At 72.6% G+C, this 57,671-nt stretch carries 46 protein-coding genes and 1 pseudogene (2 of these 47 cut by a window edge); 25 read left to right on the top strand and 22 right to left on the bottom strand.

What is annotated here, in order from left to right:
- The 6 genes from QSK45_RS19210 to QSK45_RS19185 form a co-directional block, all read left to right on the top strand.
- A protein-coding gene (locus QSK45_RS19210) for a cysteine peptidase family C39 domain-containing protein (RefSeq protein WP_285558452.1) crosses the window boundary here: on the top strand, positions 1-430 show its end. Its footprint begins 572 nt before the window's first position; the window shows 430 of its 1,002 coding nt (coding positions 573-1,002); the start codon falls outside the window, past its left edge; its stop codon occupies positions 428-430.
- Entirely contained in the window at positions 427-1,005 is a 579-nt protein-coding gene (locus QSK45_RS19205; protein WP_285558450.1) for a hypothetical protein, read from the top strand. The genes QSK45_RS19210 and QSK45_RS19205 overlap by 4 nt, the downstream gene beginning before the upstream one ends.
- Positions 1,002-2,447 (top strand): glycogen synthase, encoded by a 1,446-nt coding sequence (locus tag QSK45_RS19200; RefSeq protein WP_285558448.1) that lies wholly within the window; start codon positions 1,002-1,004, stop codon positions 2,445-2,447. The genes QSK45_RS19205 and QSK45_RS19200 overlap by 4 nt, the downstream gene beginning before the upstream one ends.
- Positions 2,448-2,508: 61 nt before the next feature.
- Positions 2,509-3,132 carry a D-sedoheptulose-7-phosphate isomerase gene (locus tag QSK45_RS19195; RefSeq protein WP_285558446.1) on the top strand — a complete coding sequence of 208 codons (624 nt, stop codon included), beginning with the start codon at positions 2,509-2,511 and terminating at the stop codon, positions 3,130-3,132.
- Positions 3,133-3,276: 144 nt separating this feature from the next.
- Positions 3,277-4,518, top strand: a complete 1,242-nt coding sequence (locus QSK45_RS19190; RefSeq protein ID WP_285558444.1) for an MFS transporter — start codon at positions 3,277-3,279, stop codon at positions 4,516-4,518.
- A 153-nt stretch (positions 4,519-4,671) separates the two neighbouring features.
- Entirely contained in the window at positions 4,672-5,304 is a 633-nt protein-coding gene (locus QSK45_RS19185; protein WP_285558442.1) for a thioesterase domain-containing protein, read from the top strand.
- A 241-nt stretch (positions 5,305-5,545) separates the two neighbouring features.
- On the opposite strand, the gene QSK45_RS19180 is transcribed toward QSK45_RS19185, so the two are convergent.
- Positions 5,546-6,262, bottom strand: a complete 717-nt coding sequence (locus QSK45_RS19180; protein ID WP_285558440.1) for a methyltransferase domain-containing protein — start codon at positions 6,260-6,262, stop codon at positions 5,546-5,548.
- A gap of 768 nt (positions 6,263-7,030) precedes the next feature.
- On the opposite strand from QSK45_RS19180, the gene QSK45_RS19175 reads away from it, so the two are divergent.
- Positions 7,031-7,768, top strand: a complete 738-nt coding sequence (locus QSK45_RS19175) for a LuxR C-terminal-related transcriptional regulator (protein ID WP_285558438.1) — start codon at positions 7,031-7,033, stop codon at positions 7,766-7,768.
- Here QSK45_RS19175 and QSK45_RS19170 read toward each other — a convergent pair.
- The 11 genes from QSK45_RS19170 to QSK45_RS19120 form a co-directional block, all read right to left on the bottom strand.
- The gene (locus QSK45_RS19170; protein ID WP_285558435.1) at positions 7,758-8,993 is read right to left on the bottom strand and encodes an ATP-grasp domain-containing protein; all 1,236 of its coding nucleotides are present in this window, start codon (positions 8,991-8,993) and stop codon (positions 7,758-7,760) included. The two genes, QSK45_RS19175 and QSK45_RS19170, sit on opposite strands and share 11 nt — an antisense overlap.
- A 107-nt stretch (positions 8,994-9,100) precedes the next feature.
- Positions 9,101-10,462: a methylaspartate mutase gene (locus tag QSK45_RS19165; RefSeq protein ID WP_285558434.1), complete on the bottom strand. Its 1,362-nt coding sequence runs from the start codon at positions 10,460-10,462 to the stop codon at positions 9,101-9,103.
- The gene (locus tag QSK45_RS19160) at positions 10,459-10,947 is read right to left on the bottom strand and encodes a cobalamin-dependent protein (protein WP_285558432.1); all 489 of its coding nucleotides are present in this window, start codon (positions 10,945-10,947) and stop codon (positions 10,459-10,461) included. Before QSK45_RS19160 ends, QSK45_RS19165 begins: the two co-directional genes overlap by 4 nt.
- Positions 10,948-11,026: 79 nt before the next feature.
- Complete coding sequence (locus QSK45_RS19155; protein ID WP_285558430.1) at positions 11,027-11,545, bottom strand: hypothetical protein; 519 nt, start codon at positions 11,543-11,545, stop codon at positions 11,027-11,029.
- A gap of 43 nt (positions 11,546-11,588) precedes the next feature.
- Positions 11,589-12,851, bottom strand: coding sequence for an ATP-grasp domain-containing protein (locus tag QSK45_RS19150; RefSeq protein ID WP_285558428.1), 1,263 nt, complete (start codon positions 12,849-12,851; stop codon positions 11,589-11,591).
- On the bottom strand, positions 12,851-14,215 hold the full coding sequence (locus tag QSK45_RS19145; RefSeq protein ID WP_285558425.1) for a TrpB-like pyridoxal phosphate-dependent enzyme: 1,365 nt from the start codon (positions 14,213-14,215) through the stop codon (positions 12,851-12,853). Before QSK45_RS19145 ends, QSK45_RS19150 begins: the two co-directional genes overlap by 1 nt.
- Before the next feature lie 14 nt (positions 14,216-14,229).
- Positions 14,230-14,943 carry a transglutaminase-like domain-containing protein gene (locus QSK45_RS19140; RefSeq protein WP_285558423.1) on the bottom strand — a complete coding sequence of 238 codons (714 nt, stop codon included), beginning with the start codon at positions 14,941-14,943 and terminating at the stop codon, positions 14,230-14,232.
- Positions 14,940-16,115, bottom strand: a complete 1,176-nt coding sequence (locus tag QSK45_RS19135; RefSeq protein WP_285558421.1) for an acyl-CoA dehydrogenase family protein — start codon at positions 16,113-16,115, stop codon at positions 14,940-14,942. Before QSK45_RS19135 ends, QSK45_RS19140 begins: the two co-directional genes overlap by 4 nt.
- 1 nt (position 16,116) lies before the next feature.
- Positions 16,117-16,494, bottom strand: coding sequence for an ectoine synthase (locus tag QSK45_RS19130; RefSeq protein WP_285558419.1), 378 nt, complete (start codon positions 16,492-16,494; stop codon positions 16,117-16,119).
- A gap of 29 nt (positions 16,495-16,523) precedes the next feature.
- On the bottom strand, positions 16,524-16,799 hold the full coding sequence (locus QSK45_RS19125) for an acyl carrier protein (protein ID WP_285558417.1): 276 nt from the start codon (positions 16,797-16,799) through the stop codon (positions 16,524-16,526).
- Positions 16,796-18,244: an AMP-binding protein gene (locus QSK45_RS19120; RefSeq protein WP_285558415.1), complete on the bottom strand. Its 1,449-nt coding sequence runs from the start codon at positions 18,242-18,244 to the stop codon at positions 16,796-16,798. The genes QSK45_RS19125 and QSK45_RS19120 overlap by 4 nt, the downstream gene beginning before the upstream one ends.
- A gap of 337 nt (positions 18,245-18,581) precedes the next feature.
- Here QSK45_RS19120 and folP point away from each other — a divergent pair, with 337 nt between their 5' ends.
- The gene (folP, locus tag QSK45_RS19115) at positions 18,582-19,439 is read left to right on the top strand and encodes a dihydropteroate synthase (RefSeq protein ID WP_285558873.1); all 858 of its coding nucleotides are present in this window, start codon (positions 18,582-18,584) and stop codon (positions 19,437-19,439) included.
- The gene (gene pabB / locus QSK45_RS19110) at positions 19,436-21,523 is read left to right on the top strand and encodes an aminodeoxychorismate synthase component I (protein WP_285558413.1); all 2,088 of its coding nucleotides are present in this window, start codon (positions 19,436-19,438) and stop codon (positions 21,521-21,523) included. Before folP ends, pabB begins: the two co-directional genes overlap by 4 nt.
- Before the next feature lie 917 nt (positions 21,524-22,440).
- Here pabB and pdxR read toward each other — a convergent pair.
- The gene (pdxR, locus tag QSK45_RS19105) at positions 22,441-23,922 is read right to left on the bottom strand and encodes a MocR-like pyridoxine biosynthesis transcription factor PdxR (RefSeq protein ID WP_285558410.1); all 1,482 of its coding nucleotides are present in this window, start codon (positions 23,920-23,922) and stop codon (positions 22,441-22,443) included.
- A gap of 46 nt (positions 23,923-23,968) precedes the next feature.
- On the opposite strand from pdxR, the gene QSK45_RS19100 reads away from it, so the two are divergent.
- Positions 23,969-25,171 carry an MFS transporter gene (locus QSK45_RS19100; protein WP_285558408.1) on the top strand — a complete coding sequence of 401 codons (1,203 nt, stop codon included), beginning with the start codon at positions 23,969-23,971 and terminating at the stop codon, positions 25,169-25,171.
- Positions 25,172-25,199: 28 nt separating this feature from the next.
- Here QSK45_RS19100 and QSK45_RS19095 read toward each other — a convergent pair whose 3' ends face one another.
- Genes QSK45_RS19095 through QSK45_RS19075 form a run of 5 tightly spaced genes read right to left on the bottom strand, consistent with a single transcriptional unit; the run spans position 25,200 to position 30,386 of the window.
- Positions 25,200-26,483, bottom strand: a complete 1,284-nt coding sequence (locus tag QSK45_RS19095; RefSeq protein ID WP_285558405.1) for a condensation domain-containing protein — start codon at positions 26,481-26,483, stop codon at positions 25,200-25,202.
- Positions 26,480-28,024: an amino acid adenylation domain-containing protein gene (locus tag QSK45_RS19090; RefSeq protein WP_285558404.1), complete on the bottom strand. Its 1,545-nt coding sequence runs from the start codon at positions 28,022-28,024 to the stop codon at positions 26,480-26,482. The genes QSK45_RS19095 and QSK45_RS19090 overlap by 4 nt, the downstream gene beginning before the upstream one ends.
- Entirely contained in the window at positions 28,017-28,292 is a 276-nt protein-coding gene (locus QSK45_RS19085) for a phosphopantetheine-binding protein (protein WP_285558402.1), read from the bottom strand. Before QSK45_RS19085 ends, QSK45_RS19090 begins: the two co-directional genes overlap by 8 nt.
- Before the next feature lie 33 nt (positions 28,293-28,325).
- Positions 28,326-29,615 (bottom strand): aminotransferase class I/II-fold pyridoxal phosphate-dependent enzyme, encoded by a 1,290-nt coding sequence (locus QSK45_RS19080; RefSeq protein ID WP_285558400.1) that lies wholly within the window; start codon positions 29,613-29,615, stop codon positions 28,326-28,328.
- A 15-nt stretch (positions 29,616-29,630) separates the two neighbouring features.
- Positions 29,631-30,386, bottom strand: a complete 756-nt coding sequence (locus tag QSK45_RS19075) for a thioesterase II family protein (protein WP_285558398.1) — start codon at positions 30,384-30,386, stop codon at positions 29,631-29,633.
- Between the two features lie 589 nt (positions 30,387-30,975).
- Between QSK45_RS19075 and QSK45_RS19070 the strand changes: the two genes are divergently transcribed.
- Positions 30,976-32,754 (top strand): GAF domain-containing sensor histidine kinase, encoded by a 1,779-nt coding sequence (locus QSK45_RS19070; protein ID WP_285558396.1) that lies wholly within the window; start codon positions 30,976-30,978, stop codon positions 32,752-32,754.
- Positions 32,755-32,827: 73 nt separating this feature from the next.
- On the opposite strand, the gene QSK45_RS19065 is transcribed toward QSK45_RS19070, so the two are convergent.
- Complete coding sequence (locus QSK45_RS19065) at positions 32,828-33,220, bottom strand: STAS domain-containing protein (RefSeq protein WP_285558394.1); 393 nt, start codon at positions 33,218-33,220, stop codon at positions 32,828-32,830.
- Between the two features lie 174 nt (positions 33,221-33,394).
- On the opposite strand from QSK45_RS19065, the pseudogene QSK45_RS19060 reads away from it, so the two are divergent.
- The 4 genes and pseudogenes from QSK45_RS19060 to QSK45_RS19045 all read left to right on the top strand — a co-directional run.
- Positions 33,395-33,820: pseudogene (locus QSK45_RS19060) on the top strand (pyridoxamine 5'-phosphate oxidase family protein); the annotation flags it as partial.
- A 189-nt stretch (positions 33,821-34,009) separates the two neighbouring features.
- Complete coding sequence (pflB, locus tag QSK45_RS19055; RefSeq protein WP_285558871.1) at positions 34,010-36,271, top strand: formate C-acetyltransferase; 2,262 nt, start codon at positions 34,010-34,012, stop codon at positions 36,269-36,271.
- A 20-nt stretch (positions 36,272-36,291) separates the two neighbouring features.
- The gene (gene pflA, locus QSK45_RS19050) at positions 36,292-37,017 is read left to right on the top strand and encodes a pyruvate formate-lyase-activating protein (protein ID WP_285558392.1); all 726 of its coding nucleotides are present in this window, start codon (positions 36,292-36,294) and stop codon (positions 37,015-37,017) included.
- 168 nt (positions 37,018-37,185) lie between these two features.
- A complete protein-coding gene (locus QSK45_RS19045; RefSeq protein WP_285558390.1) occupies positions 37,186-37,986 on the top strand; it encodes a universal stress protein in 801 nt (266 codons plus the stop codon).
- A 63-nt stretch (positions 37,987-38,049) separates the two neighbouring features.
- On the opposite strand, the gene QSK45_RS19040 is transcribed toward QSK45_RS19045, so the two are convergent.
- Positions 38,050-38,526 (bottom strand): pyridoxamine 5'-phosphate oxidase family protein, encoded by a 477-nt coding sequence (locus QSK45_RS19040; protein ID WP_285558388.1) that lies wholly within the window; start codon positions 38,524-38,526, stop codon positions 38,050-38,052.
- A gap of 435 nt (positions 38,527-38,961) precedes the next feature.
- On the opposite strand from QSK45_RS19040, the gene QSK45_RS19035 reads away from it, so the two are divergent.
- The 8 genes from QSK45_RS19035 (at position 38,962) to QSK45_RS19000 (ending at position 49,319) form a co-directional block, all read left to right on the top strand.
- The gene (locus QSK45_RS19035; RefSeq protein ID WP_285558386.1) at positions 38,962-39,657 is read left to right on the top strand and encodes a response regulator; all 696 of its coding nucleotides are present in this window, start codon (positions 38,962-38,964) and stop codon (positions 39,655-39,657) included.
- 834 nt (positions 39,658-40,491) lie between these two features.
- Complete coding sequence (locus tag QSK45_RS19030; protein ID WP_285558384.1) at positions 40,492-41,112, top strand: hypothetical protein; 621 nt, start codon at positions 40,492-40,494, stop codon at positions 41,110-41,112.
- Positions 41,113-41,238: 126 nt separating this feature from the next.
- Positions 41,239-42,144 (top strand): universal stress protein, encoded by a 906-nt coding sequence (locus QSK45_RS19025; RefSeq protein ID WP_285558381.1) that lies wholly within the window; start codon positions 41,239-41,241, stop codon positions 42,142-42,144.
- 22 nt (positions 42,145-42,166) lie between these two features.
- Positions 42,167-43,189, top strand: a complete 1,023-nt coding sequence (locus tag QSK45_RS19020; protein WP_285558379.1) for a zinc-dependent alcohol dehydrogenase — start codon at positions 42,167-42,169, stop codon at positions 43,187-43,189.
- Between the two features lie 5 nt (positions 43,190-43,194).
- Positions 43,195-44,058, top strand: coding sequence for a universal stress protein (locus QSK45_RS19015; RefSeq protein WP_285558377.1), 864 nt, complete (start codon positions 43,195-43,197; stop codon positions 44,056-44,058).
- Positions 44,059-44,137: 79 nt separating this feature from the next.
- Positions 44,138-45,151, top strand: a complete 1,014-nt coding sequence (gap, locus tag QSK45_RS19010; RefSeq protein ID WP_285558375.1) for a type I glyceraldehyde-3-phosphate dehydrogenase — start codon at positions 44,138-44,140, stop codon at positions 45,149-45,151.
- Between the two features lie 23 nt (positions 45,152-45,174).
- Positions 45,175-47,871 (top strand): bifunctional acetate--CoA ligase family protein/GNAT family N-acetyltransferase, encoded by a 2,697-nt coding sequence (locus QSK45_RS19005; protein WP_285558374.1) that lies wholly within the window; start codon positions 45,175-45,177, stop codon positions 47,869-47,871.
- A gap of 242 nt (positions 47,872-48,113) precedes the next feature.
- Positions 48,114-49,319, top strand: coding sequence for a globin domain-containing protein (locus QSK45_RS19000; RefSeq protein WP_285558371.1), 1,206 nt, complete (start codon positions 48,114-48,116; stop codon positions 49,317-49,319).
- A 391-nt stretch (positions 49,320-49,710) separates the two neighbouring features.
- On the opposite strand, the gene QSK45_RS18995 is transcribed toward QSK45_RS19000, so the two are convergent.
- Both QSK45_RS18995 and QSK45_RS18990 read right to left on the bottom strand, forming a co-directional pair.
- Positions 49,711-50,268 carry a 4'-phosphopantetheinyl transferase family protein gene (locus QSK45_RS18995; protein ID WP_285558369.1) on the bottom strand — a complete coding sequence of 186 codons (558 nt, stop codon included), beginning with the start codon at positions 50,266-50,268 and terminating at the stop codon, positions 49,711-49,713.
- On the bottom strand, positions 50,214-50,540 hold the full coding sequence (locus tag QSK45_RS18990) for a hypothetical protein (protein ID WP_285558888.1): 327 nt from the start codon (positions 50,538-50,540) through the stop codon (positions 50,214-50,216). The genes QSK45_RS18995 and QSK45_RS18990 overlap by 55 nt, the downstream gene beginning before the upstream one ends.
- Positions 50,541-51,034: 494 nt before the next feature.
- On the opposite strand from QSK45_RS18990, the gene QSK45_RS18985 reads away from it, so the two are divergent.
- Complete coding sequence (locus QSK45_RS18985) at positions 51,035-52,288, top strand: cytochrome P450 (RefSeq protein WP_285558368.1); 1,254 nt, start codon at positions 51,035-51,037, stop codon at positions 52,286-52,288.
- A gap of 57 nt (positions 52,289-52,345) precedes the next feature.
- Positions 52,346-57,671, top strand: the 5' portion of a protein-coding gene (locus tag QSK45_RS18980; RefSeq protein WP_490993587.1) for an SDR family NAD(P)-dependent oxidoreductase. Its footprint extends 3,113 nt past the window's final position; the window shows 5,326 of its 8,439 coding nt (coding positions 1-5,326); the start codon lies at positions 52,346-52,348; its stop codon lies off the right edge, out of view.

Below are 57,671 nucleotides of genomic sequence, written 5' to 3'. Positions count from 1 at the left end.
CGGCCCCTGGCTCAGCGGCACGGCCCTCGTACGACAGCTCCAACAGCACCTGGACTCCTACCTCACCGTCGTCGGCAGCCGCCCGCGCGGGTCGGCCGGCGGCGCCCAGCAGGACTGGGGGCCGGGCCCTCGGCTGCTGCTGGGCCTGTGGTGGTACCACCACACGCTGCGCTGGCTCGCCGGACACCTGAGGACCCGTACCACCGACGGCGCCCCCGGAGCCGAGGGCGGCCCCGCCGAAACCGTCGAACAGGCATCCCGGGACCTCCTCGTGGTCCGCAACCTCATGATGCGCCTGGGCGCCATGGACGAGACCGACGACCGGTTCGCCAGGTTCCGCGCCCAACTGCAGCCCCGACTGGAGACCACCCTGCGGAACCTGGAATCGGCCGCGGCCGCCCTGACCGCCCTGGCGAAGGAGCAGCAGTGACGGTAACGCCCGTCGGCGCGGTCCGCGTCGACCTCACGCCGCACCGCAACAGCGCGGCCTTCCTCGCGGCGGGCGAGCCACCCGACGACGGCTTCGACGGCTTCGGCCGGGCCTTCCCCGCCGAGCAACTCGGCGCCCACGCCCTCCACCTGGGCCTCCCGAACGGCTGCGGCCACGGCGCCCCGGACAACGTCGCCTGCGAGGGCCAGGCCATCGACCTGGACGAGCCGCTGCGGGCCGCCGGCCTGCGCGTCGTGGGCGCCGGCTCCGGAGGAACGGTCAGCGAGATCCTCACGCTGGAGCACGACGGCGCCACGACACCCGTCCGCGTCCGCCTCAGCGACTTCCTCTCCCGCCGTCCCGCCTTCGACGACACCTGCTTCGCCCACAGCCCCTTCCTCTACGACGTCGGCGCCCGCCCCGAGCCCGGCGCCGAACCACGCCTGTGGCAGACCGAGATACCCCTCGACCCCCCGGTGCGCTGCGCCCGCGTCACCCTCCCGGTCAACCCCGACATGCACATCGTGGGCCTGTGGCTGCTGCCGGCCGGACCCGAGCGGACGGAACGGCCGTGAAGTGCCTCTACCTCACCCAGGAACTCGCCCCCTACTTCGTGGAGGGCGGCCTCGGCCAGACCGCCATGGCCCTCCCTCGCGCCCTGGAACGGGACCTGGGCATCGCCCACGACCTGGTCGTCCCGTACTACCCCCGGCTCGTCGGCCGGCACGGCCTGGAGACCGAGACCGTGTGGCGCACGCCGTCCCTGCCGGTCGGACCGGTCGACGTGCCCGCGAGCGTCGAACGGCTCCTGGGCCGCGCCGGCTCGGGCGACGTCTTCCTCGTCCGCGCCGACCACTGGTACGACCGTCCGGGGCTCTACCGCGACGAGGACTACGTGGAGTTCGCGGACGCCACCGCACGGGCCGCCTTCTTCGGCGCGTGCGTCGCCCGCTGGCTGACGGACTCGGGTCGCCGCTACGACGTCGTCCACGGCAACGACTGGCAGTCCGGCCCCGCCCTCGCCCACCTGCGCACCCTGCGCGGCACGGACCGCACGCCCGTCCTCCTCGCCAACGTGCACAGCGCGGCGTACACGGGCCGCGTCGAGCACGCCGGCATCGGTGAGCTGGCCCTCCCCGCCGAGTGGCGAAAAGCCCTGGCGGACCACGGTGACGAGGCGAGCCTCCTGCTCCTCGGCCTGCTCGCCGCCGACACCGCGACGACGGGCAGCCCCACCTACGCACGCGAACTCGTGGCACAGCTGACGGGCACGGCCATCGGCGCCGCACTCGACCGGCTCCCCCTGACCGGAATCGTCGCCGGCATCGACACCCACCTGTGGCAGCCGGCCGCGACCGGCCGCGTGACCAGCCCCTACACACCCGACACCGTCGCCCGGGGCAAGCAGGCCAACAAGCTGCTGCTGCAAAGGCGCCTCGGCCTGAAGGAGGACCCGGACGCCGCGCTGTTCGGCGTGTGCACCCGCGTCGTCCCCGAAAAGGGCATCGACCTCCTCGTCGAGGCGGCCGGCGAACCGGCGGCGAACGGTTCCCTTCAACTGGTCGTCGTGGGCCAGGGCGACGCGAGCCTCGTCGGCGGCCTCGCGGCACTCGCCCGTGCCCTGCCCTCCGCCGTGGCCCACGTCCCCCGCTTCGACCAGGACTCCGCCTGGCTCACCTACGCCGGCTCCGACTTCACCGTCATGCCGTCCCGGGTCGAACCCTGCGGCCTCAACCAGCTCATCGCCATGACCTACGGCTGCCTGCCCGTGGTCAGCGCGGTCGGCGGACTGTGCGACACGGTCACGGACATCACCCGGGACCCGGCCCACGGCACCGGATTCATCCTCCCCGAACTGACGGCCGACGCGCTCCGGGACACCATGCTCCGGGCCGCGCGCTGGCTCGCCGGCCCGCGGGACCAGGTGGCCGCGGGACGCCGCCGTGCGATGGCCCAGGACTGGTCCTGGTCACGGGCCGCCCGGGACACGGCCACCCTCTACGCCCGCCGGCCGTGACCCGCTCCCTCCTCGACGTTTCCATGAACCACCACCAGACATCCGAACGGGGTCCCCACTCATGGCCGAAGCCTTCGACCGGCAGACCGAGATCACGTCCTATCTCTCCCGGATGCGAGAGGCCCTGGCCAAGGTGTCCACCACCGACCTGACATGGCTGGCGGAGACCTTCGAGCAGGCGTACCTGGCGGGACGGACGCTGTTCGTCTGCGGCAACGGCGGCAGCGCCGCCACCGCCTCGCACCTCGCCGTCGACCTCTCCAAGAACACCCGGACAACCGGCCGGCCCCCGGTGCGCACCGTCTCCCTGGTCGACCACGTCCCCGCGCTGACCGCCTGGGCGAACGACTTCGGCTACGACCAGGTCTTCGCCGGCCAGCTGGCGGGCCTCGCCCAGCCCGGCGACCTGGTCGTCGGCATCAGCACCAGCGGCAACTCACCCAACGTGCTGGAGGCACTGCGCTACGGCCGCGCCCACGGCATGATCACCGTCGGCCTGCTCGGACCGGACGGGGGCCTCGCGCGCGAGCTGTGCGACGCCTACGTCCTCGCGCCCGCCGACTCCATCGAGGAACAGGAGGACATCCACATGTCCCTCGCCCACATCCTCACCCGGCACATGCGGGCCTTCGTCCACGCCTCCCACCCCGAACTGACCGGCGCGACAACGGCGCAGGTCCGGTGAGGCACTATCCTCAACCCCGGTCCCGACGCGGAGGGTTGAGGACTCGCAAGCCGCACTCCCGGGCCCCGTCGCGCACCCGGTGACCGCGGCCCCGCTCACCCCGCACGCCCAGTCCCCCCACGGCCCCCGCAATGGAGAAACCACATGTTCGCCCCGTACCGCAGATTGTTCTCCGCCAAGGGGAGCGTCGGCTTCACCACCACCGGCTTCCTGGCCCGCCTCGCCCTGTCCATGTCCGGCGTCGGCACCGTGGTGATGATCGCCGCCATGCGCCACTCCTACGCGCTGGCCGGCGCCGTGGGCGGCTCGTCCCTGGCCGCCACCCTGATCACGATCCCGCTCCTCGGCCGGCTCGTCGACCGCTACGGCCAGTCCCGTACGGCCATCCCCGCGGCCATATGGTCGGCGGCCATGTCGGCCGCCCTGGTCGTCTGCCTCGCCACGGACGCCCCGACCTGGACCCTGTTCGTCACCAACGTCCTGTCCGCCACCGCGCCGAACGTCGGCGGCATGGCCCGCGCCCGCTGGGCCGAGATCTACGGCAACGACGACGAACGCATGCACGTGGCCAACTCGTTCGAGCAGGTCCTGGACGAGATGTGCTTCGTCCTCGGGCCCATCGTCGTGGTGGCCCTCGCCACCGGCATCGCCCCCGTGGCGGGCCGGCTGGCGCCGCTGGCCCTGACCCTGGCCGGCACCGTCCTCTTCTCCCTCCAGCGCGGCACCGAGCCCCCGGTCCAGCCCGCCGACCCCTCGGCCGCCCGCTCCCCGCTCACCAACCGGGGCCTCCAGGTAATGATGCTCGTCTTCCTCTTCACCGGTTCCCTGTTCGGTTCTCTCGAAGTGGTCACGATCGCCTTCACCGACTCCCTGGGCCACAAGTCCTCGGCCGGTCTGGTGCTGGCCCTCCAGGCGGTCGGCTCCGCGCTCGCGGGCCTGCTCTTCGGCATGCTCACGCTGCGCGGCTCCAGCACCACCCGCTTCCTGACGGGCGTCGCGGGCATGGCGGTACTGATGCTCCCGCTGACCCTCGCGACCGGTCTGTGGTCGCTGATCCCGCTGATGTTCATCGCCGGCATGGCCACCTCGCCGACCATGATCACCGGCATGGGCCTGGTCCAGGAACTGATCCCCCGCTCCCAGATCAACGAGGGCATGACCCTGGCGGTGACCAGCCTCCTCGGCGGCTCCTCCCTCGGCAGCATGCTCGCGGGCTGGTCCGTGGAGCGGTTCGACGCCGGGAACAGCTACCTGCTCCCGGTCAGCGCCGCCGTCCTGGCCCTGCTGACCGCGGCCGCCGGCCTCGGCCGGCTCCGCAGGAGCGTGTCCGCCACGGAGGCACCCGCCCTGTCCGAGGAAGCGGCGGAAATCGGGCAGCAGGCCTGAGACGCGTTCTCGACGCTGCGGAGTCCCACGCCGTCCGTGCCCGAGGCGCCGACCGCCGATCTGCCGACCGCGGTGCCCACGGCCTTCCGGCCACGGTTCAGGACGCGCTGCTCGCCGGTCCGACCCCGGCGGTGGCGGACCGGCGCCGGCGGCGTGGGCTCGGGGAGGGCACGGCCGTGCTGGAGGACGTGGAAGGAGCTGTCCTTCGCCCGCGCGCTCGCCTTCTTCGCGACGGGCTTCTACGAGACCCTCGGCATCGCCGTGGTGACGGTCGGCCTGGGCAAGCCCGCGACCTGGGTGGGGCACGCCGGTCACCGTGATGAGCCTGACCGGGCTGGGGGCCGCCTGCTCGCGCCGGCGCTCGTCAAGCGCGCCGGACCCGGGCGGACCGCGGCCGTCGGGCTGGGGCTGTGCGCGGTCGCCGCCGGCTTCGTCGCCGTCCCGGACGGTGTCGTGGTGATCGCCGAGGACGAGACGGCCGCCGCGATCAGCGCGGAACCGCTCCCGCTGCTCGACCGCGGCCTGGTCCTGTTCGGGCACGGCATGGGCGCGGCCCCCGCCTTCGAGGTCGCGCTGCTGCCGGAGCAGAGGCACGGGCGAGGTCCGGACCTGGTCGTGGTCTCCGGGCGCGGCGGACCCGCACCGAGGAGCGCGACATGCCCGAGGACGACGACGAGTCGGTCGTCGAGTTCGCCAGGAACCTGGACAGCGCCGGCGCGGCCGCGTTCGACAACGAGGAGCTTCGCCCGCTGCCGCTCCCGGCGCTGCGCACGGACCTACGCGTGATCAGGAACCACGCGCCCCGGCCCGGTCGCACCCTCCGGAGCCCCCGCGATCTACGTCGGGGACCGCGACCCGGACGTCGCCGTCCCCGAGGCGCACGCCTGGTCGACCGCGTCGACCGGTGGGTCGAGCCCCAAGGTGTTCCCAGGGGGCCGTTCCCACCTGGCCGAATCCGAGGCGGTGGTGCCGGACGACCTGGTCGCGCGGCTGCGCGCCGCGAAGGCCCGCTGACCGGCCCCGGTGGTCAGGACGCCACGGTGATCTCCAGCAGAATGTGCTCCAGCGTCTCCGTCCCTTCCGGGAAGCTGTGCCGGCGCAGGGCCTTCAGACGACGGTCGTGCGAGGTGGCCAGGGCGGTCAGCCGGGCGAGGTCGCCGCGGTCGCTGAACTGGAGGAGGGCGGTGCCGCCGGGGGCGAGCCGCAGGGGGGCTTCGACCAGGTAGCGCTCGTGGGCGCGGTAGCCGGTGTCGATGTAGGCGCGCTCGTGGTCGCTGCGGTAGCGGTAGTCGTCCGGGGCGAGCACGAAGTTGGAGTGCCAGTAGACGCAGTCGAAGCGGTCGTCGGCGTCGAGGGCGGCGAACAGGTCGCTGTGCACGGCGGTCAGCCGGTCGCCGACGCCGTGGCGCCCCGCGTTGCGGCGGGTGTTCTCCACGGCACGCGCGTTGATGTCCGTGGCGACCACCCGGGCAGCGCCTCGGAGCGCGGCCATGACCGCGATGATCCCGGTGCCCGAGCCGACCTCCAGGAAGGAGCCGCCGGCCCGCAGCAGGGACGCGTGGGCGCCGGTCAGGCCCAGGACGTCCATCGCGGCCTCGGTCGTCGCGGAGAAGGGCGGGGCGAAGACGTCGGCGAGCAGATCCCATTCGAGGCCCGCCATCGTGAAGGTGTCCGGACGGTCCGGCCGGCTCGACGCCGCGCGGCTTCGTTCGAGGGATCTCTCGTAGCTCGTGCGTTCCGTCATCTGGCTTCCTTCCCCCGGCAGTGGTCCCGGATCATGACAGCACGGACGGGCGTGGCGTGGACGACACCGGGTCCGGCACCGAATGGTTTCGGCCGCGCGGGCGGTGCTGCGGGGGCGGGCCGATCCACTCGACCTCCCCGGGGTCCACGGCGAGCCGCAGGCCGGGGCTGCCACCCGGCGGGTATTCCATCCTGTCCGTGGGGCCGGTTCCGCGTCTGGGGCGGTCGGTTACGATGCGGCGCCTTGTTCCCCGGCCCGGTGTGCCCCCTATCGCGCAGGAAACCGGTCGGCCCGCCTATTCGGACGCATCAACTGCCGGCTCTGAATGTCAAGATATGCGTCACGTATTCAGCTGTTTCTCGGGCGGTAACGTTCTGGACAGTCGTCCACGTGTTCGCGTAGGCTCAATGCCGGTCAGGGACTGCTGTTCGATGTTCAATTGACTGCCGGAGCGTTTACCGAAACGGCGTGATTCATCACACACGCGACGGGGCGCACACGGAGACGGGGGATTGTTGACATGGAGAGTCGTAGTGGGCCGGTGAGCGTCATCGGGAGCGCCGGAAGAGTGTCTTTCAGTCGGGAAACGTGACCCCTGTCATCCCCTTTGTCGAGACTTGTCGGTGACTCCTTACCTAGATTTCACCCTTGGGTAGGGAGTTTACGGATGCATACCGCTTCCCACGAAGAAGCGCGCGTGCCGGGGAATCTGTAACTCAATTCTCGCGCCCGTGGACACGATTCATGACGGGACAAGGACAGGACTCCATGCTCTTGCATAAAGCGCTGCCCGAAACAGAACGGACCGAGGACGACGACACTTCCGCGCGCAAAGAGGTGAAGGTGGCGGTTCTGGCCAGCCGGGCACTGACGCGCGTCGCGCTGCGCACGGTCATCGCGCGGTCCCCGGGAGTGGAGATAGTCGCCGAGGCGACCACTCCCTTGCAGCTGCACCACGCCGTCGCCGCCCAACGCCCGCAGGCCCTGCTGCTCGACGACGCCGACCCGGCCTGGGACACCGCGGAGGTGCTGCGCGGTCTGCGGGAGAACGCGGGCCGGCGGCTCGGCGTGGTGATCCTCGCCGACGCCGGCGCGCTGGACGACGCGCTGACCTATCTGTGCGACGGCGCCGACGGAGTGGTGCTGAACGACGACGCGCCGGACGAGGTGGCGACGGCGGTCCGGGCGGTGGCGGCGGGACACGCCGTGGTGCCCCCGCCGCTCGCGCGCCGGCTCGTGGACCTCGTCGGTGTGCGCAGGCCCGCGAAGCGCGCGCAGGAGCAGCTGGCCGCGCTGACCGCGCGCGAGCAGGAGATCTTCGAACTGGTCATCAAGGGCATGTCGAACCAGGAGGTCGCGCAGACCCTCGTGCTCAGCGAGCGGACCATCAAGTTCCATGTCTCCAACCTGCTGCGCAAGCTCGGGGTGCGGAACCGCACGCAGGCCATCGTCTACGCGCGGGACCGCCGTCTGCTGCCGGGCCCTGCTCCCTGCGTCAATCCGTGAGGATGCGCAGTTCGGCCAGGGACCGCCGGCAGCGCTCGATGGCGTCCGTGGTGTCCTCGCCCCGGCTCGCCACATGACCGAGCCCGTCCCACTGCCCGTCGAAGGAACGGATCACGTCGCCCGGACCCACCCACAGGTCGACGCCCACCGTGTCCGGCTTGGCCAGGATCTCCTCCAGACCCAGGACCTCCCGTACCTTCCCGGGCTCGGACACGATGAGCCAACTGGCCGCGCCGCCACGGGGCTCAGGCCGCTCGGCGAGCGCCCGCGCGGTGCCGAGCGGCCAGCCGAAGGCCAGCTCCTGGAGGTCCACGCCGTAGACGGTCTCGATGAGGTCCCCGAGCAGCGCCCCGCCGACCCTGGACTGGGACTCGATGATCACCGGTCCCCCGGGGGTCAGCTTGAACTCGGTGTGCGAGGCGCCGTCGCGGTATCCCATCGCGTCCAGGAAGGCCGCCGTCACCCGCACCACGTCCGCCTCGACCGCCGGGCTCACCCGCGCCGGAACGGCGTGGCCCACGTGCACGTGGTTGCTCTCCTCCGTGATGGCCTCGGTCACGGTCGCGACCACGTGGTGCCCGGCGAAGCTGAACGCCTCGGCGCTGCACAGCGGCCCGTCGATGTACTCCTCCATGATGAACTCGCCGAGGTCGTAGACGTGCACGAGTGGATGGTCGGAGTCGCGCAGCCGGCCGATCTCCTGCCACGCCGCGGCCGTTCCGTCCTCCGTCTCCACCTTCAGCACGCCGAAACTCGCCGTGCCGCAGGTCGGCTTCACGATGAACGGGTAGCCGTGCGCGGCGCCGAAGTCGCGCAGGCTCCGCTCGTCCTCGACCAGCGCGGAGGCGACGATCCGGATCCCCGGCACCGCCGCCTCCACCAGGCGCAGGCGCATCAGGTTCTTGTCGGTGAACCGGTGCGCGACCTCGTAGCCGGTGCCGCCGAGGCCCAGCAGGTCGTTGATCCGGGCCGCGGGGTCGAGACCCGGCTCGGTCAGGGACACCACGGCGTCGAACGGCCGTGCCGCGTGCGCCTCCCGGGCGATGCGGCGCAGCGTCTCCTCGTCCGCGTAGTCGGCGTGGACGACCTCGACGCCGCGCCCGGCATCGGCGGGCCCGGTCTCGTCCGGCATCCGGACCCAGAGGATGTCGGCACCGCTGGCCCGTGCCTTGGACAGATGGGTGGCGGAACCGCCCACGAGGAGCAGGCGCTTGGCTGGCGTCATGGGATGTGTCGCTTTCTCACTGCGGATCGTGGCCGATCCGTGAACGGTCGGGTGCGGCGGCGGAGCCGGGCGGGTCGCCGCGTCGAGGCGACGCGCGAAGGGGGTGTTCAGGCGCGCGGCTCCCCGAAGAGATCGGGGAAGTAGTAGATGTCCGCGGTGACCGCGTCGAGCATCCGCCCGATGGGCCCTTCGCCGCGGCGGTCCAGCAGGTCGGCGTTGCGCCGCAGGGTGCGCGGGGAGAACGGCAGCGAGCCGGCGGACAGGTAACGGATCGCGCCCTCCCGGTCCCGCCCCGGAACGATCTCCGAGCGGGCGTGGCGGCTCGCGCTGAACGGGATGTCCAGCCTCCCCTCGGCGAACGCGTCCACGATCGCCGCCTTCAGGTCGCCGCCCCGGCCCAGCACCGGCGCCACCAGCTCGTCCACCTCGTCCAGGATCCAGGCGCGTTCGGCCGCGACCCGCCCCTCGTCCACCGTCACGAAGCCCAGCAACGGGGAGTTGGCCCGGTCGGCCAGCCGGATGCCCTCGGCGTTGGCCTCGGTGTCCGGGATGCCCGCGGCCTCCTGGTGGGTCTTGGAGATCACCTTCCAGGCCCCGCCGAGACGGGCCACGAGGGCGCCGTAGAGGATGAGGTCCTCCGCGTGACCGCGCTGCCGCGGGAAGACCCCCATGAACTCGTGCAGCACCGGGGGCACCAGGACGTCCGGGCCCAGGTACCTGGCCGCCAGCTCGGGGATCGCCCGCAGCGCGGCGACGTCCTGGATCACGTGCCCGCCCTGCGGATAGGCGACGGAGACGCAGCGGACGCCCGCCCGCACCGCGAGGACGGCCTCCAGGACGCTGACGGCCAGGCTGATGGACGGCGGGACCAGCACGGCGGTCAGGGTCCCGAACAGCTCCCGGTCGACCACCACCCCCAGCTCCGCCAGCTCCCCGCACCGGCGGTCGACCTCCTCCCACGCCGCCAGCGACGCCGCCAGCGGTACCGCCTTCGCATAGGGCAGGTTGTAGGAGATGCCGCCGCCCTCGAACGAGGTGATGCCGGAGGCCACGGCGGCCTCGAACAGCAGCCGCGCGTCGGGCGAGCCGTGCCGCACCTCCAGGGGCGCGGCCACCGCCTCGTTGAGCTCCCGGCCCCGCCGCCAGCCGTGGGTGACCAGCGGATAGCCGTTGAGGTCCGTCGGATCGTCCAGCAGCGCGCGCCGGGCCTGCCCGAACCGCAGCAGCCGGGTGTGCGAGTCGACGGTGAGGGTCAGGACGTCGGGCGCCGCCCGCGCCTCCAGCGTCGTCAGCAGCCGCTTCATCTCCTCGTGCCCGCCCACCCCGCAGCGCGGCTGGACGGCGACCCGCCCGGCCTCGTGCGCCTGCCGCAGCACCTGCGCCACGGTGGGTTTGCCGAGCCGCTCGACGTACGCCGCGGACTCCCGCAGCGAGGGCGGTGCGAGAGCACGGGGGAGGGTCCGCTTCACGCGGCACCCACACCGTTGTCCGCGGCACCCGCCGCGCGGGTCCGCTCCGCGCGCAGCTCGTCCAGGACGGCCGGCAGCAGCGAGGGGTCGGTGACGACGCGGTCCACGCCGAGCGCCAGGAGCCGCTCGGTCGCGGCCGCGTCCTTCGTGCTGCCCACCGACAGGTTGCCGCCGAGGACCACCGGGCACGGGAGGGCGCCCGACGCCCGTGCGGCGGGCAGCTCCCTGAGGTCCTCGTAGGCGTGCCCGTTCATGCTGCCGATGAGCACCGCCTCCGCCTCGGGATGCTCCCGGCACGCGGCGGCGAACTCCGCGACCGGGGTGCACGTCCCGAGGTTCACCACCTCGAAGCCCTGGGCCCGCAGGCCGTGCGCGATGAGGTGGTTGGCCACGGCGTGACTGTCACTCGCGGCCACGCCGAGGATGACCAGCCTGCGTCCGGATCCCGCGTCGGCGCGGTGTCTTCGGTGGGCCGGACCTGTCACGGCTGCTCCTTTCGAGGAGACGACTCGGGAGTCACGAGGGTTCGCTCCGACGGTGGTACGGCGGTGGGGCGCGAACCCCTCAGATGAGCCGGCCCGTGCAGGCGTCGTCCAGGTACGCCTGCTTGGCGGCCTCGTCCCGGGAGGACTGGAGGTAGCGGGACCAGCCGCGGCGCTCGTGCGAGGTGGCGTCCAGCTCCACGACCTCCTGGGTGGCGCGCAGGGTGCCCGGCGCGGCCTGGTAGGGGCCGTACCCCGACTCGTCACGGGCGAAGATCGCCTGGCACATCTCGTTCCTGTTGCGCCAGACGCACACGATCATGAAGTACTTGTCGCCGCACCGGTGGTTGAGTACGAAGCCCATCTCGTTGCGGAACTCCAGCCTCCCCGCGGCCACTTCGGCGCGCAGGAAGGCGCGCGCCTCCTCGGTGACCTCGGGCGTGGCCTCCTGCTCCGCCGTGCGGATGTCGTACCACTTCAGCAGCGCGCCCGGCAGGCCCAGGTGCTCGCCCGGGTGGATCCGCTTCTCGGTGTGCCGCCAGTCGGCGGGGTAGGCGGCCAGCTCGGCCAGGTTCACCACGGGCGTCGTCTCGACGGTCATCGTCTTGGCTCCTCGGAAAGGGACGGTGGGTGAGGAAAAGGGGTCAGTGGCCGCCGGCGGCCACCGGCGCCGCGTACAGGCCCGTGCGTTCCAGCTCGCGCAGCCGCCGGTAGTCGGCCTCGACCTGGGCGGCGTCCGGCGCGCTGAGGTACACGTAGCCGGGCGAACTGCTCAGGTCCACGGTGGGGCGGACGGGCGAGCCCTCCGGCGCGGCCAGGACCAGCTCCGTGAAGGACGGCAGGGCGCGCACCGGGGCCAGCCGAGCGGCGTCGGGGACGACACCGTCGACGTGGCTGATCAGCGACACATAACGCAGCGGGGTGCCGATCCGGTAGCGCGGCAGGGTGCCGTCGGCCGCCTCCCCCGGCCGGGCGATCACCCGGGCGAGCAGGTCGATCTGGTTGGTTCCCAGACAGCGGGAGACCACCTCGGGGGCGTGCGCGCCGCCGGGGCGGGCCGCGCACTCCACGAGCACCGGCCCGTCCGCGGTGAGCATCACCTCGGTGTGCGCCGCCCCGTTGCGGATCTCCAGCGCGTCCAGGACGGCCAGCGCGTAATCGGCCACCTGCCGCACGCCCGGGGCGTCGGCCGGTACGGGCTCCTCGTAGTCGTACATCGGGACGGTCCCGGCGATCAGCGACTTGTGATAGCGCCAGACCTCGACCACGTGGTGGACGCCGTCGCGGCTGACGGTGTTCACGAAGTACTCCTCGCCGTGCAGGTACTGCTGGGCGAGGACCGTCGTGTTGCGGCCGCCGTAGCGGTCGGTGGCCGCGCTGATGGCCGCGAAGGCCGCGTCCACCTGCTCGGCGGAGTGGCAGAAGTGGACCTGGTCGGTGCCCGCGCTGGCCCGCGGCTTGAGCACCACGGGCCACTCGCCCCGCTGCCGCACCCACGCGTGCAGCTCGTCCGGCGAGCCGGTCACGAGCGAGGCGGCGGTGGCCAGGCCCGCCGCCGCGACGGCCTGGGCCATCGCGTACTTGTCGCGGCGCGCGGCGGGCCGGGACATGCCGTTGCCCGGCGTGCCGAGCGCGGCCGACAGGGCGTCGGCCAGCAGCACCCCGGACTCGGTGCCCGCCACGACGAAGTCCACCCCGCGCCCGCGCAGCGCCGCGGCGGTGGCCGACACGTCACCGGTGTGGACGACGTCGTGCGATCCGGCCCCGTCCGCGTCCCCGGCGAAGCCGGCGTCCGGGGTGTCGGAGCGTACGACGACACAGCCGAGCCCCTGGCGGGCCAGCGCCCCGGGCAGATGGGAGCCGATGCCGTCGGCGTCGACGACGGCGACCGTGCGCTGTGCGCCCATCAGCGGCCCACGTGGGGAATGCCGTCGGCCGCGTCGGCCAGCAGCGCCTCGTCCGGGCGGTCGTCGGCCAGCGTGCCCGCGAAGTACCGCTCGTAGGCGGCGAGATCGAAGTGGCCGTGGCCGGACAGGCCGAACAGGATCGTCTTGGCCGTGCCCTCCTCGCGGCAGCGGAGGGCCTCGTCCACGGCGACCCGCACGGCGTGCGTGGACTCCGGGGCAGGCACGATGCCCTCGGTGCGCGCGAACTGGACGCCCGCCTCGAAGCACTCGGTCTGGGGCACCGCCCGCGCCTCCATCAGCCCGTCCTCCACACAGCGGCTGACCAGCGGGCCGATGCCGTGCGCGCGCAGTCCGCCGGCGTGCACGGCCGGGGGCACGAACCCGTGACCCAGGGTGTGCATCCGGAACAGCGGGCCGAGCCGGCCGGTGTCCGCGTAGTCGTAGGCGATGGTGCCCTGGGTGAGGGTCGGGCAGGCGGCCGGCTCCACGGCGATGACGCGCACCTCGCGGCCGCCGCGCAGCTGCTCGCCGAGGAACGGGAAGGAGAGCCCGGCCAGGTTGCTGCCGCCGCCGGAGCAGCCCACGACGATGTCGGGGTAGTCCTCGGCCAGCTCCATCTGCCGGATCGCCTCCTGCCCGATCACGGTCTGGTGCAGCAGGACGTGGTTGGCGGCGCTGCCGAGGACGTAGCCGAGGTCCGGGTCCTGCGCGAAGGCCTCCAGGGCCTCCGAGGTGGCGATGCCGAGGCTGCCCGTGCAGTCGGGGTCGTCGGCGAGGATCTTGCGGCCGATCTCGGTCTCCGTGCTGGGGCTGGCCGTGCACTGCGCGCCGTACGTCTCCATCAGGGCCCGGCGGTACGGCTTCTGCTCGAAGCTCACCTTGACCATGTAGACCTTGGCGGTCATCCCGAAGAAGGACGCGGCGAGGGCGGTGGCGCTGCCCCACTGACCGGCACCGGTCTCGGTGACCAGACCGGTCTTCCCGGCCAGCTTGTTGTAGTACGCCTGTGGGATCGCGGTGTTGGGCTTGTGGCTGCCGGTCGGCGCGCCGCCCTCGTACTTGTAGTAGATGCGGGCCGGAGTGCCCAGCGCGCGCTCCAGACGGCGGGCGCGGAACAGCGGGGAGGGCCGCCACAGCGCGTACAGCTCCCGGACCTCCTGCGGGATCTCGATCTCGCGCTCGGTGCTCAGCTCCTGCTGGATGAGCGGCTCCGGCATCGTGTGCGCCATCTCCGCGCGGGTCAGCGGCTGATGGGTGCGCGGGTTGAGCGCGGGCGCCAGCGGGGCCCCGGGCAGATCCGCGGCCAGGTTGTACCAGGTCGTCGGAGCATCGTTCTCGCCGAGCGAGAAGCGCGTCCTGTCCATGCTGAAGGTCCTTTTCAGAGCGCCCGGCCGGCCGCCTCGGCGGCCAGCGATCCGGGAGTGGTGGTGTGCGAGCCGGCGAACAGCCTGGGATGCGCCGCCCTGATCCCCTCGTAGACGAGGTCGTAGGGAACGTCGTCGAACTCGCCGTGGACGTGGAGGAACTCCATGTGCCGGCGGTTCTGCTCGTCGTAGGGGTGGTAGATGCTGTCGGCGCGCCCGTCGAACTCCAGCGGCTTGATGCCGTACAGCTTGCACAGCATCTTGTTGAACACCGGGGTGGCCTTGGTCCAGCGGCCGTCGAGCCGCACCACGGCCAGGCTGTGGAAGCGGAAGACGTCGCCGCCGACCAGTTCGCGCAGCCGCGGGGAGGCGAGGTGGTTGCGTACGTCGCCGTAGTAGAGCCGGCTGGGGACGCCCACCGCGCGCACGGCGGCCGCGTACAGGGCGGACTTGTGCACGCAGAAGCCGAAGCCGTGGGCGAGCACGCCGCTCGCGCTGAGCCCGGCGCGGGTCAGGTCGGCGCCGTAGACCTCGTACGGGATCGAGTCGCGGACCGCGTAGTAGAGCGCGACCGCGTTGCGCCGGGCGCGGTCGGCGTCGGGGTCGGCGCCCTCGCCGGTGAAGACGTCCCCGGCGGGCAGCACCTCGGCGACGAACGCGCGTACCGCCCGCGAGGTGTGGTCCAGGAACTCGGTCGGTGCCAGTGTCGTCTCCTGGCTCACTGTCATGTCTGCCCCTTCTTCCAGGTGGCGGTGAGGGGACGGTCGAGCCCCATGAGCACGGCGAGGCGCTCGCGCTGGATCTCCGAGGTGCCGGAGTAGATCGTGCCGCCCACGGCGTCCCGCAGCTCCTTCTCCAGGCCGTACTCGGTCGTGTAGCCGTAGCCGCCGAAGATCTGCACGGCGGCCAGCGCCGAGCGGACGTTGGCCTCGCTGACGATCAGCTTGGTGGTGGCGATGTCGGCGGCCACGTCCTCGCGGTCCTGGGCCCGGCGCGCGGTGTCGTGGAGCCACTTGCGGGCGGTCTCCACGTCGATGCGCAGGTCCACGAGCTTGTGCGAGACGGCCTGGTGGGAGCCGATGTGGACGCCGAACTGCGTTCGGCTGCGGGCGTGTTCGACGCAGCGCTCCAGCCGCCTGCGCATCTCGCCCGTGGTGACGGCGAAACCGCACAGGATCTCCCACTGCATGACGTGGTCGAAGACGAGGAACCCCGCGCCGACCCCGCCGATCACGTGGTCGCGGGGCACCCGGACGTCCTTGAGGAACACCTCCGCGAGCGGCGACGTGCGCAGGCCGAGCTTCCCGACCGGCTGTCCGACGGTCACGCCCGGGGTGTCCCGGCGCACCAGGAAGGCCGTGAGGCCGCCGATGTCGCCGGGCTCGCCGGTGCGGGCGTACACCACGATCAGGTCGGCGAGGGGTCCGTTGCTGACGAAGGCCTTGTTGCCGTTGAGCACGAAGACGTCACCGTCGCGGGTGGCGCTCGTGCGCATGTCGGTCATGTCCGACCCGCCGTCGGGCTCCGTGATGGCGTGCGCGCCGATCGTGGTGCCGGCGCAGACCCCCGGCAGGTAGCGGGACTTGAGGTGCGCCGAGCCGAAGCGGTGCAGCGGGACGCCGGTGCTCACCAGATGGGTGGTGGCGGAGAAGCTCAGCCCGGTGTCGTGGCAGCCGTACCCGAGTTCCTCCAGGACGGCGACCGTGGTGACCAGGTCCTCGCCGAGGCCGCCCCACTCCGTGGCGAACGGCAGCCCGAACAGGCCGACGTCGCACAGTCGTTTCCAGCCCTCCGCGTCGAACTCGCCGGCCCGGTCGCGTTCGATGTGGTGCTGCCCGGCGGACCGGGCCACGTCGCGGATCGTGCGCAGCAGTGCGCGCTGTTCGTCGCTCCGCGGCATCTCAGTAGTGGGAGAAGCCGTCGGCGCCGAGGTTGTGCCGCTCGTCGCCCCGCAGCGGCGGGTTGAAGACACTGATCAGCTCCATGTCCCCGTCCGGGTCGGCGATCAGGTGGTGGGCGTCGTGCTCGTCGAGCGCGTACAGCATGCCGGGCCGGATGTCCTGGCCCACGCTGCCGTCGGCGGTCTCCACCCGGCCGGAACCGGAGACGCAGTAGCACGCCTCCAGGTGACGGCGGTACTCCAGCTGCGACTTGGTGCCCGCCTTCACGATGGTGTGGCAGACGGTGAAACCCATCCGGTCGTGCTCCACGACCATGCGGTAGCTGAGGCCGTTGCCCCACTCGACCGGCTCGATCTCTCTCTTGTCGCGAATGAACATGTTGTCGCTGGCCCCCGTTCGTCCTCGGATCAGTTGGCTGGAAGGGATGACGTGCCGAGGGACCGGCGGTGCCGGCCGATCAGCTCCACGATCGCCGCCACCGAACGGAAGTCGTCCGGGGTGACGTCGAGTTCGTCGAAGGGAACGTCGTAGTGGTTGCCGAGCCAGGCGATGAGCCGCAGCAGCTGAAGGCTGGACACCACGCCGTTGCGCAGCAGGTCGTAGGAGTCCTCCAGCTCCTCGGAAGGAGTGCCGGGTAGGTACTCGTCCACGATGTGCCGGGTGATCTCTTGGTTCAGACTCATGTCACGTGCTCCTGGAGACGGCGACGGTCCACCTTTCCGGTCGGCCCCACGGGCAGCGGACCGGACAGGAGGTGGAAACGGCTGGGGATCGCCACCCGGTTGAGCCGGGCGGCGCAGAGGGTGCGCAGCTGGAGGCCGGTCACCTCCGGGCCGCTGGGGCGTACGAAGGCGTGCAGGGCCGCGCCCGCGTCCGGGTCGGGCAGGGCGACGACCGCCGCCTCGGCGACCTCGGGGCGGTCGGTGAGGACCCGCTCGACCTCCTCCACGTTGACGCGGACGCCGCGCACCTTGACCTGGAAGTCGGTCCGGCCGACCAGCCGCAGCCGCCCGTCCGCGCCACGCTCGACCAGGTCCCCGGTCCGGTACCAGGTACGGCCGTCCCGCTCCGGGAAGCGGTCGCGGGCCGCGGGCTCGGCGAGGTATCCGGGGGTCTGGAACGGCGTGGAGACGAGGAGTTCGCCGCTGCCGGGACCGCTGATCTCGCGCTCACCGTCGCGCACGGCGATCAGCGTGCCCTGGACCGGCTCTCCCAGCGGCAGCACGTCCTCGTCCGCCGCCTCGGCGGGACCGAAGCTGTGGATCATGCTGTCGTTGGTCTCGGTGCAGCCGTAGACGTTGTGCAGCCGGGCGCCCGGGAACAGCTCCGGCAGCCGCCGGCGCACCTGTCGGGGCACGTGGTCGCCGGTCAGCAGCACGTGCCGGACGCCGTCGCCGCGCAGGGGCGCGCCGGCCTCGGCGAGCAGCCGGAACAGCAGCGGCACGCCCTGGACGACGTGCGGCCGGCCGACGCGCACCCAGCGGGCCAGATACGTCGGCTCGGCGGCCCGCGCCGGGTCCACCAGGAGCACCCGGCCGCCGTGGCGCAGGGTGGCCCAGATGTCCAGCAGGCACAGATCGAAGTTGAGGGGCGCGTAGTTGAGCACCCGGCTGTCGCCGTCCAGGCCGAGGAAGGCGCCCGCCCACGCGGTGAAGGCGTCGAGCGCGCCGGCGGTCAGCGGGACGAGTTTGGGGACCCCGGTGGAGCCGGAGGTGGTGAGGACCAGGGCGGTCCCCTCGGGCAGCGCGGCGGCGGTCTCCGGTCCGTCCGGCGGGGTCGTCCAGGTCGGCCGGCCCCCGTCCACCGTGACCAGCGCCTGCGCCCCCACGCGCCCGACCAGGGTGGCGATGGTCTCCTCGCCGAGGTCGGGGGAGAGCAGCAGCAGCGGGCGGCCGGCCGACAGACAGGCCAGGATCAGGGCGATCGAGGCGGGCGTCTTCGCGGCCACGAGGGCCAGGGGGCGGTCCGCGCCGAAGGAGGCGTCGAGAACGCGCCCGGTGCGTTCGGCCAGCGCGGCCAGTTCCCCGTACCCGACGTCCGTGTCCTCGCCGGGCATTCCGGCCAGGGCCACCGCACCGGGGCGCAGCCGCGCGGTGGCGAGGATGTCGCTCGCGAGTGTTCCCGACACAGGTCCCCCGGTCCGTTGGAAAGCGATGCGGTGACGGTCGGATTCGGCCACCGGTCCGTCGCCGAGGAGTCTGCGTCCCCGGCCCGTGCCGCGTCTTCGGTCCGGCGGCGGGGTCGCACCTGTACTCCGGGTCGGGTCCCCGTCGGCGTGAGCTGGACCTGGATCGGAAGACGGCGCACCGGCGGGCGCGCAGACTGCGGACGGGGGTGTCGGCGTGAGCAAGATATTGCCGAGTGACCACCCTCATGGCCGGAGAATCTTCCGTGGCGGGCCCTTCGAATGCGTAACCTTGCTGCGCCGAACCGCTTTCGAAGGACGGAGAAATCCCATGCTCCCTATGGCCCTCGGGGCGCCCTTGGCGACGAGCGACCGCCGTGGACCGCTGCTCGTCGGCATCGTCAACATCACGGAGGACTCCTTCTCCGACGGCGGCCGCTACCTGGACGCCGAGGCGGCCGTGCGGCAGGCGCTGCGGCTGCGGGCGGAGGGGGCGGACATCATCGAACTCGGCCCCGCCGCGAGCAATCCGGACTCCGCCCGCGTGCCCGCCGAGCGGGAGTGCGCGCGCCTGGCGCCCGTCCTCGACCGTCTGGCCGACGAGAACATCCCGACCTCGGTCGACTCGTTCCTGCCCGAGACACAGGGCTTCGCCCTCTCCCGCGGGGTCTCCTACCTCAACGACATCCAGGGCTTCCCCCACCCGGAGACCTACGGCGAACTGGCGGCGGCGCGCTGCGGGCTCGTGGTCATGCACTCGGTGCAGCGCCTCGGACCCGCCACCCGGGTGCCGACGGACCCGGCCGAGGTCTGGGACGGCATACTCCGGTTCTTCGCCGAGCGCCTGGCCGCCCTGCGCGAGGCGGGGATCGACCGGGACCGGCTCGTCGTGGACCCGGGGCTCGGCTACTTCCTCGGCAGCAACCCCGAGACGTCCTTCGCGGTGCTCGGCGGAGTCCGGTCGCTGAAGGAGGAGTTCGGGCTACCGGTCATGATCTCGGCCTCGCGGAAGTCGTTCCTGCGGTCGGTGACCGGCCGCGCGATCGCCGAGAGCGGACCCGCGACCCTGGCCGCCGAGATCCACGCCGCGCTCGACGGCGCCGACTACATCCGCACCCACGACGTCGGCGCGCTGCACGACGCCCTGACCGTCCTGCGCGCGGTCACCGACCAGGCATCGGTGCTGTCCGCGCGATGAGCACCCAGGGACAGGCACGGATGACGCGCACGCTCCTCATCGACAACTACGACTCCTTCACGTACAACCTCCACCAGCTGCTGACGGAGGTGAACGGACACGAGCCGGTGGTCGTCCGCAACGACGCCGACTGGTCCACGCTCGACCCGCGGGACTTCGACAACGTCGTGATCTCCCCCGGACCGGGCCGGCCCGAGCGGCACCAGGACTTCGGCATCGCAGCCCGCGCGATCCAGGAGTGGGACCTGCCGGTCCTCGGGGTGTGCCTGGGCCACCAGGGCATCTGCCACCTGCTGGGGGCCGAGGTACGGCACGCGCCCGAGCCCCGGCACGGCCGCCTCTCCCAGGTCACGCACACGGGCCTCGACCTCTTCGCCGGACTTCCCTCGCCCTTCGGTGCGGTGCGCTACCACTCGCTCGCCGTCGGCGCGCTGCCCGAGGAACTGGAGGCGCTCGCCTGGTCCGAGGACGGCGTCCTGATGGGGGTCCGCCACCGCACCAGGCCGCTGTGGGGAGTGCAGTTCCACCCCGAGTCCGTCAGCACGGAGTACGGACACGAGCTGCTCGCCAACTTCCGTGATCTCACGCACGCGTGGCGCGACCGTACGGCCGGTCCGGCGGCGGACGCCGGCCCGCCGTACCGGCTGCACGTCCGCCGGCTGCCCTGGGCGCCCAACCCGGAGGCGGCCTACGCCGAACTCTTCGCCGCCGCCCCGCACGGCTTCTGGCTGGACAGCGGCAGCGCCCCGCGGCAGGGGCGGTTCTCCCTCATGGGCGACGGCGCGGGTCCGCTCGGCGAGTACGTCACCTACCGGGCGGCGGAACGGCTCGTCCGGGTGGAGCCGAGCGGGCGGCGGGTCCGCGGCACGTTCCTGGAGTACCTCGACGGTGAACTCGCCGCCCGCCGCGTCGAGGGCGGCACCGACCTGCCCTTCGGGTTCCGGCTCGGGTACGTCGGCTACCTCGGCTACGAACTCAAGGCGGACCTGGGCGCGTTCACCACGCACACCGCCGAGACGCCCGACGCGGCCCTGGTCTTCGCCGACCGGGCACTGGTGGTGGACCACGCCGAGCAGACGTGCTACCTGCTGCGACTGAGCCGGCACCGGGACGACGCGGAGGTCGCCGCGTGGTTCGAGACGGTCGGCGAGCGACTGCGCGAGCTGCCCCCCACGCCGGTGCTCCCCAGGGGAGCCGGGCCGGCGGACGCGCACCCGGCGCCGGTCGGGCTGCGCCACGGCAAGGACGCCTACCTCCGCATGGTCGGCGAGTGCCTGGAGGAGCTGCGCCAGGGGGAGTCCTACGAGATCTGCCTGTCGAACACCGCGGTCGCCGAGACCCGCATCGACGCGCTGACCACCTACTCCACGCTCAGACGCGTCAGCCCGGTCCCCTACGGGGCGCTGCTCGACTTCCCGGGCGTGGCCGTGCTCAGCGCCTCCCCGGAGCAGTTCCTGGCCGTCGCGCCCGACGGAGCGGTCACCTCGAAACCGATCAAGGGCACACGGCCGCGCGGCGCCACCGAGGCGGAGGACGCGCGGCTGCGGGACTCCCTGACCGGCAGCGAGAAGGACCGGGCCGAGAACCTGATGATCGTGGACCTCGTCCGCAACGACCTGGGCGTCGTCTGCCGGCCCGGCTCGGTCCACGTGCCGGTGCTGTGCGGGGTGGAGACCTTCCCCCAGGTCCACCATCTCGTCTCCACCGTCCGCGGCACCCTGCGCGAGGGCCGGTCGGCGGTCGACTGCGTACGGGCGGCCTTTCCCCCCGGCTCCATGACCGGCGCCCCCAAGCTGCGCACCATGGAGATCATCGACCGGCTCGAACAGGGCCCGCGCGGGGTCTACTCGGGCGCGATCGGCTGGTTCTCCCTCGGCGGCGGCTGCGAACTCAGCGTCGTCAACCGCACCATCGTGGCCACGCCGGAGACCGTCGGTTACGGCGTCGGCGGTGCGGTCGTCGCGCTGTCCGACCCGGCGGAGGAGTTCGCCGAGACGATGGTCAAGGCACGGGCGATGGCGACGGCGCTCGCCCTGAGCCGACCGCAACCGCGCCGCGTCCTCGTCCCCGTGTGCCGGAAATAGGCTGCGCGGCGAGCGGTTCGGCCGCGTACGCCCGGGGTGCGGGAAGCGGGAGGGCCGGCGAGCGGTGTCCCCGTACAGCGAACAGTGAAGGAGCCTCTCGGACGAAGGTCCAGCGGCCGACCGGGACACCGGTCCGCTGCGAGGCCGCGCCGGCCCGCGCACGGGCACGGCTCGGCATGCCGCCCGAGAAGGCCGCGGCGGTCATCTCCGCCGCGGCCAGGGCGGAGAGTGCCGACCCCGGGACATCGCGCTCCGCGCCCGGGGGAGCGCTGACACCGTCGCCGAGCTGATCGGGGCGTTCGCACGGGTCGTCGGCGAACCGGACGCGGACGCCGCGCCGTGCGTGCATCGCGGGGCGACCAGCCAGGACACCCTCGGCACCGCCGCGATGCCGGCGCGTGCGCCCTGCCGCCGACTCGGCGGGACCTGCGACGGGTACGACCCGCCCCGCACGGCCGGCGGGAGTGGGCGTGCGACGGACTCCGGGCGATCGAGGAGGCGGACGGGAGCCTCGCCCGGCTCGTGGGAGACGGGCTGACCGTCGTACTCCATGGCGTCGGTACCGCTCTGACCACCACCTTCGCCAGGGAGAACGGGCCGGCGGCCACCGGGGTCCGCCGGCACGGGATCGTTCGCCGAGATCGGGCGGACGCTGACCGACACGGTCCGGGCCCTGGACGAACTCGCCGCCGTGGTGGACGACTTCGGGTCGTCCGGGGCCGTCGCGACCATGGCGGATCTCCGCGCGCGGACCCCGGGGCCCACCGAGCTGATCCGCGGCGCCGCGGTCCAGGTGCCCGCGCTCCGCGCCGTGTTCGCGCCGCGGCGGTCCGGGTCGCATGCCCGGTACGTCCTGTGGCGGCCCCTCGGAGAGACGGCCGGGCCGCCCGGCGGCGCGGCGCCTGCGGCGGACCGGCTCACCGAGGACCTGGACGCGGCGCCGCGCAGCGGTTCCCCGGGCGCGGGCCCCCGCTCCGCGCCGGGTCCCGGCCGGTGAGCAGATCACCGATCGCGGCGATCCCCGCGGTGACGGCGCGTTCGCCGACGTTGCCGAAGCCGAGCACGAGCCGGGGCGGAGCGGTCGCCTGCGAGGTGCGGCAGGTGCTCATCCCGTACAGGCCGACCGAGCGGGCGCGGGCGGCGGTGACGAGGGCCTGTTCGTCCGCCGTCTCCGGCAGATGGGCCACGGCGTGGAAACCCGCGGCGAGGCCCGTCACGGTGACGTCGGGGGCGTGCTCCGCGAGCGCGGCGAGCAGCGCGGCGCGCCGGGCCGCGTAGGCGGCGCGCATCCGGCGCAGGTGCCGGTCGAAGCGGCCCGACTCCATCAGCCGGGCGAGGGCCAGTTGGTCGAGGACCGGTGAGCCGCGGTCGCTGACGTGCTTGACGGACACGAGGGCCTGTGTGAGCGCCGGCGGACACAGCACCCAGCCGATGCGCAGCGCCGGTGCCAGGGATTTGCTGACGGTGCTGATGGAGACGACCCGGTCCGCCGCGAGCCCTTGGAGGGCGCCGACCGGCTCACGGTCGTAGCGGAACTCGGCGTCGTAGTCGTCCTCGACGACCACCCCGTCGACGGCGGCCGCCCACGCGATCAGGGCCAGCCGCCGCTCGGGGCCGAGCACCACCCCGGTCGGCCACTGGTGCGCCGGAGTGACGACGACCGCCCGTGCGCCGGTGGCCGCCAACGCCGCGACGTCTACGCCCTGTTCGTCCACCGGCACGGGGACCGCCTCCAGACCCGCCGCCGCGGCGGCCGCCCGGACCGAGGCGGGCGAGCCGGGATCCTCGTAGGCGACGCGGCGCACCCCGGTGCGGGCGAGGGCGCCCAGGGCCAGGGACAGACCCTGCGCGTACCCCGAGCAGATGACGGTGTGCTCGGGGTCGGCGGCGGCCGCGCGTATCCGGCGCGCGTACCCGGCGACCACCTCGCGCAGCACCGCGCTGCCCCGGGGATCGCCGTAGTCCAGTTCGGCCACCGGCATCCCGCGTGCCGCCTCCCGCACCGCCCACAGCCAGTCGGACAGCGGGAACGCGCCCAGATCCGGTACGCCCCAGCGGAAGTCGGCCAGCAGCGGCGACCGCCCGGCGGGCCGGGACGGCGGGGGCGGCGGGGACGGCGGCGGGCAGGCACCGGCCGCCACCCGGGTGCCCGAACCCACGCGCGCCACCAGATAGCCCTCGGCCAGCAACTGGGCGTAGGCGTCCTGGACCAGCCCCCTGGACAGCCCCAGCGCGCCGGCGAGTTCACGCGAGGGCGGCAGCCGCTCGCCGACCCGCAGCCGACCGGTGCGGATCGCCTCGCGCACCTGGCGTTCCAGCTGGGACCGCAGGGGCTCGTCACTGTCGCGGTCGATCGCGACGAGCAGGTCCGAGGACGCATTGGACCACTCGGGAGACATGGAATTGGAGCTTACCGGTGAGCTGATCGCTCCCTAGGGTTCGACCATGACCACCACTGATCCGCGCGAGCCGGCGTCGCCCACGGCACCGCCCACGGGCCGGCCGCCGCTGGTGACCCGTCCGCTGCTGCTCCGCTTCGTGAGCATGTTCGGCGCCTCGGCGAGCTTCTACCTGCTGCTGTCGGTCGTCCCGCTGTACGCCAAGCACTCCGGGGCCGGCGGCAACGGCGCCGGGGTGACCACGGGCGCCCTGATGCTGGCCACGGTCGCCGGCGAGATCGTGGCACCGCGGTTCATCGAGCGGTTCGGCCACCGGGTCACCCTGGGCGCGGGGCTGGTGCTGATGGGCGTGCCGTCGCTGGTGCTGACGATGTTCTCCGGCGTCGTCTGGATCACGGTGGTCTGCCTGCTGCGCGGCGCGGGCTTCGCCCTGACGGTGGTCGCGGGCGGGGCGCTGACCGCCTCGTTCATTCCTTCCGAACGCCGGGGGGAGGGGCTGGCGTTGGTCGGCGTGGTCTCCGGCGTGCCCTCGCTGCTCGGACTGCCCCTCGGTGTCTGGCTGGTCTCCCAGGTGGGATACGCGACGGTGGGCGTGACCGCGGGCGTGTGCGCGCTGGCCCCGATCCTGTCGGTACCCGCGCTGCCCGAGAAGGAGTACATCGCCGGCCGGCGGATCGGCATCCTCGACGGCGTCCGCGACCGCGCGATATCCCGGCCCGCCGTCCTGTTCGGGGTCACGGCGCTGGCCGCCGGGATCGTGGTGACCTTCCTGCCGCTCGCCGTTCCCTCGGCGTCCGCGGGGCTGGTGGCGGTGGCCCTGTTCGTCCAGCCCGCCGGGGCGGCCGCGGCGCGCTGGGTGGCCGGGCGTCTCGGCGACCGCAAGGGCTCGTCCCGGCTGGTGCTGCCCGGACTCGCCGTGTCCGCCGCGGGCATGTTCGTCACGGCGTACACCCACAGCGCCGTCGCGGTCGTCCTCGGCGTCGCCGTCTTCGGCATCGGCTTCGGCATCACCCAGAACTCCACGATCACCCTGATGTACTCCCGCGTCCCCGCCTCCGGCTACGGCACCGTGGGTGCCCTGTGGAACATCGCCTACGACGCCGGGATGGGCGTCGGTGCCGTCTGCTTCGGCGTCCTCGCCCAGCAGGTCGGCTATGCCTGGGGCTTCGCCTGCACCGGCGCCCTCATCGTCCTCGCCCTGCCCTCGGCCTGGCGCGACCGGCCCACCGGCCCCGTCACCGCCGGGTGAGGGCGTCACCCGTCTCCCGGGGACCGTGTCACCCGACGAGCGAGGCGACCGAACCGTCCGGGTCGGTGGTGCACCGGTCGAGCAGCGCGAGCATCCGGTCGGTCCAGCGCCGGGCGGTGGCGGCGCCGTAGCGGTCGCTCGCGTAGTCGAGCATGCACGTGTAGCCGCCGTCCGCGGCCGTGAAGAAGAAGGAGAGGTCGAATTTGGACGTGCCCGGGAACACGAAGAGCCGTTCGGCCCGCACACCCGGGAGGTCCATGCCGGAGTCGGCCGCGTCGTCCAGGACGACGGAGGTGCGGTACAGGTTCCGGCCGAGGCGGCCTCGCCGGCGTGTCCACCGCACCAGGTCGACGATGGACACGCCGCGGAACTCGATGGCCTCGTGCGTTCTGGCCCGTGCCTGGGCGAGCAGCCCGGTGAACGTGTCGTCGGGCCGTACCCGCAGCCGCAGCGGCAGCAGATTGTTCAACGGAGCGACCATCTGGTCGAGGTCCGCGGAGCCCCGGAGCGAGACCGGAGTGACGACCAGGAGGTCCTCGGCGCCCCGGGCGGCGTGCAGCAGCAGCGCCGTGGCGGCGGCGAAGACGGTGAACGGCGTCACCCGCGCGCGGCCGGCGAGCCTGCGCAGACGGCGCGTCGCCTCGGGGCCGACCGTGAACTCCACTCGCCCGCCGTGGCCGGGCGACACCGGGAGCCCGTCGTCGGCCGGCAGTGTGCTGTCGGCGTCGTCGGGCAGGTCGGCGAGGTTCTTCCGCCAGTAGTCCATGGCGGCCGGATCGCGCGGGGCGGACCGCTGCCGCAGCGCGTACGGTCCGGGCTGCAAGGGCACCGGCCGCACATCGGCGGGCCTGCCCTCCGTGCGGGCCCGGTAGAACTCTTCGAACTCCCGGTCGAGGATGTGCAGGGCCCAGTCGTCGAGCACGATGTGGTGCATCTGGACGACCAGGATCGCGCGGTCCGCGCCGGTCTCCAGCAGGGTGGCCCGCACCGCCCCGCGGGCCAGGTCCATCGGCGCGCGGACCAGTTCGCGCAGCCTCTCGTCGGCCTCCTCCTCGCTCCGGCACCACACCGGCGCCAGCGGGTCCCCCTCGGGCCGCACCCGCTGGACCGGCTGGTCGTCGACCAGGTCGTAGCAGGTGCGCAGCGCCTCGTGCCGGGCCACGATCGCCTCCCAGGCCCAGCGGACCGCCGACCGGTCGACGGCCCCGGTCAGGCGGTGCACCCAGGGCTCCAGGTACCGGCAGGGTCCTTCGGTCATCCGGTCGTCCAGCCACATCGCCTCCTGCTGGAGGGTCATGGGATAGACCTTCACCGCTTCCTCCGCCGCGGCGCGGCCGCCAGGCCCCGGAGTTCGGCCTGATCGGTCTTGCCGTTCGCCGTCACCGGGAACCGGTCGAGCCGCCGCACGATCCCGGGGACCAGATAGGCGGGCAACTGCCCGACGAGTTCCGCCCGCAGGTCCGCCTCGTCGAGTGCCGAGGCGTTCTCCCCGGTGCCGGGTTCGGCGACGTAGAACAGCGCCATCCCGGTCACCGTGCCGTCAGGGGCGTCCAACGGGATCACGACGCACTCGCGGACCCCGGCCACACCGCGGGCGGCGATCTCGACCTCGGCCAGCTCGATCCGGTGTCCGCCGATCTTCACCTGCCGGTCGCGCCGGCCGCGGAACCGCAGGGCGCCGTCCTCGCCGAACAGGCCCAGATCGCCGGTGCGGTAGACCCTGGTGGGCGTGCCGTCCACGTCGATGGTCGGGAACTTCTCCCGGGTCAGCTCGGGCTGATCGAGGTAGCCCAGGGCCAGACCGCGGCCGGCCGCGACGATCTCGCCGATCCGCCCCGGACCCAGCCTGCGGTCGTCCTCGTCCAGCACCAGCACGCTCGTGCCCGGTACGGCGGTCCCGATCGGAATGCCTTCGGGGATCTCGCAGTCGGCCTCGGTGATCCGCCGCGTCGTGGTGAACATGCAGTTCTCCGCGGGGCCGTAGCCGTTCCACAGCGGAATCCCGGGATGCCGGCGCAGGAAGCCGCGGGTGTGGGCCGACGACAGTTTCTCGCCGCCGACGAGGACCCGGCCGAGACCCCGGAAACAGTCCACGTCCTCGTCCACGAAGAGGTTGAACAGCGTCGTGGTGATCCAGAGCGTGTCGACGCCGGCCGTGCTCACCAGCTTCCGCAGCTCGTTCGGCATCAGCGGGTCGCTCTCGGCGAAGGCTCCGGTGCCGCCGGTGACGAGCTGGCCCCACAGCTCGAAGGCGTACATGTCCCACGCCAGCCCGGCCACCAGCGGGATGGCGTGCCCCGGCCCGAACCCGGGAAGCCGGTCGGGCCCGGTGAACATACGGGTCACGGCGCGGTGCGGCACGACCACGCCCTTGGGGCCGCCGGTGGTGCCGGAGGTGAAGAAGAGCGTGGCCGGGTCGTCCTCGGCCACCGGCGGCGGGGTGAACCGCGCGCCCCGGGCCGCGGCCTCGGCCACGTCGAAGTCCAGCCGCAGCGCGGTGAACCGGCCCGGCGCCGAGGCGTCGTCGGTGACGACGGCCTTCGGGGCGAGGCGGTCCACGATCAACCGCTTGCGCTCCGCGGTCCACGCGGGGTCCAGGTTGACGTAGGCCGCGCCGCACTTGAGGACCGCCAGCTCGACCGCCGCGAGCCGGGCCGAGCGCGGCAGGAGGAGCGGCACGTTCGTCCCGGGCCCGATACCGGCTCGGGCCAGTTCCACGGCGTAGGCGTCGGAGGCCGACGCGAGCTGGCCGTAGGTGATTCGGGCCCCGCGCCCGGTCAGCGCCACGGCCTCGGGGCGTTCGGCCGCGTGGCGGGCGAACGCGGTGTGGATCACCGCCTGCGACTCACTCACCGGCACCGGCCAACTGCCCCACGAAGTCTTCCAGGACGTCGTTGTCGAACAGCCACAGCGGCATGGCCTTGATTCCGAGCTTCGACTCGATCCTGGCGCAGATCCGGATCGCCTGGAGCGACGTGCCCCCGAAGTCGTAGAAGCTGTCGGACCGGCCGATGCGGTCCACGCCGAGCACCTCCGCGACGATCCCGGCCACGGTCTCCTCCAGCCGGCCCACCGGGGCCGTGTACTCGTTGTCCACGAAGTCCTCGCGGCATTCGGCCATCGGCCGATCCCCCCTTGTCTCGGTTCTCGTGTGTCAGTTGTCGTTGCCGGTCGTGCCGGCCGCTCGGTCCCGCATGTCCGCCAGTGCCGCCGCGATCCGCTCGACGCCCGCCGTGAGATCCGCCGGATCGGGAGTCATGCTGATCCGCACGCACTGGCGGGGATGGCGACCGAGCCGCGCGCCGCGCTCGGGCTCGGTGAAGAAGTGCCGGCCCGGTACGACGAAGACACCACGTTCTTTGAGGAGCCGGCACAGCTCCAGGTCGTCGAACCAGTCCTCGTCCACCCACAGCCACACGAACATGCCGCCCTCGCTGCGGTGAAGCCGCCAGGAGACCTCGCACGGCAGCGCCTGGACCAGCAGTTCCTCCATGTACTTGCGCCGCTCGGCGTAGAAGGGAGTGATCACCGACGCGACGACGGCGTCGATCGCGTCGCCTTCCAGGGCGCGGGCCAGGGTGGCCTGGGCGAGCTGCGGCGCGTGGAGGGCCGAGTTCGCCAGGAAGGAGACCAACGGGGTCACGTACCGCTCGTCGGCGATGACGAATCCCAGGCGCTCCCCGGGCAGCCCCGTCTTGGACAACGAGAATGAGTTGATCACTCGCTCATGCCATATCGGAGCGGTCGGCGCCTCGGCGATCCCCGGGAACGGGTGGCCGTAGGCGAGGTCGAGCATGAGCGGGACGTCCCGTGCTTCCGCGATGTCCAGCAGCCCGTCGAGCTCCTCGGGCGTCGCACGGCGACCGGCCGGGTTGCTCGGGGTGGAGATCAGGAACATCCCCGCGTTCGCCTGCTCCGACACGGCCGTCAGGTCGATGCGGTAGCCGAAGGTCCGCTCGCCCTCGGTCCTCAGGATCGGTTCGACTCCCCGGACCCCGCCCGCCGTCATCGAAAGGCCCTGGTAGCCGGTGTAGTCGGGCGTCATCGGGAGAACCAGCTCGGTGTCCCGGGCCGCTCCCGGCCCGGTGAACATCGCCGCCGCCATGAAGCACAGCATCTGGCTTCCGGGGCCGACCACGACGTTGCGCGGTCCTATGGTCCACCCGTACCGGCGATTGAAGTAGCCCACGATGGCGTCGACCAGCCGGGGAAGCCCTCGCGAGGGGCCGTACCGGCAACTGGTGTCGGCGAAGGACCCGGTCAGCGCCTCGGTGGCCAACCGCTGCCACCAGCCGCAGACCTCCGGGATCGCGGCGGGGTTGCCCACTCCGAGGTTGCGCCACGCGCGACCCGGGGCCGCGCCGGTCGCCAGGGCGATGTCCTCCATGATCCCGCGGAGGCCGGACAGCCTGGCCATCTCCAGGCCTGCGCGCGACAGTTCCATCGATGGGTTCCCTCGTCAGGCCGTCGGGCGCAGGTACGTGGACAGGTGCGCGGCGATGTGCGCGTGCACCTGTGCGCCCCGGTCGAAAACCGCGAAGTGACCGCCGTCCAGCTCGTGGAGGGTGAAGTCGCAGGTCGTATGCTCCTTCCACGGCGCCATCAGTTCACCGTCGGCTCCGGTGTCCTCGACGCCGGCGAACGCGGTGACCGGGATGTCGAGGGGCGCCGCGGGGATGAAGTCGTAACCCTGGTTCACCGCGAAGTCGGCGGCCAGGAGTGGTCGCAGGGCGCCGAGGATGTCGTGGTCGGCCAGGACGCCCTCGGGAGTCCCGCCCAGGTTCTGGAGGAATTCCGCCAGCTCCGGAAGGCTCATGGCGGCCAGGTCGTCCCGCTCCAACGGCATGTGGGGGGCGCGCCTGCCGCTCACGAACAGGTGTACCGGCATCGGTCCGCCGGTGTCGCGCAGTTCACGGACGGCCTGGAAAGCGCAGAGGGCGCCGGTGCTGTGCCCGAACAGGGCATAGGGTTCGGCGACCGATTCGGATATCTCCGAGACCAGTTCGCGGACCAGGGGCTCGACGCTGGTGAAGGGCGCCTCCTTGCGGCGTTTTTCGCGCCCCGGGGGCTGCACGGGGCATACCCCTATTTGGGCGTCGATCCCCTTGCCCCAAAGTCGGAATGCCGATGCTCCGGCTCCCGCGTGCGGCAGGCACACCAACCGGATATCCGCGTCCGGACAGGTCCCCAGCGGCAGCCATGGTGATCCGGTCATCGCTCGATCCCTCAGCCGTGAGTCCGGAGACGTACCCGGCGTGCCGGGTCGAACGCGGTCACGCTAGCGGAAGTCCGGGCACCGACACAAGAGTTGACGACAGGCGGCAGGCCACGTTGAGCTGGGGGGATCCCGGGGACCGCGACCCCGGCCGGCCCTGAGGGGGCCCGGATCCCGCTTTCTCGCGGCCGGCGGGTCAAAGCGCGCGCCACCGGGTTTCCGTGCGTTCTCCCAGACCGGATCGGATGTACCCGGGACCGTCCGGGAAAACCCTCGGCGAGGCGTCCCCTTTTCCGGCGGGAGCCTGGTATCGGACATTCCGGTTCAAGGACCGGACGAAATGCCGGCATGCGGCGGATCCGGTCCGGACCGGGGAATCGGGTCGTGGTTTCCGGCGCTTTTGAGCGCTCGGTGCGCATTCGGCTTCCGAGGTCTCCCGAGTACGACACGTGGGGGTTCCCCGTCGGCCCGCTTCCCGGAGACGCCGGCCGGACCCGCCGACGGGCGGCCCCCGGGGTGCCGGGCGGACGGCTGCGCCATAGCAGGCCCGACTGTCCACCGGTAGGGCTGTTCGGGCATGCTGTACCCCATGGTCGGGAGAGAGGACGAGGGCACCGCTATGGACGAACGGTCGGGAGCGGAGCGTCTCGGTTCGGTCGCGCCGTTGCGGATGGACGCGCTGCTGAGCGAACTGCAGGAGCATGTGGAGCGGGTGCGCGGGGGCCGGGACCGCATGCAGACCCTGCTGGACGCCGTGATGGCGATCGGCAGCGACCTCGAGCTCAAGGACCTGCTGCGACGGATCGTGCAGTCCGCCGTCGACCTGGTGGACGCCTCGTACGGCGCGCTGGGCGTGGTGGGTGAGGAAGACACCATCCGGCAGTTCATCACCGTCGGTATGGACGACGAGGCGATCGCCAAGATCGGGCACTACCCCGAAGGGCACGGCATCCTGGGTCTCCTCATCCGCGAGCCCCGTCCGCTGCGTCTGGAAGATCTCGGGGGGCATCCGGAGGCGACGGGTTTCCCGCCGGGCCACCCGCCCATGCGCACGTTCCTCGGCGCCCCCGTGCAGGTGCGCGGCAAGGTCTTCGGCAACCTCTACCTGACCGACAAGCGCAACGGGCTGCCCTTCGACGCCGACGACGAGGTGGTGCTCCAGAGCCTGGCCGCCGCGGCGGGTGTGGCGATCGACAACGCCCGCCTGTACGACGCCAGCCGCCACCGCGAGCGTCGCCTGTCCGCCAGCGCCGACATGACCCGGGCCCTGCTGTCGGGCGTGCCGCCCGAGGAGATCCTGCGCTCGCTCGCCGACACCGTGCGGCAGATGACCGGCACCGACCTGGTCACGCTCGCCCTGCCCGTCGGGGACGGGCCCGACCTCACCGTGGAGGCGGCAGCGGGCGAGGCGGCCGACCGGCTGCTCGGACTGGCGCTCCCGTCGACCACCATGGCGTCGAAGGTGTTCACCGCCGGAGAGCCGATCACCAGCGAGGCCCTCAGCGACGATCCCCGCGGATCGGGCGGCAGCGCCTCCGTGGTACGCCTGGGGCCTGCCTTCTTCGTGCCCGTGGGCGACAGCGAGCGGGTGCGCGGCGTGCTGCAGGTGGCCAACCTTCCCGGCGGTCACTCCTTCAGCGACGCGACCATCGACATGGTGTCCGCCTTCGCCGACCAGGCGGCCCTGGTACTGAAGCTCGCCGAGCACCGTCGGGAGACCGAGCAGCTGACGCTTCTCGGCGATCGTGACCGGATCGCGCGTGACCTGCACGACCAGGTCATCCAACGGCTCTTCGCCGACGGGCTGACGCTCCAGGCCGTGCTCGGCCGCGTCCGCGGCGAACCCGTCGCGACGGAGCGCATCCTGCGGGTCGTGGACGACCTGGACGACACCATCAAGATCATCCGCACGACCATCTTCGCGCTCCAGCACCGGGACCGGCAGGAGGAGGCCGGCGGGCTGCGTGCCCGGCTGCTGGCCCTGACCGACGAGTCGGCGCAGGTCCTCGGCTTCGCCCCGGCCCTGCGCATGACCGGTCTGCTGGACACGGGAGTGCCCGGTGCCCACGCCGGCCACCTCCTCGCCGTGCTGCGGGAGGCCCTGTCCAATGCGGCCCGGCACGCCCAGGCCACCGCGGTGGAAGTCACCGCCGAAGCCTCCGACCGGGCACTGCGGCTGATCGTCGCCGACAACGGACGCGGCATCGACCCCGCCGCCACCCGGCGCAGCGGACTGGCGAACCTGCGGAGCCGTGCCGAAGAACTCGGCGGCACCTGCCATGTCACGCGCCGTGATCCGACCGGCACCCTCCTGGAGTGGAACGTGCCCCTGTCCACCGACGACGGGACCGCCGAGGAGGGCCGCTGATCCCCTCGACGCCGGCGTTCGGGCGCGTCGGCCGGCCGCGGACCTCCGGGGTCCGTGCCCGTCCGCGCCCCGGTCAGCTCGCCATGGCGTAGAGAGCCGTCCCGGGCTCCACGGCGGGAGCTTCGGGCAAGCGGTCCTGGATCTCGAAGAAGTCCCGCAGCCCCGCCCCGGTCACCACGCGCAGCAGCCGGTCGCTGTCGGAGACGAGACGCAGACGGCCGTGCCGTCGTGCGACGCGGTTCCGCGCGCGGCACAGCGGGGCCAGCCCCGCGCAGTCGATGAAGGAGACGGCGCGGAGATCCACCACGACGTCCGGGCGGCCGCGGGCCGTCAGGTCGTCCAGGCACGCCGTCACCGAGGGCGCGGCGAGGATGTCGATCTCGCCGTACAGCTCCACGACGGTGGTTCCGCCGGTGGTGGTGCGGTACGTGGGGCGGCGTTCGGATCCGCTCGGGGTTTCGGCCATGGTCACAGGAAAGCCGGTGCGGACGGTGGACCGGAAGGGCCGTTGTACCTCTTCGTCGGCACGCTGCCTGGGCCGCTCTCCGGTCACAGCGGGACCGGTGGCACTCATCGAGGGCCGGGGCCGGGTCTCAGCATGGACGAAACTCCTTGTGTCGTGCCGAGAGAGGGCTGACCCGTGCGTCCGGACGACGGCTTTTGCGAACTCGATCGTGACGAGTGCCTGCGCCTGCTGGCGACGGCCCCCGTGGGCCGCGTCGTCTACACGCGGCAGGCCTTGCCGGCGGTGATGCCGGTCGGCTTCGGACTGGACGAGGACGGAACGGTGCTGCTGCGCGCGTCGGCGGCGTCCGAGCTGGTCCGCGCGGTCGACGGGGCGGTCGTCGCCTTCGAGGCGGACGCGGTGGACGCGGCGGCACGGTCCGGCTGGAGCGTCGTCCTGACCGGCCGGGCCGCGGTCGTGACCCGCCGGGCGGAACGGGAACGTGCCGAGCGGGCGGCGCCGCGTTCCCGGGTCCCCTCGCCCGACGAGGTCCTCGTGCGGATCGACGCCGAACTGGTCACCGGCCGCCGACTGGTCACCGGCCGCACGACGTACCGCGTGCCCCGCCGGGCCGACCGCCAGGCGCCGCCCTCCCCGACCGGGACCGAACGTCCCTACGGCGGTGGGGTCGGACGGCACGGCGACGGGCTCCCGCAGGCCCTGCCCCCGGTGGTGGCGAGCGACGAGCATCGGCGGTGCAGCTCCCCGGCGAACCCCCTGGGCAGCGTCGCGAACGATGCGGAGGCAGTGATGACCGTGGCACCCCACGCAGACGTGGCCGCGCCCGCCGAGGCCTGGCGGGGCTTTCGCGGACCCCGGTGGCGCGAGAGCGTCGACGTACGAGACTTCATCCAGGCCAACTACACCCCCTACGAAGGGGGTTCCGAGTTCCTCGCCGGGCCGACCGAGCGAACGCTCTCCGTCTGGCACAAGGTCGCCGCGCTGTTCCCCGAGGAGCGCCGCAAGGGTGTCTACGACGTCGACGCCGCCACCCCTTCCACGATCACCTCGCACGCCCCCGGTTACATCGACCGGGAGCGCGAGCTGATCGTCGGCCTCCAGACCGACGCCCCGCTCAGGCGGGCGATCATGCCGAACGGCGGTCTGCGCATGGTGGAGAACGGGCTCAGGGCGTACGGCTACGCGCCCGACCCGTTCGTGACCAAGGTCTTCGGCACCTATCGCAAGACCCACAACGACGGCGTCTTCGACGCGTACACCCCCGCCATGCGCGCCGCCCGCAAGGCCGGCGTGATCACCGGACTGCCGGACGCCTACGGACGGGGCCGGATCATCGGCGACTACCGGCGGGTGGCGCTCTACGGCACCGACCGGCTGATCGAGGCCAAGCGGGCCGACCGGGCCCTCCTGGACGCGCAGCCGTCCACCCCGGACGTCATCCGCGACCGGGAGGAGCTGGCCGAGCAGATCCGCGCGCTGGGTGAGCTGACGCGGATGGCGGCCTCGTACGGCTGTGACGTGTCGCGGCCGGCCGTGACCGCGCGGGAGGCCGTGCAGTGGCTCTACCTCGGCTTCCTGGCCGCGGTGAAGGAGCAGAACGGTGCCGCGATGTCGCTGGGCCGCACGTCGACCTTCCTGGACGTCTACCTCCAGCGGGACCTGGACGAGGGCCGCATCGACGAGACACGGGCCCAGGAACTGATCGACGACTTCGTGATCAAGCTGCGCATCGTGCGGTTCCTGCGCACACCCGAGTACGACGCCCTCTTCTCCGGCGACCCGACCTGGGTGACGGAGTCCATCGGCGGCATCGGTGCCGACGGGCGGCCGTTGGTCACCCGTACCTCGTTCCGCTTCCTGCAGACCCTCTACAACCTCGGGCCCGCGCCGGAGCCGAACCTGACGGTGCTGTGGTCGCCCCGGTTGCCGGAGGGGTTCAAGCGGTTCTGCGCCCAGGTCTCCATCGACACCAGCTCCATCCAGTACGAGTCCGACGACCTGATGCGCCCGCGCACCGGCGACGACACCGCCATCGCCTGCTGTGTGTCCGCCATGGCGGTGGGCCGGCAGATGCAGTTCTTCGGCGCCCGGGTCAACCTCGCCAAGGCCCTGCTGTACGCGATCAACGGCGGCCGGGACGAGCTGACCGGCGAACAGGTCGCGCCCCGGATGCCCGCCCTGACCGGCACGTACCTGGACTACGACGAGTTGTCGGCGGCGTACGACCGGATGCTGGACTGGCTGGCCGAGACGTACGTCGACGCGCTGAACGTCATCCACTACATGCACGACAAGTACGCGTACGAGCGCATCGAGATGGCGTTGCACGACCACCCCGTGCACCGCTTCATGGCCTGCGGGATCGCCGGCCTCTCGGTCGCCGCGGACAGCCTGTCCGCCGTCAGGTACGGCCGGGTGAGGGTGATCCGGGACGACACCGGACTCGCCGTGGACTACGTCACCGAGGGCGACTTCCCCTCGTACGGCAACAACGACGACCGGGCCGACGCCCTCGCCGTGCACCTGGTCGAGTCGTTCATGGCGAAGGTCCGCAAGCACCCCGCCTACCGGGGCGCCGAGCACACCCAGTCCGTGCTGACCATCACGTCCAACGTGGTCTACGGCAAGCACACCGGCAACACCCCCGACGGCCGGCGTGCCGGACAGCCCTTCGCGCCGGGCGCCAACCCGATGAACGGCCGGGACCGGCACGGGGTCGTCGCCTCGGCGCTGTCGGTGGCGAAGCTGCCGTACGAGGAGGCCCGCGACGGGATCTCCCTGACCACGACCATCACCCCGGAGGGACTCGGCCACGACCCCGCCGAACGCGCGGGCAACCTGGCCGGGGTCCTCGACGGCTACATGGCCGCGGGCGGCTTCCACATGAACGTCAACGTGCTGAACCGGGCGACTCTCGAGGACGCCATGGAACACCCCGAGGACTACCCGGAGTTGACCATCCGGGTCTCCGGATACGCGGTCAACTTCGTCCGTCTGACGCGCGAGCAGCAGCTCGACGTGATCAGCCGCACCTTCCACGGGTCCCTGTGAAGGCCCCGGCGGTGCCGGCGGTGACCGGACGGACCCACTCCTGGGACCTGTCCACCGGGGTGGACGGTCCCGGGACCCGGTTCGTGCTGTTCGTCAGCGGCTGCCCGCTGCGCTGCCTGTACTGCGCCAACCCCGACACCTGGCACATGCGCGACGGACGGGAGACCTCGGTGGACGAGGTCATGGCGGAGATCGGGAGATACCGGGACTTCGTGACCACGGCCGGGGGAGGGGTCACGATCACGGGCGGGGAGCCGCTGCTCCAGCCCGCCTTCACCGGCTCCCTCCTGCGCCGCTGCAAGGAGGCGGGACTCCACACGGCGCTGGACACCTCCGGCTTCCTGGGCGAGCGGGCCTCCGACGAGCTCCTCGCCGACACCGACCTGGTGCTGCTGGACATCAAGGCGTTCCACGCCCCCACCTACCGCAGGCTCACCGGGGCCCGACTGGCCCCCACACTCGGCTTCGCCACCCGCCTGGACCGACTCGACGTCCCCGTGTACATCCGGTACGTCCTCGTCCCCGGCCTGACCGACGATCCGTCCGCGATCGACGGCCTCGGTGCCTTCCTGGCCGGGCTCGGCAACGTCGACCGCGTGGACGTCCTGCCGTTCCACAAGCTCGGCGCCCACAAGTACGACGCCCTCGGCATCGACTTCCCGCTGCGCGGCACCCCCGTCCCGGACCCGGCTCTGACGGAGCGCGTGCGGGGACAGTTCCGGGAGCACGGGCTGCGGGCGGTGTGAGCCGGGCGGCGCACCCCGACGGGCCGCCGGCCGCCCCGCGCCTCCGGGCACCGTGAGCCCCGCCGACCGGGGCCGGGGTCGCCCGGTCCCCACACCGGGACCAGTGGCATCTCCTCGTCCGAGGGCGCTGCCACGAGACTGACTTCGCGTTCGAGAAGGAGACCAAGAATGCCCCGCACCATCACCGTCGGCGTGGACGGTTCACCCGGCTCCCGCATCGCCACCGACTGGGCTGTCCGGGAGGCCCGGCGTCGTGACGTCCCGCTGCGTCTGGTCCACGCCGCCCAGCGGTGCGCCGAGCCCGACCCCGTGCTCAGCGAGACCGAGGCGCGGATCGCGCGCCGTGCCGCGGACGTGCGGATCGACAGCGACCGCGTCCCGGGCGATCCGGTGTCCGTGCTGCTCACGGCGGCGGGCGATGCCGAACTGGTCGTACTCGGTTCGCCCTCTTCGGCGGCCGGCGTGGCCGGCCGGCTGGCCGGGGCGGTCGCCCTGACGGTCGTCGCTCGCTGCCGGCGGCCCGTCGTACTGGTACCCGGCGGGCGCCCGCAGGACGAGCACCGGCCCGGCGACGTGGTGCTGGGCCTCGATCTGACGGAACCGCACGACGCGGTGATCGAGTTCGCGTTCGACGCGGCCTCCCGCCGCGCGGCGAGGCTGCGCGTCGTCCACGGCTGGAAGGCGGAGCCGGACGTCCACGACGCCGCCGCCGACGCCGGACGGTCCGGCGCGCGCACCCTGTCCGAGGTGCTGCGGCCCTGGCGGGAGAGGTTCCCCGGCGTGGAGGTGGCCGAGCAGGCCGTGATCGGGACGGCCGGCAGGCATCTGGCCGAGGCGTCGGGGGACGCGTCCCTGGTCGTCGTCGGCCGCACTCGGCGGCGCGGGCCCGTCGGTGCCGCGCTCGGGCCGGTCACCCAGGCCGTGCTGGAGCACAGCTCGGTGCCGGTCGCGGTGATCCCGCACGCGTGAGCCCCCGCACCTGGTCCCGGTGACTCACCGCCGCCGGGACCACGCGGGGGCGGAGCGTCGTGTTCAGCCCTCGCCGACGGCTTCGCCGGGCGTGTCGTCGGCCGTGAGACGGATCCCGGTGATCAGGTCGGGGTGGATGCGTACCGCGTAGTCCATGGTCTGCTGCACCCAGGACGTCAACAGGGTCCGGTACCGGGCCAGCTCCTCGGGGTCGGTCACCAGCCGGGCGTAGCCGGTGGCCACCACGCTCCAGCCGAGATGGGTGTCCGGGTCGATGAGGTCGGCCTCGTAGGCGACGACGACGCCGGAGCCGTCGGCCTCCTGGGCACGGGAGGTGAGGGCCGCCCCCGCGTGGGTGCGGATGATGATGTCGCCGCCCACCATGACGTGGTTCACGGGCCGCACGGTCGGCAGTGCGCGCTGGGTGAAGACGATCCGTCCGAAGGAGACGCTTCCCAGCAGCCGCATGGCTTCGTCGCGGTTCAGCTCGATGCTTCGGCGCGGTCCGGGGGGAACGGGCTGGGCGTTGTCGATGGTCATGGAGGGCCTGCTGCGCTTTCGTTGCTCAGTGCGGTCTGCCGTTGCCCGTTGTGCCGGCGAGACAACGAGGTGCCCGCCGCGGACAGACGTGGTCGGCTCATTGAAACCTCGCCGGAACGTCCCGCGCCAGGGCCGTTCGGCCCTGTTCCGGGTCCGGTCGGCCCTGTACTGCGCGCGCGGCACGCCGAGCGCCGGACGCGGCCTCCCCGGGCCGGCGGCCCGTCCGGGCCGGCCCGTGCGAACGCGGCACGGCGTCGGGGTCCGGCTGTCCCGCGTAGGCTGGACCGGTCCGCGGCACGGGGTGAGGGAAACTGGGGAGGGGACAGGGTCGACAGACCCTGGACCTTCCGACCGGAGACCAGAAGGATCTCAGGACGGAGCGCGGCACCGTCCAGCGAGTACAACGGCGAGGCACGCCGGAACAGGGAGCGATTGATGGCAGACGGCAAGCAGCACGGCCCCGACAACCCGATTCGCGTCGTCCTGATGGACGACCACGAGGTGGTACGGCGTGGCGTGCGCGACCTGCTGAACGACGAGCCGGACATCGAGGTGGTCGGTGAGGCCGGTTCGGCGGAGCAGGCCCTGGTGCGCATCCCCGCGCTGCGCCCGCACGTGGCCGTGCTGGACGTCCGCCTGCCCGACGGCGACGGCGTGAGCGTCTGCCGTGAACTCCGCTCGCGCGTGCCGGAGCTGGCCTGCCTGATGCTGACCTCGTTCGACGACGAGGAGGCGCTGCTGGACGCGATCATGGCGGGCGCCTCCGGGTACGTCCTGAAGCAGATACAGGGTTCGGAACTGGTCTCGGCCGTGCGTACCGTCGCCGCGGGCCAGTCCCTGCTCGACCCGAGCGCCACGACCAAGCTGATGGCCCGCCTGCGCGGCGGTCAGGAGCGGGAGGAGCCGGACGCGCTGCCCGGCCTGACCGACCGGGAGCGGGAGATCCTCGCCCTGATCGGAGAGGGGCTGACCAACCGCCAGATCGGCCAGCGCCTCTACCTGGCCGAGAAGACGGTGAAGAACCACATCTCGCGCCTGCTGGCGAAGCTCGGTGTGGAGCGCCGCGTCCAGGCGGCGGTGATCGCCACCCAGGCCGCGGACCGGCAGAAGCAGGGCGGGCAGGCCCGCTGACCGCGACATCTGGCCTTACGTCCCGATAGGGGCGTAAGGCCCTTTTTTTTGATGGCGACAAGGGCGCGGCCGACCGTGTCGGCCGAGGTCCGTGTCGGCCAGGCCCTCGACGGCAGGCACCTTTCCGCGCGGTCACGGTGACGAGGGATGTGTCCGCGTTTCGCCGGAGGACTCGACGGCGTCGCCCTTCCGCGCCGCCCGTACGATCCGGGCCGGGGCCGGGGAAGAGGCGGGACCGGCCCTCGCGACGCGCCTCCTCGGCGGGTGCGTGTCGTGTCCGCGTGGATCGCGGGGGCATGTGACGTGCCCCTGAGCGGGCGCCGGGCCGTCGGGCGGGTCCACGAGCCAGGACGCGAGGTTCTGGACACTGGGACCGGCCCCGCGCTCGGCACGCCGTGCCCACTCGGCCCACTCGGCCCCGGCGGTCCGGTCATCCGCGCCCCGGCGGGGGACGAGTCCCCGTCAGGTCCGACCGCGGACTCGGCACCCCGACCACGGACTCGGCACCCCGACCGCGGCCTCGGCGCCCTGAACGGGGCGGAGGCCCTCGTCGGCAAGCCGCCCTGCGCGCCGGGGCCCCGAAGGCGCGCTTCCTCCGCATCCTCGCCGGCGTGTCCTGTCCGCACGAGGGGCGCGGCGCCCCGCACCGCCCGGATCCCAACGTCGGCCGAACAGCCACCCGTCCGTCGTGCGTGCCGTCAACAGGCCTGGACGGACAGGGACCTTCAGGCCCCGCGGTCGGTGCCCTTCGGCATCGGGCGCATCGCCTCGCCCACCGCGAGAGTAAGGGTGTCAAGCGAACGAGACCGGAGAACGCAGGAAGGGACCACCGACATGGCCGTGCACCCGCACTCCCACCGCAACCCGGGCTTCCATCTCCCGTTCCGCCCGAACCGGACCGGTTCCCCGGTCGCCGTGTCGGCCGGACTCGACGCGCACACCGCCGGGGCCCGCCCCCTCGCCTCGCTGCGCGTCCTGACCGGGTTCGTCTTCCTGTGGGCGTTCCTGGACAAGACCTTCGGGCTCGGATACGCCACGGCGTCAGGCCGGGGCTGGATCGACGGCGGCTCCCCGACGAAGGGATTCCTCGGCGCCGTCGCCGCCGGACCCATGCGGTCCACGTTCCACGCGTGGGCCGGTGCCCCCTGGGCGGACTGGCTGTTCATGCTCGGTCTGCTGGGCATCGGCGTGGCCTTCACCACAGGTGTGGCGCTGCGGCCGGCCGCTGCGGCGGGCACGGCGATGCTGGCGCTGATGTGGCTCGCCGAGTGGCCGCCGGCCAGGCACCTGGCCGACGGTTCGCCGACCATGTCCACGAACCCGTTCGCCGACTACCACGTGATCTACGCCGCCGCGCTCATCGCCATGGCGGCAGCGGGCGCCGGCGCCACCTGGGGCCTTGGCCGGCTCTGGGCACGCCTGCCGATCGTCCGCGACCACACCTGGCTGCGCTGACCGCGACGGCCATCGCCGCGCCCACCGCGTGAGGCGCCGCGTCCCCACCCTCACCGACCCCCCGACACCCCCCCGAAAACGACGCTCGAACCGGCCCGCACGGGCCCGGTTCAGGAGGTGGAGAACATGCCCCGCACCATCATCGTGGGTCTCGACGGCTCGCCCGAGAGCCGTGCCGCCGCCGATTGGGCGGCCCGCGAGGCCGAGATGCGCGGACTGCCGGTGAAGCTCGTCCAGGCGTGGGAGCCGGTACCGGCTCCCATGGCCGAGGCCCCCCTGCTGGGCGCCGAGACGCAGCAGCACTGGACCGGACGGATTCTCCGTGAGGCCGCCGGGGCCCTGCGGCAGCACCGTCCCGGGGTGCAGGTGAGCACCGAACAGCTCACCGGATCACCGGCCGAGGCCCTGCTCGGTGCCGCACGGGACGCCGACATGCTCGTCCTCGGCTCGCGCGGCCTCGGCGCCTTCGAGGGTTTCCTGGTCGGCTCGGTCGGCCTCGCGGTCGTGGCGCACAGCGAACGGCCCGTCATCCTGGTCCGCGCCGGTGAGAAGGCCCCGGCCTCGCCCGGGAAGACCCCGGCGGGAACCGCTGACGGTGCCGCGCCCGTGCTGCCCGTCCTGCTCGGACTGGACACCGGCAACCCGGACGCCGCCCCGATCGAGTTCGCCTTCGAGGCCGCCGCGCAACGCGGCGTGCCCCTGCGAGTGGTGCACGGCTGGAACCCGCCGTACTACTACCCCTACGGCATGGCCCCCGACCCCGCGATCACCGAGACGGTGGCGGCGGCCGAGGCCGACGCCCTGAAGGAGACGCTGCGGCCCTGGCGGCAGAAGTACCCCGATGTCCAGGTCACCACGGAGTCCCACTGCGGCAGCCCGTCGCTCGCCCTGGTCGACGCCTCCCGCGAAGCCTCCCTGGTCGTCGTCGGCCGGCGCATCCGCCGCTCCGCCGTCGGCGCCCGCATCGGCACCGTCACCCACGCCGTCCTGCACCACGCTGCCGCCCCCGTCGCCGTCGTCCCGCACGACTGACCCCGCACCCCAGGAGAAACCCATGAAAGCAGCTGTCGTACGAGCCTTCGGCGAGCCCCTGGTCATCGAGGAGCGGCCGGACCCCGAGCCCGGCCCCGGCCAGGTCCGCATCCGCGTCGAAGCCTCCGGGCTGTGCCACACCGACATCCACGCCGCCCACGGTGACTGGCCCGTCAAGCCCCGACCGCCGTTCGTCCCCGGCCACGAGGGCGTCGGCCTCGTCGAGAAGCTCGGCGACGGGGTCACCCACCTCCGCGTGGGTCAGCGTGTGGCGGTCCCGTGGCTCGGCAGGGCCTGCGGGCGGTGCGAGCACTGCCTGTCCGGCTGGGAGACGCTGTGCGAGCAGCAGATCAACACCGGGTACGGCTGCGACGGGGGGTACGCCGAGAAGATGCTGGCCTGGGCGGACTTCGCCCAGCCGGTGCCCGCGGGGGTCACGCCGCTCGACGCCGCCCCGCTCACCTGCGCCGGCGTCACCACCTACAAGGCCCTCAAGGTCGCCGGCGTCCGGCCCGCCCAACTCGTGGCGGTCTCCGGTGTCGGCGGGCTCGGGCACCTGGCCGTGCAGTACGCGAAGATCGCCGGTGCCACGGTCGCGGCGATCGACGTCACCGACGAGAAGCTGGAGCTGGCCCGGGAGCTGGGCGCGGACATCGTCATCGACGCCCGCGCGCAGGACGTCGGCGCGGAGCTGAAGAAGCACGGCGGTGCCCACGCGGCCATCGCGCTGGCCGTGAACCCGGCCGCGTTCGAGGCCGTCAACTCCGGTCTGCGGCGCGGCGGGAAGCTCGTCATGGTGGCACTGCCCGCGCACGGCACGATCCAGGTACCGATCTTCGACACCGTACTGAACGGCACCTCGGTCATCGGCTCCATCGTCGGCACGCGACAGGACCTCGACGAGGTCTTCCGACTGCACGCGGCCGGCCGCACGAGGGTGATCCGCGAGACCCGCACCCTCGACTCCGTGAACGAGTCCATCGACGCCGTGCTGCGCGGCGAGATCAAGGCCCGGATCGTCTTCGACCTGGGCGTGGACGGGTGACGACGGTGGAACCGCCACTGGTCGTCGGCGTGGACGGGTCCGAGCCGAGCCTGCGCGCCGTCGACTGGGCGGCCGATGAGGCCGCCCTGCGGGGCCTTCCGCTGAGGCTGGTCCACGCCTCGCTCTGGGAGCGGTACGAGGGCACCGCGCCCGCGGAGGACCTCGGCAAGCCGTCCGAGGAGGTCATGGCGGAGGACGTCGTCGAGACGGCCGCGCGCCGGGCGCACCGCCGTCGGCCGGGGGTCGAGGTCACCACCGACGTGCTGCCGGAGGAACCGGAGTACGCGCTGGTACGGGAGAGCCGCACCGCCGCGGCGGTGGTCCTCGGCTCGCGCGGCCGGAGCGGCCTGACCGAGGCCGTCCTCGGTTCCGTCAGCGCGACGGTGGCGGGTCACGCGCACTGCCCCGTGATCGTGCTGCGGGAGAACCACGACGACCGGGTCCGCTCCGCGGCGGGCCGCGTCGTCCTGGGAGTCGGCGCGCGGCAGAAGGACGCGGCGGCGGTGCGCTTCGCCGTCGAAGAGGCGCGGCTGCGCGGCGTGCCCCTGGAGGCCGTACGAGCCTGGCGGCGCCCCGCGCACGGGGCGCCGCACCACGCGGTGCCGTCCGGTGGACCGGTCGCGTCCCCCGAGGCGCGGGCCGCCGGGGAACTGGCGGCCGCCGTGCGGGACGTCCCGTCCGGCACCGCGTCGCGCCGGCGCACCGTCGAGGGCCCCGCCCACAGGGCCCTGATCGACGCCTCGGCCGACGCCGGACTGCTGGTGATCGGCGCCCGGCGCCGAGAGGGCCGCCACGGCCCGGCACTCGGCCGCGTCGCGCACGCGGTGCTGCACCACGCCGGCTGCCCCGTCGCGGTCGTACCGCAGTGAGCGCGAGCGGGACGAAGGCGGCGGCCGCGCGGCGGCCGCCTGGCCACTGAAGCATCCGACCGTGAAGGAGTTCACCACCATGACCGTACGCGTCGGCATCAACGGCTTCGGCCGCATCGGCCGCACCTGTCTCCGCGCGTCTCTCGACCGCGCGCAAGCGGGTACCCAGGACGTCCACGTCGTCGCGATCAACGACGTGGCACCGCCCGCCACCCTCGCTCACCTGCTGGAGTACGACTCGACGTTCGGGCACATCGGACGCGAGGTCACCCATGACGACAGCTCGCTCACCGTCGACGGCCGGCGCATCGCCGTCACCGCCGAGCGCGACCCCGCGGCCCTGCGCTGGTCCGACTACGGAGCGGACATCGTCATCGAGTCCACCGGCCGCTTCCGCGACCGCGACTCCGCCGCGCTGCACCTGAAGGCAGGAGCCCACACCGTGTTGCTGTCGGCGCCGGGCAAGGGCGTCGACGCCACCCTCGTGATGGGCGTCAACGACGACACCTACGACAGGAACCGCGATCGGATCATCTCGGCCGCCTCCTGCACCACCAACTGCCTCGCGCCGATGGTCAAGGTCCTCGACGACGCCTTCGGCGTGGACCGCGGCCTGCTCACCACGGTGCACGGATACACCAACGACCAGTCGCTGCTCGACGGCCCGCACAAGGACCTGCGGCGCGCCCGTTCGGCGGCCCTGAGCATCATTCCGACCAGCACCGGTGCCGCGCGGGCCGTGGGCCTGGTGGTGCCCGAGCTGGCCGGGGCGCTCGACGGGATCGCCGTCCGGGTTCCCGTGGAGGACGGCTCGCTCACCGATCTGACGGTGACGCTGAAGCGGGAGGCCACCGCCGACGAGATCAACGCGGCCTTCGCCGCGGCCGCCGAGGGCCCGCTCAACGGCATCCTGCGCGTCTCGACGGCGCCCATCGTCTCCCGCGACGTCATCGGCGACCCGGCGTCCTGCGTCTTCGACGCCGGCCTGACCCAGACCAACGGCACCCTGGCCAAGGTGTTCGGCTGGTACGACAACGAGTGGGGCTACACCAACCGGCTTCTGGACCTCGTCGCGCTCGTCGCCGACGACTGACCCGGAGCTTGAAGGAGCTTGTGATGTCGCAGGACACGCTCGACCGCCCCGCGGTCCACGCGCTGCTCGCGGACGGCACGACCGTGTGCATCCGTCCGGCGGTCCCGGCCGACCACGGCCGACTGCGGGAACTGTACGAGGAGATGTCCCCGGAGAACCTCCGTCTCCGCTTCTTCTCGCTGAGCCCGCAGTCGGCCGGGCGGGCGGCCGACCGGGCCTGCGCCCCCGCGCGCCCCGGTTACCGGGCCCTGCTTGCCGAACGCCAGGGGCAGGTCATCGGTCTCGCCGAGTACGACACCGGGGGCACCGGTGACGAGGCCGAGATCTCCATCGCCGTCTGTGACGGCCTGCACCACCGCGGTGTGGGGACCCTGCTCGTCGAGCACCTCGTGTCCGCGGCACGAGCCGAGGGCGTCACCGCCTTCACCGCCGACGCCCTCAGCGAGAACCGGGAGGTCCTCCGGCTCTTCGCCGACCTCGGTCTGCGAACGGCCCGTCGGATCGAGGGCCCGGAGGTCCGCTGCACGATACGCCTGGACGAGGACGACACCTACATGGCGGCGGTCGAAGCCCGCGGTCGCGGTGCCGATGTGGCCAGCCTGGAGCCGCTGCTGAGACCGCGCGTGGTCGCCGTGGTGGGCGCCGGACGCAGGCCCGGTTCCGTGGGCCGGGCGATCCTGCACCACCTGAAGTCGGGCGGCTACAGCGGGCGCGTGTTCGCCGTCAACCCGCACGCCGACCATGTCCTCGGGACACCGTCCTACCCCTGCGTCGGCGCCCTGCCCAGGACGCCCGACCTGGCGGTCGTGGTCGTACCCGCCCCGGCGGTGGCCGCCACCGCCGAGGAGTGCGGCAGGGCGGGAGTCCGGGCGCTGCTCGTCGTCACCACCGGTCTCGACGCCGGCCAGGCGCGGGCGCTGCTGGCCGCGTGCCGCACCTACGGCATGCGGCTGGTCGGACCCAACTGCCTCGGCGTCACCCACACGGATCCCGCGCTGCGTCTGGACGCCACCTTCGCCGCCGACCATCCCCTGCCGGGCACCGCGGGCGTCGCCGTGCAGTCCGGTGGGGTGGGCATCGCCCTGCTCGGCGGTCTGTCCCGGCTGGGTATCGGCGTGTCCTCCTTCGCGTCCCTCGGCGACAAGTACGACGTCAGCGGCAACGACATGCTCCAGTGGTGGGAGAGCGACGGCCGCACCGACCTCGCCCTGCTGCACCTGGAGTCCTTCGGCAGCCCTCGCGCCTTCTCCCGTACGGCCCGTCGCGTCACGCGCCGGATGCCGGTCCTGACCGTGGACGCGGGCCGCACCGACGCCGGCCGGCGCGCCGCCGCCTCCCACACCGCGGCCGCCGCCACCGGCACCATGACCCGGCAGGCCCTGTTCACGCAGGCGGGCATCACCGCGACCCGGTCGATCGGTGAACTCCTGGAGACCGCGGCTCTGTTGCACGCCCAGCCGCTCCCGGCGGGCGACCGCGTCGCGATCGTGACCAACGCGGGCGGCGCCGGAGTCCTGGCGGCCGACGCGTGCGCGGAAGCGGGACTCGTCCTGCCGCCGCTCACCCCCGAGGTGGTCGACGACCTGCTCGCCGTGCTGCCCGAGGGCGCCGTGGCCGGGAACCCCGTCGACGCCACCGCCGCGGTCACCGAGGACGGACTCGCGGACGCCGTGGCCCGCCTGATGCGCCATCCCGGCGTCGACGCCGTCCTGGTCGCCCTCGTCCCCACGGCGGTCGCCGCCGCCACGGGCGACGACCTCGTCCGGGCGCTCACCGGCGCCCCCGCGCACCGGGCCAAGCCCGTCGCCGCCGTACGCCTCGCACAGGACCTCCCGGTCACGCTGCTGCCGGCCGCCGAGGGCGGCGCCATCCCCTCGTACGCCGAACCGCAGGCGGCGGCCCGCGCGCTGGCCCACGCCGCCCGCCGCGCGGCCTGGCTCGCCCGGCCCGCCGGCACCGTCCCCGATCTCGACGGCGCCGACACGGCCCGCGCCCGGCGGATCACCGAGACCTTCCTGCGCGCGCACGAGGACGGCGGCTGGCTCGATCCGCGCACCTGCGCGGACCTGCTGGCGTGCTACGGCATCCCCCGACTGCCCTGGGCGTGGGCGGAGAACGAGGACGACGCGGTCGTCGCCGCCCGCCGGTTGTGCGGCGCGGACGGCCGGGTGGTGATGAGGGCACACCGGCCAGGACCGCCGCCCAAGAGCCGACAGCACGCCGTCCACCTCGACGTGCGGGGCGAGGCCCAGGTGCGGGCCGCCTTCCAGGACTTCGCGACCCGCTTCGCCGGGCTGCTGACGGGCGTGGTGATCCAGCCGCTCGCGGCGCGGGGCACCGAGCTGTTCGCCGGGGCCGTCCAGGACGAGGTCTTCGGCCCCCTGGTGCTGTTCGGCCCGGGAGGCACCGCCGCGACCGGGATGCTCGCCGACCGCGCCGGCCGTCTGGCACCGCTGACCGACAACGACGTCCACGACCTGATCGCCGACCCGCGCTGCGCGCCGCCGCTGCTCGGCGCCGACGCCGCCGGACCGGTCGACCTCGCCGCCCTGGAACGGCTGCTGCTGCGACTGTCCCGCATGGTGAGCGACCTGCCCCAGCTCGCGGAGGTCGACTTCGACCCCGTTCTGGCCGCACCGGACGGCGTCACCGTGCTCGACGCACGCGTGCGCCTGCTGCCCCGCGAGCCGCAGGACCCGTATCTGCGCCGGCTGCGCTGAGCGAGGAACCCGCGGCACCGCGAGGCCGGTTCCGTGACGGGGCCGCGCCGGTGAGCCGACCGGGGACCGGGCGGGCCCTTCCCGCCGGCCCGACGGCCCTCCTTCGCGGGGAAGTTAGGCCCTGTCCCGCAGGACGGCCCCTCGCGATGATCGATGTACCGGTCCGGGATCCGCACGGCGGATTCCGGCGGCGGCGGTGAGTGCCGCCCCTCGACGTGCCCCACGCCTCCGAAGGAGTCCCCATGCTTTCGCCCGAGTCCGCCGCTGTCGTCCGTGCCACCCTGCCCGCCGTGGGCGGCGCCCTGGACGAGATCACGACACGGTTCTACGGCACCATGTTCGCCGAGCAACCAGAGCTGCTGGACGGGCTGTTCAACCGCGGCAACCAGGCCAGCGGTGAGCAGCGCCGGGCGCTGGCCGGATCGATCGCGGCGTTCGCCCAGGGGCTGCTGGCCGACCCCGACTCGCGCCCGGACGCCCTCCTCGCCCGGATCGCTCACAAGCACGCCGCGCTCGGCGTCACCGAGGACCAGTACACGATCGTCCACAAGTACCTGTTCCGTGCGATCGGCGACGTCCTGGGGGAGGCCGTCACCGCCGAGGTGGCCGCCGCCTGGGACGAGGTGTACTGGCTGATGGCCGGCGCCCTCATAGCCCAGGAGGCCCGCCTCTACCAGGAAGCGCGGGTCGACCCGCACGAGCCGTGGCGGCGGTGGGCCGTGGTGGAACGGCGCGAGGAGACCGACGATGTGGTCTCCTTCCTGCTGCGCCCGGCCGACGAGGGCGCCCTGCCCCGGGCGCGCGCCGGACAGTACGTCAGCGTCCGCGTGCTCATGCCGGACGGCGTCCACCAGACCCGCCAGTACAGCCTGTCCAGCGCGCCGGGCGACGGCCTGCGGCGCATCACCGTCAAGCGGGTGGCGAGCGCGGCCGACACCCCCGAGGGCGAGGTCTCCAACCAGCTGTACCGCACGGTGCGCGCCGGCGACGAACTCACCCTGTCGGCGCCGTTCGGTGACGTCGTCCTGGAGGACGCCGGCACTCCGCTCGTCCTGGTCTCCGCCGGCATCGGCTGCACCCCGATGGTCGGCATGCTCGAACACCTCGCCGCCACCGGTTCGTCCCGGCCGGTGCGGGTGCTGCACGCCGACCGCACCCCGGCCGACCACGCCCTGCGGGCCGACACCCGCCGCGTGGTGGAGCAACTTCCGGCCGCGAAGGCGGAGTTCTGGTACGAGCAGGACGCCACCGAGGAGCCCGGTTCCCACCTGGGCCTGATGGACGTCGAGGGCCTGGACCTGCCCGCCGACGCCGACGTCTACCTGTGCGGCTCGCTCCCCTTCATGCGTGCCGTCCGCGCCCAGCTGCTCCGGGCCGGAATCCCCGCGCGCAGCATCCGCTACGAGGTCTTCGGCCCCGACCTGTGGCTGGCGAACGCGGAGGGATGACGGGGCGATCGCACCGGGCCACCGGGCCCTGCCCGGGGTGGCCGGCGGTATGCCGGCCGCCCCGGCGTCTGCCCCCCGCCGCTTCCGTCCGCCCTGTCCGTCCGGTGCGCGGCTTCTCCGCCTCCGGACGGGCGGGGCGCGGCACGGCGGCACCCGGGACGCACCGGCCGTCGGCCGCACCGGCCCGGCGACCGGCCCGCGTGCCCCGGACGTCACCCTGCCGGGCGACGGCCCGCCGGTGGCGGTGCTGTAGGGACGCGACGGCTCGGTTGCCTGCGGTCGTGGGCGAGGGGGCAGCCGTCGCTGTCATGCGTGACGGCGTCGTTGCCGGTGGCGGCGCCGTGGCGACGCGACGGCCCGCTGTCCGCGGCCACGGGCGAGGGGGCAGCCGTCACCGCCATGGGCGTGGGCGAAGTGCCCTCGCGTCCGCCGGCGCGGCGGGCGACGTCGCCCGCGTGGGCGCGGTCGCGGGGCACCCTGCACGCCCGCTCCCGGCCCAGCCGGCCCCCTCACGCCGAGCGGGCAGCGCGACGGCCGTCGTGAGCAGCCGGGGCGTCGCGGCCCAGCGGCCGCGCAGCCGGGTCCCGGCCAGGTCCGCGGTGAACGTACGGGACTCCGGGTGGAGCGTCACCCGCGCGTCGTGGAAGTCCAGCCACTGGCCGGTGAGCGGGTACCAGGCCTTGAAGACGCTCTCCTTCGCGGAGAACAGCAGGCGGCCCCAGTGCACCCGCGGGTGCCGCGCCGAAAGCCGCTCCAGGTCGGTCCGTTCCCCGGCGTCGGTGATGAGCGCGCCGACCTCGGGCGGCAGCGCTTCGTGGGGTTCGGCGTCGATGCCCACCGCGTGGATCCGGGAGGCCGCCGCGACGGCCGCCGCCCGGTAGCCGGTGCAGTGGGTCATGCTGCCCACCGCGCCGGCCGGCCAGCGCGGCGCCCGGTCGGCGCCGGGCACCAGCGGACCGGCCCGGAAACCGGCCGCATCGGTTCGCTGAACGTGCCGAGGTCGAAGCGGGTGCGCAGGGCGGGGTGGCGGCGCGAGAGCCGGTCGAGGACGGCGCGCAGCACCTCGTGGTGGAGCGGCCGGTTGACGGTGCGCGAGATGACGTCCAGGTAGAAGGCGCCGGTTGGGCCGGGACGTTCTTTGGCGCTGTCACTGGTCCCGCAATGGCCGGCACAGGGGTCGCGCTGTCCGGCCGCCTCGCTCGTCGGCCACCGGTGCCGCACACCATGCCACCCTCCGCCGCTCCAGCGACGGGGTGCCGCTGCCAGAAGGACGCTCGCAGCACCTCGAACCCCAGTGAACCCAGGCGAGTGCCGGCAACTCACCCACGGCGGGCCCGCGAAAGGTCCCGTCTGTCACGGAACAGTGAGCCCCCATCGCCCCGGGCCGGCGGGCCTCATGCCGTATTCGTGCAGCCGGTGGGAGCGGGCCCAAGGCGACCGAGGTCAGCGCCGCGCCATCTGCGTGCCATCGATATGCCAGAGCCGCTGGGCATGATGGCCGAAAGCGATTCGGGGGCGCTGTCCACTGGGCAGCGGAAACGAGGGGGCAGGGTCATGCGGCCGAGGCCATCCGCCAGGCGCCGCTCAGGAACCCGGACTCACGCCCGAGTCGATCTGCTCGGAGTCGTAGTGATGACACCTCTCGTCGGGATTGGGTGCTGCTCATGACGCGGCAATATTGGCTTCGCTGGTTTTCCCTGCATGGTGTCCCGCGGGTGGTGCTGCGCGTGCAGTCCCGGAAAGGCGACACCTTCGCCCGGATGATGGGTCCTGAAGGGATCACCGATCCGCACCCGTACATCGAGACGATACGCAGCCAGGGCAGACTGGTGAAGACGCCGCTGCCGTGGGTGACCTGTGACCACGCGTTGGTGCGGTCGGTCCTGCGGGACGACAGGTTCGGCGTGCGCAGCTCGGCCAGGATACAGATTCCCAAGGTATTGCAGAGATTTGCGAACCGGGTGCCACCGCCGGCCAATCCGGCCGATCCGCCCGCGATGCTGCGCATGAATCCCCCGGACCACACCGCGATGCGCAAGCCGGTCGTGTCCGCGTTCACGCCGCGCGCGGTCAAGAAGCTGCGCGATACGGTCGAGACCGTCACCGAGGAACTGCTCGACGCCATGCCCTCCGGCGGTTCGATCGAGCTGGTCGAATCGTTCGCCTCGCGCGTGCCCATCGCGATCATCTTCGACATACTCGGCATGCCCCGGGAAGACCAGGAGAAGTTTCTGGCCTGGGGCAAAGACATGACGCCCATGCTGGACGTGGGCATCTCCCGGCGGACGTACGGCCGCGCGATGCAAGCGGCACAGAGCCTGAACGACTATCTCGACCGGCATATCGAGAAGCTGCGCAGGGAACCGGGCGACGACATCCTCAGCAATTTGGTGCGGAGCGGCGATCTGGACCATTACGCCCTCAAAGCCAACGCCAGCATCATCATCGGCGCCGGATTCGAGACCACCGCCAATCTGATAGGTCACTGCGTGTCCCTCCTGCTCCGCCTCCCGGAGCAGCTGGACCGGCTGCGCGCCGAACCGCAGCTGTGGCCCAACGCCGTCGAAGAGGCGCTTCGGTACGAGCCGCCGGTGTTCATCACGGCCCGTCAGGCGCTGACCGATCTGGAGCTGGAGGGCGTCCAGCTGCCGCAGGGCTCCATGGTCATGCTGTCGCTGGCGGGCGCCAACCGGGACCCCGCGGTGTTCACCGACCCGCAGCGGTTCGACGTGGCCCGGCCGAACGCCAACGAACACCTGAGTTTCAGTTATGGCGTCCACGCCTGTTTCGGGGCCAGTCTGGCCCGGATGGAAGCCACGCACGCGGTGCGCTCTCTGTTCGAGCGCTTCCCCGACATGCGCGCCGCGGCACCGCCCCGGCTCCGCCGGCAGCTCACGTTCCGTGGCTATGCGCAGGTGCCTGTCCACTTGGGACGCAAGGTGCAGGTCACACCGTCCACGGTGGCCTGAACGCAGGAACAGCGCGGTTCACCCAGTCGACCGAAGCATCGCTCAGAACGAGGTTGAATGATGAATGCTGCCCACGGCTCCCCGACCGAGAGCGCGTCACCGGCACATGAGGGCGTCGCCGTCGTAGGAATTGGTTGCCGGTTCCCGGGTCAGGTCGGCAACGTGGAGGAGTTCTGGCGATTGCTGGTCGAGGAGCGGGACGCGGTACGGGAAGTGCCGGAGGACCGGTGGACCGCCGATGCCTTCTACGACCGCGACGCGGGCCGACCCGGGCACATGCGTACCCGCACCGGCGGTTACCTGGACGACGTGTCCTCCTTTGATGCCCACTTCTTCGGCATCACGCCGACCGAGGCCGCGCGGATCGACCCGCAGCAGCGACTGTTCCTGGAGACCACCTGGGAGGCGCTGCAGGACGCGGGAATCCCGCCCGAGCACATCGCCGGCCAGAAGGTGGCCGTATACGCCGGTGTGTCAGGACACGACTACGGCATCATCCAGCTCAATCCGGAGAACCGGCATCTGATCGGCGGTCACACGATGACCGGCGTGACGAACTGCATCGTGGCCAACCGGGTTTCCTATCTGCTCGACCTCCGCGGTCCGAGCATGACGGTCGACACGGCGTGTTCCTCGTCGCTCGTCGCCATCCACCTCGCGCTCCGCAGCATCCGCTCGGGCGAGGCGACGATGGCCATCGTCGGCGGCGTCAGCACGCTGCTGCTCCCGGAGGCAACGATCGGCTTCAGCCAGGGGACATTTCTCTCCCCCAGCGGCCGGTGCCAGTCGTTCAGCCGGACGGGCGACGGTTACATCCGCAGCGAGGGTTCGGGCACGGTGGTGCTCAAGCCGCTGTCCGCGGCCGTGGCCGACGGCGACCGCATCTACGCGGTGCTGCGCGGCAGTGCGACGAACCAGGACGGACGCACCAACGGCATCTCCGTGCCGAGTGAGGACGCCCAGGCGCAGATGATCGCGGACGCCTGCCGCGACGCGGGGGTCGCTCCGGCCGACATCTCCTACATCGAAGCCCACGGCACGGGCACCCCGGTCGGCGACCCCATCGAGGCGCGCGCCCTGGGCCGCGTACTGGGAACCGGGCGCATCGGACGGGGCCCCTGCGTCGTCGGCGCCGTGAAGTCGAACGTCGGCCACCTTGAGTCGGCCGCCGGAATGGTCGGCCTCATCAAGGCGTGCCTCGTCGTCCAGAAGGGTGAGATCCCCGCGAACCTGCACGCGGAGGAGCCCAATCCGGCCATCCCGTTCGACGAGCTGGGGCTGCGGCTCGCGCAGACCCGCCAGCCCTGGCCCGGAACCGGACCGCGACTGGCGGGCGTGAACTCGTTCGGCTTCGGTGGCTCCAACGCGCACGTGATCGTGGCAGCTCCGCCGGCGGAGGAGCCGACGGAGACCCTGGCGGCGGGCAGCGCGGCGGACGAGCCGGTCCTGTTCACCCTCAGCGCGAAAACGGACGCCGCGCTACGTGCCTATGCCGGGACGTACGCCGACTTCCTGGCGGCTCCGAAGACGGCAGCCCTGCCCGAGATCGCCTCCGCGCAGGCCCGGACGCGTTCGCACTACGACCACCGGCTGGCCATGGCCTGCTCGTCCGCGGAGGAACTGCGCGACGCGCTGCGTGACGTGGCCAGGGGAGCCGATCCCGAGGGGCTGCACCGCGGTGTGAAGGCATCCGGCGCGAGCAATGTCGTCTTCGTCTTCTCCGGCCAGGGCCCGCAGTGGTGGGGCATGGGGCGCGAACTGCTCGCCCAGAACAAGGTCTTCCGCCAGACCGTCGAGCGCGTCGACGCCGAACTTCGCCGGCACGCCGACTGGAGCGTGCTCGAGGAGCTCCACCGGGACGAGGACGAAAGCCGCATCGGCGAGACCTTCATCGCGCAGCCCGCGGTGTTCGCCATCCAGCTCGGACTGGCCGCCCTGTGGCAGAGCTGGGGCATCACCCCGGCGGCCGTCGTCGGTCACAGCATCGGCGAGGTGGCCGCCGCGTGCGTCTCGGGCGCGCTGTCCTTCGAGGACGCGGTACGCGTCATCTACCACCGCAGCCGGGTGCAGCAGCAGGCGTCGGGCAAGGGCACGATGCTGGCCGTCGGCCTGCCCCAGCACGCCGCGGAGCAGCTCGTCAGCGGCTATCGCGGACGCGTCTCGGTGGCGGCGCTCAACGGCCCGGAATCGACCGCGCTGGCAGGTGACCCCGACGCGCTGGAGGAGATCCGCGGCCAGCTGGAGCGGGACCGGATCTTCTGCCGCATGCTCCAGGTGAAGGTCGCGTTCCACAGCCACCACATGGACCCGCTGCGCGACGACGTGTTCGAGTCGCTGTCCGCCATCACCTCGGGCCCGGCCGACGTACCGATGTACTCCACGGTCACCGGCGCCCCGGTCTCGGCCGGTGAACTCGATGCCGGGTACTGGTGGCGCAATATCCGCGAGCCCGTCCGGTTCGCCCCCACCATCGACCGGCTCATCAAGGACGGGCACCCGACCTTCATCGAGCTGGGTCCGCACCCCATCCACTCCACCGCCATCGGCGAGCTGCTGTCCAAGCGGCAGACCACGGGGACCGCCGTGCCGTCGCTGCACCGCAAGCAGCCCGACGGCTTCACCCTGCTGTCCTCGCTGGGATCGCTGTACGCGGCCGGTCTCGACTTCGCCTGGCAGCGCGTGTTCGACGGCAGCATCCAGCGCGTGCCGCTGCCCTTCTACCCGTGGCAGCGCGAAGAGCACTGGCTGGAAACGCCGTTCTCGCGCAGCCGGCGCTTCCCGTCGCAGGGGCATCCGCTCGTCGGGACCCGTTCCCCCGTCGCCGACGAGCCGGACAAGTACGTGTGGGAACTGACGATGGACACCGATACGTTCCCGTGGCTTGAGGACCACCGCGTGCAGGGGCCGATCGTGTTCCCCGGCGCGGGCCACCTCGATCTCGTCGTCGGTTGCGCGACCGATGCGTTCGGACCGGGCCGGTACTCGGTCGAGAACGTCGAGTTCCGCCGCCCGCTGTTCGTCTTCGACGACCGGCCGGCGCCGCTCGTCCAGGTGGTGCTGTCCCCGTCGATGCACTTCGGGGTCTACAGCCTGCAGGACGGCGACAAGGAATGGGTCCTGCACTCCGAGGGCACGGTCCGCGCCGGCGCCCCCGACGCGGAGCCGCCCGTTCCGTTCGCCGAGCTGGAAGCCCACTGCCCGCTCGAATTCGACCCGGCGAAGGTCTTCGCGAAGTTCCGCAACAACGGCCTGATGCTGGGGCCGACGTTCCGGGTGATCTCGCGGCTGAAGTACGGCGAACTCCGCTCGCTCGGACGGATCGACACCCCGGACACGATCGCGGACGAAGCGACGCGGCACATGATCCACCCGGCGCTGCTCGACGCGTGCTTCCAGTCGCTGTCCATCGCGATGGGCAACGACCCGAACACCGAGGACAAGACGCTCTACATACCGTTCGACGTCAAGCGGTTCAGCTTCCACGCCAAGGCAGGCAAGCGGCTGTACTGCTACGGGCAGGCACACGTCCTCGACGACATCACCTACTGCGAAGGCGATCTGTGGCTGTTCAACGAGGACGGCGAGCTGGTGGCCGAGTTCGAGGGATTCAAAGGCAAGTCCATCACCCAGCCCACCGAAGACCGCGACGCGCTGCTCCAGTGGCTCTACGAGTACCAGTGGAGTCCAGCGCCGGTACGTGAGCGGACGCTGCTGCCCGCCGATTTCGTGCCGGACGCGTCCGCGCTGCGGGCCGCCATCGCCCCGATCGCCGACGAGATCCGCGACTGGCCGCTCAACCGCGAATACCACGCGGAGACGGAAGCCGAGATGAACCGGCTCTGCATCGCCTACGTCACCGAGGCGTTCCACCAGCTCGGCATGGACTTCACGCCGGGACGTCGCTTCACCCTCGATGACCTCGCGCGCGAGCTGGGCGTTCACCGCAAGCACCACGACTACCTCGCCCGCCTGCTGGAACTGCTCTCCCGGCACGGCATCACCGGCGAGGACGGCGACGCCTGGCAACTGCTGCGCCCGCCCGCCCGCATCGACACCGCAGCGGCGCTCGCGCGACTGCGCGAGCAGCATCCCGAATGCGAGCCCGAGTACGCCGTGCTGGAGCGCTGCGGCACCGAGCAGGCGGCCGTGCTGCGTGACGAGGTCAATCCCGTCGAGCTCATCTTCCCGGAGAGCGAATTCCAGTCGGTCGTCGACCTCTACGAGACCTCGTTCTCGTTCGAGCGGTGCAATCGCATGGTCGCCGAAGCCGTCGCCGAATGTGTGCGGAGGCTGCCGGAGGACCGGCCCATTCGCGTGCTGGAGATCGGGGCCGGCACCGCCGGCACGACCGGCTGGGTCCTGAACCAGCTGCCCTCGGACCGCGCGGAATACGTGTTCACCGACATCGGCCAGCTCTTCCTGAACAAGGCACAGCAGCGGTTCGCCGGCCACGACATCGTGGACTACCGGATTCTCGACATCGAACAGGACATCGCGGAGCAGGGCTTCGATCCGCACTACTTCGACATCGTCGTGGCGGCCAACGTCCTGCACGCCACCCGGGAGCTGCGTACCACCCTCGGCAACGTCGAGCAGCTGCTCACCTCGCGCGGGCTGGTGATCGTCGTCGAGGAGACCAACCCGCCGCACTGGGTCGACCTGACCTTCGGCATGACCGACGGGTGGTGGCGGTTCGCCGACCGCGAACTGCGGCCGCACTACCCGCTGATGTCCGAGGCACAGTGGCAGGAGTTCCTGCCCACGGCGGGCTTCGAGAGCGTCCAGGTCTTCTCCGACATGACCGACCCGCGGCAGACCGGCTGCTCGGTCATCACCGCGCGGGCGAAGGAGTTGGACCTCACACCCCATCAGCCGCGTGTCGAACCGGGCTCCTGGGTCGTGCTGGCCGACGCCGACGGCGTCGGCGAACACTTCCTCGACCGGCTCGGGGAGGCCGCCGGCGGCAGCGTCCTCGTCACCCGCGGCGAAGCCTTCGAGCCGCTCGGCGACGGCCGCTACCGGGCGAACCCGGCCAGCGCCGACGACCTCCGGCGCGTGCTCGAGCAGGTACGCGAAGAGGCCGGCGCCGTGCCCGGGGTCCTGCACCTGTGGAACCTGGACTACGCCGCGACCGAGCTGACCGGCGCGCTGCTGCCGCAGGTGGAACGCGACGGCGCCTACAGCGTGATCGCTCTGGCGCAGGCCGTCGAGCAACTGGACTGGACCGAGGCTCCACGGTTCTGGGTGGCCACGGCCGGCGGGCCCGTAGTGGACCGGGCCGATCGGACCGTGCCGTCGCAGCTGCCGAGCTGGGGCATTCTGCGAGTGCTGCTCAGTGAGCACAGCAGCCTGCGAGCGAAGATCATCGACTTCGATCCGGCGT

The sequence above is a fragment of the Streptomyces hygroscopicus subsp. hygroscopicus genome (assembly GCF_030269125.1).
GTDB classification, from domain to species: domain Bacteria; phylum Actinomycetota; class Actinomycetes; order Streptomycetales; family Streptomycetaceae; genus Streptomyces; species Streptomyces hygroscopicus_C.
Note: the sequence above shows the minus strand (reverse complement) of the source record. Positions and strands in the feature narration are given on the sequence as shown.

Excerpts from the sequence above, each read along its gene's own strand:
- QSK45_RS19075 (WP_285558398.1), bottom strand. The coding sequence starts at position 30,386 with ATGACCGGATCACCATGGCTGCCGCTGGGGACCTGTCCGGACGCGGAT.
- QSK45_RS19135 (WP_285558421.1), bottom strand. The coding sequence starts at position 16,115 with ATGCCGCGGAGCGACGAACAGCGCGCACTGCTGCGCACGATCCGCGAC.
- QSK45_RS19140 (WP_285558423.1), bottom strand. The coding sequence starts at position 14,943 with ATGACAGTGAGCCAGGAGACGACACTGGCACCGACCGAGTTCCTGGAC.
- QSK45_RS19025 (WP_285558381.1), top strand. The coding sequence starts at position 41,239 with ATGCCCCGCACCATCATCGTGGGTCTCGACGGCTCGCCCGAGAGCCGT.
- QSK45_RS19085 (WP_285558402.1), bottom strand. The coding sequence starts at position 28,292 with ATGGCCGAATGCCGCGAGGACTTCGTGGACAACGAGTACACGGCCCCG.
- QSK45_RS19100 (WP_285558408.1), top strand. The coding sequence starts at position 23,969 with ATGACCACCACTGATCCGCGCGAGCCGGCGTCGCCCACGGCACCGCCC.
- QSK45_RS19035 (WP_285558386.1), top strand. The coding sequence starts at position 38,962 with ATGGCAGACGGCAAGCAGCACGGCCCCGACAACCCGATTCGCGTCGTC.
- pflB (WP_285558871.1), top strand. The coding sequence starts at position 34,010 with ATGACCGTGGCACCCCACGCAGACGTGGCCGCGCCCGCCGAGGCCTGG.
- gap (WP_285558375.1), top strand. The coding sequence starts at position 44,138 with ATGACCGTACGCGTCGGCATCAACGGCTTCGGCCGCATCGGCCGCACC.
- QSK45_RS19180 (WP_285558440.1), bottom strand. The coding sequence starts at position 6,262 with ATGACGGAACGCACGAGCTACGAGAGATCCCTCGAACGAAGCCGCGCG.
- QSK45_RS19195 (WP_285558446.1), top strand. The coding sequence starts at position 2,509 with ATGGCCGAAGCCTTCGACCGGCAGACCGAGATCACGTCCTATCTCTCC.
- QSK45_RS19080 (WP_285558400.1), bottom strand. The coding sequence starts at position 29,615 with ATGGAACTGTCGCGCGCAGGCCTGGAGATGGCCAGGCTGTCCGGCCTC.
- QSK45_RS19190 (WP_285558444.1), top strand. The coding sequence starts at position 3,277 with ATGTTCGCCCCGTACCGCAGATTGTTCTCCGCCAAGGGGAGCGTCGGC.
- QSK45_RS19040 (WP_285558388.1), bottom strand. The coding sequence starts at position 38,526 with ATGACCATCGACAACGCCCAGCCCGTTCCCCCCGGACCGCGCCGAAGC.
- QSK45_RS19045 (WP_285558390.1), top strand. The coding sequence starts at position 37,186 with ATGCCCCGCACCATCACCGTCGGCGTGGACGGTTCACCCGGCTCCCGC.
- pdxR (WP_285558410.1), bottom strand. The coding sequence starts at position 23,922 with ATGTCTCCCGAGTGGTCCAATGCGTCCTCGGACCTGCTCGTCGCGATC.
- QSK45_RS19000 (WP_285558371.1), top strand. The coding sequence starts at position 48,114 with ATGCTTTCGCCCGAGTCCGCCGCTGTCGTCCGTGCCACCCTGCCCGCC.
- QSK45_RS19145 (WP_285558425.1), bottom strand. The coding sequence starts at position 14,215 with ATGGACAGGACGCGCTTCTCGCTCGGCGAGAACGATGCTCCGACGACC.
- QSK45_RS19175 (WP_285558438.1), top strand. The coding sequence starts at position 7,031 with ATGCTCTTGCATAAAGCGCTGCCCGAAACAGAACGGACCGAGGACGAC.
- QSK45_RS19070 (WP_285558396.1), top strand. The coding sequence starts at position 30,976 with ATGGTCGGGAGAGAGGACGAGGGCACCGCTATGGACGAACGGTCGGGA.
- pabB (WP_285558413.1), top strand. The coding sequence starts at position 19,436 with ATGAGCACCCAGGGACAGGCACGGATGACGCGCACGCTCCTCATCGAC.
- QSK45_RS19065 (WP_285558394.1), bottom strand. The coding sequence starts at position 33,220 with ATGGCCGAAACCCCGAGCGGATCCGAACGCCGCCCCACGTACCGCACC.
- QSK45_RS19130 (WP_285558419.1), bottom strand. The coding sequence starts at position 16,494 with ATGTTCATTCGCGACAAGAGAGAGATCGAGCCGGTCGAGTGGGGCAAC.
- QSK45_RS19030 (WP_285558384.1), top strand. The coding sequence starts at position 40,492 with ATGGCCGTGCACCCGCACTCCCACCGCAACCCGGGCTTCCATCTCCCG.
- QSK45_RS19170 (WP_285558435.1), bottom strand. The coding sequence starts at position 8,993 with ATGACGCCAGCCAAGCGCCTGCTCCTCGTGGGCGGTTCCGCCACCCAT.
- folP (WP_285558873.1), top strand. The coding sequence starts at position 18,582 with ATGGCCCTCGGGGCGCCCTTGGCGACGAGCGACCGCCGTGGACCGCTG.
- QSK45_RS19005 (WP_285558374.1), top strand. The coding sequence starts at position 45,175 with ATGTCGCAGGACACGCTCGACCGCCCCGCGGTCCACGCGCTGCTCGCG.
- QSK45_RS19020 (WP_285558379.1), top strand. The coding sequence starts at position 42,167 with ATGAAAGCAGCTGTCGTACGAGCCTTCGGCGAGCCCCTGGTCATCGAG.
- QSK45_RS19125 (WP_285558417.1), bottom strand. The coding sequence starts at position 16,799 with ATGAGTCTGAACCAAGAGATCACCCGGCACATCGTGGACGAGTACCTA.
- QSK45_RS19150 (WP_285558428.1), bottom strand. The coding sequence starts at position 12,851 with ATGGGCGCACAGCGCACGGTCGCCGTCGTCGACGCCGACGGCATCGGC.
- QSK45_RS19155 (WP_285558430.1), bottom strand. The coding sequence starts at position 11,545 with ATGACCGTCGAGACGACGCCCGTGGTGAACCTGGCCGAGCTGGCCGCC.